The 51,697-nt window shown below is 60.7% G+C and carries 48 protein-coding genes; 22 read left to right on the top strand and 26 right to left on the bottom strand.

The window, feature by feature from the left end:
* From NW827_RS01455 to NW827_RS01440, 4 genes are all read right to left on the bottom strand, one after another.
* A partial coding sequence (locus NW827_RS01455; RefSeq protein WP_414503252.1) for a CocE/NonD family hydrolase occupies positions 1 to 459 on the bottom strand: 459 nt, incomplete at its 3' end.
* Positions 460 to 467: 8 nt separating this feature from the next.
* Positions 468 to 968, bottom strand: coding sequence for a 3-hydroxyacyl-ACP dehydratase FabZ (fabZ, locus tag NW827_RS01450; protein ID WP_414362511.1), 501 nt, complete (start codon positions 966 to 968; stop codon positions 468 to 470).
* Between the two features lie 127 nt (positions 969 to 1,095).
* Positions 1,096 to 2,007, bottom strand: coding sequence for a UDP-3-O-acyl-N-acetylglucosamine deacetylase (gene lpxC / locus NW827_RS01445; protein ID WP_414403772.1), 912 nt, complete (start codon positions 2,005 to 2,007; stop codon positions 1,096 to 1,098).
* 14 nt (positions 2,008 to 2,021) lie between these two features.
* Complete coding sequence (locus NW827_RS01440; protein ID WP_414503251.1) at positions 2,022 to 2,555, bottom strand: hypothetical protein; 534 nt, start codon at positions 2,553 to 2,555, stop codon at positions 2,022 to 2,024.
* A gap of 58 nt (positions 2,556 to 2,613) precedes the next feature.
* On the opposite strand from NW827_RS01440, the gene NW827_RS01435 reads away from it, so the two are divergent.
* The 4 genes from NW827_RS01435 (at position 2,614) to rsmD (ending at position 6,333) form a co-directional block, all read left to right on the top strand.
* A complete protein-coding gene (locus NW827_RS01435) occupies positions 2,614 to 3,417 on the top strand; it encodes an RNA methyltransferase (RefSeq protein ID WP_414403770.1) in 804 nt (267 codons plus the stop codon).
* 542 nt (positions 3,418 to 3,959) lie between these two features.
* The gene (locus tag NW827_RS01430; RefSeq protein WP_414362515.1) at positions 3,960 to 4,709 is read left to right on the top strand and encodes a HEAT repeat domain-containing protein; all 750 of its coding nucleotides are present in this window, start codon (positions 3,960 to 3,962) and stop codon (positions 4,707 to 4,709) included.
* Between the two features lie 185 nt (positions 4,710 to 4,894).
* Positions 4,895 to 5,776, top strand: coding sequence for a Sll0314/Alr1548 family TPR repeat-containing protein (locus tag NW827_RS01425; protein ID WP_414503250.1), 882 nt, complete (start codon positions 4,895 to 4,897; stop codon positions 5,774 to 5,776).
* Positions 5,777 to 5,781: 5 nt separating this feature from the next.
* Positions 5,782 to 6,333: a 16S rRNA (guanine(966)-N(2))-methyltransferase RsmD gene (gene rsmD / locus NW827_RS01420; RefSeq protein WP_414362675.1), complete on the top strand. Its 552-nt coding sequence runs from the start codon at positions 5,782 to 5,784 to the stop codon at positions 6,331 to 6,333.
* Here rsmD and NW827_RS01415 read toward each other — a convergent pair.
* The 6 genes from NW827_RS01415 to rph all read right to left on the bottom strand — a co-directional run bounded on the left by NW827_RS01415 (position 6,330) and on the right by rph (position 12,010).
* Positions 6,330 to 6,857 (bottom strand): hypothetical protein, encoded by a 528-nt coding sequence (locus NW827_RS01415; protein ID WP_414503249.1) that lies wholly within the window; start codon positions 6,855 to 6,857, stop codon positions 6,330 to 6,332. The two genes, rsmD and NW827_RS01415, sit on opposite strands and share 4 nt — an antisense overlap.
* A 128-nt stretch (positions 6,858 to 6,985) precedes the next feature.
* Positions 6,986 to 8,458: a glycogen synthase GlgA gene (gene glgA / locus NW827_RS01410; protein WP_414362713.1), complete on the bottom strand. Its 1,473-nt coding sequence runs from the start codon at positions 8,456 to 8,458 to the stop codon at positions 6,986 to 6,988.
* Between the two features lie 188 nt (positions 8,459 to 8,646).
* Entirely contained in the window at positions 8,647 to 9,207 is a 561-nt protein-coding gene (locus tag NW827_RS01405) for a shikimate kinase (protein WP_414362677.1), read from the bottom strand.
* A gap of 30 nt (positions 9,208 to 9,237) precedes the next feature.
* The gene (locus NW827_RS01400; RefSeq protein ID WP_414362678.1) at positions 9,238 to 9,876 is read right to left on the bottom strand and encodes a riboflavin synthase; all 639 of its coding nucleotides are present in this window, start codon (positions 9,874 to 9,876) and stop codon (positions 9,238 to 9,240) included.
* A gap of 19 nt (positions 9,877 to 9,895) precedes the next feature.
* Positions 9,896 to 11,113 carry a response regulator gene (locus tag NW827_RS01395; protein ID WP_414503248.1) on the bottom strand — a complete coding sequence of 406 codons (1,218 nt, stop codon included), beginning with the start codon at positions 11,111 to 11,113 and terminating at the stop codon, positions 9,896 to 9,898.
* A gap of 168 nt (positions 11,114 to 11,281) precedes the next feature.
* Positions 11,282 to 12,010, bottom strand: a complete 729-nt coding sequence (rph, locus tag NW827_RS01390) for a ribonuclease PH (protein ID WP_414362680.1) — start codon at positions 12,008 to 12,010, stop codon at positions 11,282 to 11,284.
* A gap of 241 nt (positions 12,011 to 12,251) precedes the next feature.
* On the opposite strand from rph, the gene NW827_RS01385 reads away from it, so the two are divergent.
* A complete protein-coding gene (locus NW827_RS01385; protein ID WP_414362681.1) occupies positions 12,252 to 13,703 on the top strand; it encodes a folate/biopterin family MFS transporter in 1,452 nt (483 codons plus the stop codon).
* A 490-nt stretch (positions 13,704 to 14,193) separates the two neighbouring features.
* Here NW827_RS01385 and NW827_RS01380 read toward each other — a convergent pair whose 3' ends face one another.
* Entirely contained in the window at positions 14,194 to 14,874 is a 681-nt protein-coding gene (locus NW827_RS01380; RefSeq protein WP_414362682.1) for a Mo-dependent nitrogenase C-terminal domain-containing protein, read from the bottom strand.
* A 113-nt stretch (positions 14,875 to 14,987) separates the two neighbouring features.
* Here NW827_RS01380 and queA point away from each other — a divergent pair, with 113 nt between their 5' ends.
* Positions 14,988 to 16,181: a tRNA preQ1(34) S-adenosylmethionine ribosyltransferase-isomerase QueA gene (gene queA / locus NW827_RS01375; protein WP_414503247.1), complete on the top strand. Its 1,194-nt coding sequence runs from the start codon at positions 14,988 to 14,990 to the stop codon at positions 16,179 to 16,181.
* Positions 16,182 to 16,189: 8 nt separating this feature from the next.
* Here the strand turns inward: queA and NW827_RS01370 are convergent, their stop codons facing one another.
* Together NW827_RS01370 and NW827_RS01365 are read right to left on the bottom strand one after the other, a co-directional pair.
* Positions 16,190 to 16,933, bottom strand: a complete 744-nt coding sequence (locus NW827_RS01370) for an HAD family hydrolase (protein ID WP_414366372.1) — start codon at positions 16,931 to 16,933, stop codon at positions 16,190 to 16,192.
* Between the two features lie 41 nt (positions 16,934 to 16,974).
* A complete protein-coding gene (locus NW827_RS01365) occupies positions 16,975 to 17,997 on the bottom strand; it encodes an aldo/keto reductase (protein ID WP_414503246.1) in 1,023 nt (340 codons plus the stop codon).
* 170 nt (positions 17,998 to 18,167) lie between these two features.
* Here NW827_RS01365 and NW827_RS01360 point away from each other — a divergent pair, with 170 nt between their 5' ends.
* The 7 genes from NW827_RS01360 to NW827_RS01330 all read left to right on the top strand — a co-directional run bounded on the left by NW827_RS01360 (position 18,168) and on the right by NW827_RS01330 (position 24,795).
* The gene (locus NW827_RS01360) at positions 18,168 to 18,677 is read left to right on the top strand and encodes a hypothetical protein (RefSeq protein ID WP_414403768.1); all 510 of its coding nucleotides are present in this window, start codon (positions 18,168 to 18,170) and stop codon (positions 18,675 to 18,677) included.
* Positions 18,678 to 18,719: 42 nt separating this feature from the next.
* A complete protein-coding gene (locus NW827_RS01355) occupies positions 18,720 to 20,354 on the top strand; it encodes a CTP synthase (RefSeq protein WP_414403767.1) in 1,635 nt (544 codons plus the stop codon).
* 41 nt (positions 20,355 to 20,395) lie between these two features.
* Positions 20,396 to 20,557 (top strand): DUF2256 domain-containing protein, encoded by a 162-nt coding sequence (locus NW827_RS01350; RefSeq protein WP_414403766.1) that lies wholly within the window; start codon positions 20,396 to 20,398, stop codon positions 20,555 to 20,557.
* Positions 20,558 to 20,597: 40 nt separating this feature from the next.
* Positions 20,598 to 21,053, top strand: coding sequence for a phosphate-starvation-inducible PsiE family protein (locus NW827_RS01345; RefSeq protein ID WP_414362689.1), 456 nt, complete (start codon positions 20,598 to 20,600; stop codon positions 21,051 to 21,053).
* A gap of 241 nt (positions 21,054 to 21,294) precedes the next feature.
* On the top strand, positions 21,295 to 21,774 hold the full coding sequence (locus NW827_RS01340; RefSeq protein ID WP_414362714.1) for a peptidylprolyl isomerase: 480 nt from the start codon (positions 21,295 to 21,297) through the stop codon (positions 21,772 to 21,774).
* A gap of 67 nt (positions 21,775 to 21,841) precedes the next feature.
* Complete coding sequence (gene gvpJ / locus NW827_RS01335; RefSeq protein WP_414362690.1) at positions 21,842 to 23,104, top strand: gas vesicle protein GvpJ; 1,263 nt, start codon at positions 21,842 to 21,844, stop codon at positions 23,102 to 23,104.
* 119 nt (positions 23,105 to 23,223) lie between these two features.
* Entirely contained in the window at positions 23,224 to 24,795 is a 1,572-nt protein-coding gene (locus tag NW827_RS01330) for an NAD(P)H-quinone oxidoreductase subunit N (RefSeq protein ID WP_414403764.1), read from the top strand.
* A gap of 76 nt (positions 24,796 to 24,871) precedes the next feature.
* Here NW827_RS01330 and NW827_RS01325 read toward each other — a convergent pair whose 3' ends face one another.
* From NW827_RS01325 to NW827_RS01300, 6 genes are all read right to left on the bottom strand, one after another.
* Positions 24,872 to 25,441 carry a photosystem I assembly protein Ycf4 gene (locus NW827_RS01325; protein ID WP_414362692.1) on the bottom strand — a complete coding sequence of 190 codons (570 nt, stop codon included), beginning with the start codon at positions 25,439 to 25,441 and terminating at the stop codon, positions 24,872 to 24,874.
* Between the two features lie 131 nt (positions 25,442 to 25,572).
* Positions 25,573 to 26,637, bottom strand: coding sequence for an S-layer homology domain-containing protein (locus tag NW827_RS01320; RefSeq protein WP_414403763.1), 1,065 nt, complete (start codon positions 26,635 to 26,637; stop codon positions 25,573 to 25,575).
* Positions 26,625 to 26,939 (bottom strand): DUF3181 family protein, encoded by a 315-nt coding sequence (locus tag NW827_RS01315; RefSeq protein ID WP_414362694.1) that lies wholly within the window; start codon positions 26,937 to 26,939, stop codon positions 26,625 to 26,627. The genes NW827_RS01320 and NW827_RS01315 overlap by 13 nt, the downstream gene beginning before the upstream one ends.
* A gap of 51 nt (positions 26,940 to 26,990) precedes the next feature.
* The gene (locus NW827_RS01310; RefSeq protein WP_414362695.1) at positions 26,991 to 27,572 is read right to left on the bottom strand and encodes a hypothetical protein; all 582 of its coding nucleotides are present in this window, start codon (positions 27,570 to 27,572) and stop codon (positions 26,991 to 26,993) included.
* Positions 27,573 to 27,610: 38 nt separating this feature from the next.
* Complete coding sequence (locus tag NW827_RS01305) at positions 27,611 to 28,183, bottom strand: anti-sigma factor family protein (RefSeq protein ID WP_414362696.1); 573 nt, start codon at positions 28,181 to 28,183, stop codon at positions 27,611 to 27,613.
* Positions 28,180 to 28,842 (bottom strand): sigma-70 family RNA polymerase sigma factor, encoded by a 663-nt coding sequence (locus NW827_RS01300; protein ID WP_414362697.1) that lies wholly within the window; start codon positions 28,840 to 28,842, stop codon positions 28,180 to 28,182. Before NW827_RS01300 ends, NW827_RS01305 begins: the two co-directional genes overlap by 4 nt.
* A 196-nt stretch (positions 28,843 to 29,038) precedes the next feature.
* Between NW827_RS01300 and NW827_RS01295 the strand changes: the two genes are divergently transcribed.
* Entirely contained in the window at positions 29,039 to 29,761 is a 723-nt protein-coding gene (locus tag NW827_RS01295; RefSeq protein ID WP_414403761.1) for a Crp/Fnr family transcriptional regulator, read from the top strand.
* Positions 29,762 to 29,815: 54 nt separating this feature from the next.
* Here the strand turns inward: NW827_RS01295 and NW827_RS01290 are convergent, their stop codons facing one another.
* Together NW827_RS01290 and NW827_RS01285 are read right to left on the bottom strand one after the other, a co-directional pair.
* Entirely contained in the window at positions 29,816 to 31,663 is a 1,848-nt protein-coding gene (locus tag NW827_RS01290) for an aminopeptidase P family protein (RefSeq protein ID WP_414403760.1), read from the bottom strand.
* Positions 31,664 to 31,832: 169 nt separating this feature from the next.
* Complete coding sequence (locus NW827_RS01285) at positions 31,833 to 32,207, bottom strand: rhodanese-like domain-containing protein (protein WP_414362700.1); 375 nt, start codon at positions 32,205 to 32,207, stop codon at positions 31,833 to 31,835.
* 114 nt (positions 32,208 to 32,321) lie between these two features.
* Between NW827_RS01285 and NW827_RS01280 the strand changes: the two genes are divergently transcribed.
* Together NW827_RS01280 and ileS are read left to right on the top strand one after the other, a co-directional pair.
* On the top strand, positions 32,322 to 33,164 hold the full coding sequence (locus NW827_RS01280) for a hypothetical protein (protein WP_414503245.1): 843 nt from the start codon (positions 32,322 to 32,324) through the stop codon (positions 33,162 to 33,164).
* Between the two features lie 715 nt (positions 33,165 to 33,879).
* Complete coding sequence (gene ileS, locus NW827_RS01275; protein WP_414503253.1) at positions 33,880 to 36,645, top strand: isoleucine--tRNA ligase; 2,766 nt, start codon at positions 33,880 to 33,882, stop codon at positions 36,643 to 36,645.
* Between the two features lie 18 nt (positions 36,646 to 36,663).
* Here the strand turns inward: ileS and cysK are convergent, their stop codons facing one another.
* Positions 36,664 to 37,641, bottom strand: a complete 978-nt coding sequence (cysK, locus tag NW827_RS01270; RefSeq protein ID WP_414362702.1) for a cysteine synthase A — start codon at positions 37,639 to 37,641, stop codon at positions 36,664 to 36,666.
* Positions 37,642 to 37,815: 174 nt separating this feature from the next.
* Between cysK and dxs the strand changes: the two genes are divergently transcribed.
* Positions 37,816 to 39,777, top strand: coding sequence for a 1-deoxy-D-xylulose-5-phosphate synthase (gene dxs, locus NW827_RS01265; protein ID WP_414362703.1), 1,962 nt, complete (start codon positions 37,816 to 37,818; stop codon positions 39,775 to 39,777).
* Here dxs and NW827_RS01260 read toward each other — a convergent pair.
* The 3 genes from NW827_RS01260 to fbp form a co-directional block, all read right to left on the bottom strand.
* Positions 39,746 to 40,660, bottom strand: a complete 915-nt coding sequence (locus NW827_RS01260; protein WP_414362704.1) for a tetratricopeptide repeat protein — start codon at positions 40,658 to 40,660, stop codon at positions 39,746 to 39,748. The two genes, dxs and NW827_RS01260, sit on opposite strands and share 32 nt — an antisense overlap.
* Positions 40,661 to 40,820: 160 nt before the next feature.
* The gene (gene zwf / locus NW827_RS01255) at positions 40,821 to 42,374 is read right to left on the bottom strand and encodes a glucose-6-phosphate dehydrogenase (protein WP_414362705.1); all 1,554 of its coding nucleotides are present in this window, start codon (positions 42,372 to 42,374) and stop codon (positions 40,821 to 40,823) included.
* A 29-nt stretch (positions 42,375 to 42,403) separates the two neighbouring features.
* A complete protein-coding gene (gene fbp, locus NW827_RS01250; protein ID WP_414362716.1) occupies positions 42,404 to 43,387 on the bottom strand; it encodes a class 1 fructose-bisphosphatase in 984 nt (327 codons plus the stop codon).
* Positions 43,388 to 43,702: 315 nt separating this feature from the next.
* On the opposite strand from fbp, the gene ilvD reads away from it, so the two are divergent.
* A complete protein-coding gene (gene ilvD / locus NW827_RS01245) occupies positions 43,703 to 45,382 on the top strand; it encodes a dihydroxy-acid dehydratase (RefSeq protein ID WP_414403757.1) in 1,680 nt (559 codons plus the stop codon).
* 189 nt (positions 45,383 to 45,571) lie between these two features.
* Here the strand turns inward: ilvD and NW827_RS01240 are convergent, their stop codons facing one another.
* Positions 45,572 to 46,954: a DUF2079 domain-containing protein gene (locus NW827_RS01240; protein ID WP_414503244.1), complete on the bottom strand. Its 1,383-nt coding sequence runs from the start codon at positions 46,952 to 46,954 to the stop codon at positions 45,572 to 45,574.
* A gap of 368 nt (positions 46,955 to 47,322) precedes the next feature.
* Between NW827_RS01240 and NW827_RS01235 the strand changes: the two genes are divergently transcribed.
* The 4 genes from NW827_RS01235 to NW827_RS01220 form a co-directional block, all read left to right on the top strand.
* A complete protein-coding gene (locus NW827_RS01235) occupies positions 47,323 to 49,047 on the top strand; it encodes an electron transfer flavoprotein (protein WP_414403755.1) in 1,725 nt (574 codons plus the stop codon).
* A 169-nt stretch (positions 49,048 to 49,216) separates the two neighbouring features.
* The gene (locus NW827_RS01230) at positions 49,217 to 50,602 is read left to right on the top strand and encodes a sugar transferase (protein WP_414403754.1); all 1,386 of its coding nucleotides are present in this window, start codon (positions 49,217 to 49,219) and stop codon (positions 50,600 to 50,602) included.
* A 9-nt stretch (positions 50,603 to 50,611) separates the two neighbouring features.
* On the top strand, positions 50,612 to 51,388 hold the full coding sequence (gene purC, locus NW827_RS01225) for a phosphoribosylaminoimidazolesuccinocarboxamide synthase (protein WP_414362710.1): 777 nt from the start codon (positions 50,612 to 50,614) through the stop codon (positions 51,386 to 51,388).
* A gap of 7 nt (positions 51,389 to 51,395) precedes the next feature.
* The coding region (locus NW827_RS01220; RefSeq protein WP_414503243.1) for a DUF2157 domain-containing protein at positions 51,396 to 51,697 on the top strand (302 nt) is incomplete at its 3' end.

The following is a 51,697-nucleotide window of genomic DNA, read 5'->3' as shown; positions in this document are numbered from 1 at the left end:
AAAGGCTCCCCCCGGGTAGGCGGCATCGGCGTAGAGATCGTAGGGCAGCATCGCCGGGCAGATGGTTTTCAAAGCGCTGGGACGGCTGGAGGCGGCATAGAGTTGGGTCATGCCCTGGTAAGAAAAGCCGTACATGCCCACCACACCGTTGCTCCCTGGCAACGTAGCCGCCCAGTTGACCGCGTCGAACCCATCTTCGGCTTCCTGGCGAAAAGGGTAGAAGGAGCCCTTGGAGGTGCCCCGTCCCCGCACATCCTGGATGACCACGATGTAGCCGTGGGCCGCATACCAGCGCGGATGGGCGTACACCACCGTCGAGGCAATGGCCCGCCCGTAGGGCTGCCGCATGAGCAAAACCGGGTAGCTCCCCCCGCCTTCTGGGCGATAGATATCCGCATCCAGTTGGATCCCGTCGCGGGTCAACATGGAAACGGTTTCCCGGGGACGCACAGGCAGCATGGTTTCACTCAATCCACTAGGGAAAACATCAGCTCGCCTTCAGTAACCAATTGCCCCCCCACCTGGGCCCGGCAGAACATCTTGCCAATGCGTTTTTGCCGGATGGTGAGTAGATCAGCCGACAGCAGCAGCTGATCCCCGGGTAAGACAGGGCGGCGAAAGCGAACCCCATCGATGCCGGCAAAAAGAGCCAGACGCCCCGCTGCATCCGGCAGCTTGGTTAGGACGATCCCTCCCACCTGAGCCATGGCCTCAACGATGAGAACACCGGGCATGATGGGGCGATTGGGGAAATGTCCCTGGAAAAAAGGCTCATTGAAGGTGACGTTTTTAAGGCCCACTGCCCGCTGCCCCGGGAGATACTCCACAACGCGATCCACCAGCAAGAAGGGATAGCGGTGGGGCAGAATCTCCAGGATCTGCTCCGTGGTGAAAACGGGGGGAGCGGCTGCCAACTGAGCCGCTACTTCAGCCGAGAGAGGGGGAGGAGGAGAGACATCGGAGGACATGGCAGACCCACAGAGCCGGAAGACAAACCTCAAAGCCTGGAGGGGAGAGAGGATCCAAGCTGCACCGAGCTAGCCTAGTCGCACGATAGCGGGCAGTGCAACTTTCTGCAAGCAGCTGGGTTTCCCCTCAAGCTGGCGGGGGAGAGGTCACCCTGGCGTGGCAAACCAGATCCCTTTCTAGCTCTTGTCCTGAGTCTGACTGAATCCGCAGGGATCCACTTCTTAGCAACTGCTCGGCCAGACGGTGGTGCAGGGAATGGCCCGCCTTGTAGGCCACGATGTGCCCCCGCAGGCGGCAGCCCAACAGGCTGAGATCTCCTAGTAAATCTATCAGCTTGTGGCGCACTGGCTCATCGGGGTAGCGCAGGGGGCCCAGCCACTCGGTTGCATTACAGACAATGGCGTTTTCCAGGCTGCCACCTTGGATCAGCCCCTGGTGGCGGGCTAGCTCCGCATCCTGTTGGCGGGAAAAAGTGCGCGCCGGGGCGATGGAGTGGACAAAATCCGCTCTGTCTTCCCGCCAGCTTAGCCACTGTTGGCCGATGGGGGAGTTGGCAAACTCGATGCCATAGGTGAAGCGGGCTTCGGGGTGGGGCAGAGCGCTAACAAAAGCCTCCCCTGCCCAGACGGTAACTGGCTCTTGAACCACGCCCACTAGGGCCGGCTGCTCCTGGGCCAGGATCCCGGCTTGAACAATCGCCTCCACAAAGGGGAGCGCGGAGCCATCCAGGATCGGCAGCTCCGGTCCTTCTACCTCAATGCGGCAGTTGTCGATGCCCAGAACGTAAAGAGCAGCCAGGAGGTGTTCCACCGTCTGCACCTGAGCAGATCCCTGCTGTAGGCGGGTGCAGAGGGCAGCAGGAGCCAGGGATCCCAACTGGGCAGGGATGGGAGGGGAACCTGGCTGGTCCACCCGCACAAAGACTCGACCGCTGCTGGCAGGGGCTGGGCGGAGGTTACAGCGAACCGGCAGGCCACTGTGCAGGCCAATGCCTTCTAGGGAAATAGAGCTGGCCAAGGTGCGCTGGTGACTTCTCATGGCGCTCCTCACAACTACCGCAGACGCTCCTGGCCCTGGTCGAAAACACGGTAGTACAGCTCCCGGTAGCCCACGCGCAGGTTACTGCTGGCATCTGCCAATCTGGCCTTGCGACTGCGAGTGCCGTAGGCGCTGAACACCTCGTAGGTATCTCCCTCGAAGAAGAAGGAGGAGACATCGGACACCTCTTCGCCCCCCAGCAACTGCCACCGTCCGCCCCGCAATTCCAGCCGGTAGCGGGCCTTGTCCAAGCTGCCAGAGGGACGGTCAAGGGTGGCCTCGATCTTGCCTTCGTACTGCGGTGGCTCGACTCCTGCTATGGGCCGCACCTCGACGGAGATATCGCGGTAGCGGCAATTGGAACGGTTGCAGAGGCGAATTGAGTGCATGGCTTCAGCAATGGCTTCCAAGCGCTGTCGCGCCTCCGCTAGGGAAACCCACTGGGCTGGCTCTGGGCTCTCCTGGGCAGCCAGCCCCGCCGATCCCCAGCAAAACCCTAGCAGCACAAGACACAGCAGGCATAGCCAGCAGCGGTAAACAGATCCCATAGGCCCAGTTGTGGCAGGATCTAGTTCCTCTACTTTAGAGGATTCGTAGCTCCAAGCAATGCAGACACCCTCCCACCGGCTTCAGGAGCGATTGGCCCAGGTGCGGATTGTGCTGGTGCGGCCAGCAGGACCGCGCAACCTCGGCGCCATTGCCCGCGTAATGAAGAACATGGGCCTGCAGCAGTGGGTCTTGGTAGATCCCCGCTGCGACCCCCTTGATCCCGAAGCAGTTACCATGGCCGTGCACGGCGCCGACTTACTCTGCCAAGCCCGGCAGGTGCCAACCCTAGCCGAGGCCCTCCAGGGGTGTGTGCAGGTATTCGGGACAGTAGGCCGTCGCGAGCCCTACCCCCCTGAGTGGCAAATTCAATCTCCTCGCCAAGCCTTTCCCGATCTCCTCGCCGCTGGTCCCGCGGCCTTGGTGTTCGGCCCCGAAGATCGCGGCTTGAGCAACGAAGAGCTGGCCCTCTGCCATCGCCAGATCCAGATCCCTACCGATCCGGCCTACCCTTCCCTCAACTTGGCCCAGGCGGTAGGCATTTGTTGCTACGAGCTGCGTACCCTCCTTTGTCCAGAGCCAGTGCTTCCAGCTGGACCTGGGCTCTCAAAGCCAGCTCCTTTCGAGCTGCTAGAGGGCTTTTTCGGCCAGCTCGAGGCGCTGCTGCTGCAAATTGGCTATCTGTACCCCCACACTGCCCGCCGCAAGATGCTCAAGCTGCGCGCCCTCTTTCACCGCACCGGCCTGACTGTGTCCGAGGTGGCCCTACTGCGCGGGATCCTGCGACAGCTCGAGTGGAGCCAAAAATCCTCTCCTCGAGACCCCCCGAAGGAGGATCCCCACCTTGCTAAGGGCAGATCTTAGCTGCTGGGGGTGGGTGCCCCTCAGGGCCGGGATCCAGACACCCCCCTAAGAGAGGGTAGGTTGGTCTCGGCTGTCTAGTCCAGTTCCTGTCTCTGCGCGTAGAGGGACTGCCAGATCCCGTTGCAGCAAGAAGGCCGCACTCTTGGCCTGAGGGCGGGAGGATGTTACATGTACTCCTGGACTTGGCTCCCTTGGTGAACTGGTGAGGCTGCCAGGGATCTGATGGCTGCATTTCCTGGCCAAACGATAACCCAAAGGCCAGGGGGGCAAGCAGGACCCTCCAGCTGCTCTTTTGGCAGGGAAATAAGGAATTGCCACTCCTTGCGGGCTACGTAGGATTCTGCCACCTCTGAACCAATAAGGTTGCAACTTGCGAAGATGGGTGGCGAGGGGCAAAAGCTTTTGTTATCCTGGCGCTTAAGTTCTCCTGTGGCCAGGGGGAAAGCGGCAAACTTTCCCTGACCCTGGATGCGACCAGGGATCCCTGGATCGCGGTCTCAGGCAGGCTTTTGCTGGCAGGATCGGAGAGAGGAAGGGATCCAATGTTGACGTGGCTCTGGACACAACACTTTTCTCGCCTGAGCCAGAGGCTGCAAAGCTTGGAGGCGACTCGCGAAGAAAACCTTCTGTCTCCTGATCTCAGCGCCCAAACCCTGCAGGTAGCCCCTGACTTTTGGGAGCGGCAGCACCAGGCTTTTGCCTACGTGGATAAGCAGATGCGCAAGCTCAGCCGTCGCAGCAAAATCTGGGGCAGCCTGGCGCTGCTAGCGGTTTTGGCCGATGCGGCTTTAGTGGTTGCCGGCCTAACCCTGTTCCAGTCTTGGCAACAGCTGCGGGCTGACCAAAGTCTTGCCCGCATTGCTGAACAGGCAGTGGCTGCCGATCCAGTGCAGCAGGCTTTTGACAACCTGTTGGCTCAACTGCCCCACTTGAACGGGATAGAGCGGTATCGTGCTCTGGAGGCGCTGCAGGCTCTCTCGGCCATTGCTTCGACAGGTCAGGGTTCTTCTTCTGGATACTACGCTGGGCCCCCTAGCCTAGCGGCAACTCCCCTGGAAGCTCAAGTGCAAACCATTCACCGCCTGGGGCAGATGCGGGCACTTGAGGCGGTGCCGGCTCTGCTCACTAAGCTTTCGGATAGGGAGCCGGCAGTGCGGGAGGCGGCAGCTCGTGCCCTTGGTCAGATTGGGGATCCGCGCGCCCTTCAACCTTTGCATGATCTCCTAGCCCATGAGACTGACGAGCTGGTTCAGGAGGCAGCCATTGCCTCCATTGCCCAACTGCTGCGGTAAAACGGGCGGATGGGGGAGCGGGGATGAAAAGCTTTAGGTTTGGCAAAGTGGCCAAGCTGGTGGGAATCCTGTGCTGGGTGGGGGGGGCGGGGGGGGGGGGGGGGGGGGGGGGGGCGCCCCCCCCCCGGGGGCAGCCCGGCCCCCCTAGCCCTCGGGGGGGGGCGGCCGGCCGGCGCCTCCACCGCGTGAGGGCGCGCCCCCCGGCCCCCCGCGCCCCCCCCGGCGCCCGGGCGCGCGGGGCGGCTGCGCCAGTTTGGGCGCAGGATCCCTTCCGCAGTGGGGCCAACGCTCGCCCCATTAGCCCTGAGGTGGCTGCCGCCTTTGAGGAGTTTTTCTGCGCAGGCCGCTATACCCAGAGCCGGGAAAAGCTAGAGAGGGCCCGACAGGCTTCTCCCCAAGAGCCAATGGTCTACGCCTTGCTGGCAGCCCTGGCCTACCAAGAGGGGGATCTGGAGTCTTTCGCCCAGTTGGCCACCCAAACCCGCCAAGTGGCTGCCGAGCTGAAGAAGACGGATCCCTTACGCGGCAACCTGTACGAGGGCGTGGGCTACGGGTTGGAAGCAGCCAACATTGTGGTGCGGGAAGGGGTGGTGCTTGGCTTGCCTAAGGCATTGCCCACCCTCAACCAATTGTTTGCAGCCATCCGCGCTGCCCAAGCAGTAGACAGCAGTGACCCGGAGCTAAATCTTCTCAACGGCTATATTGACTTGTTGCTGACCTACCGCGAGAAGGCTTTGAACCAATTTCGTCTGGCAGCGCCTGAGTATTTAGCCTACCGCGGTCAAGCGCTGGCCTACCGGGATATGCAACGCTATGACGAGGCGCTGGCGGCGGTGGATCGGGCAATTGCAGTTTCCTGTAACAACCCTGAACTTTACTACCTCAAGGCCCAGATCCTGGCTGCCAAGGGTCAAGACCGGGAAGCCGTCCCCCTTTTTGACCAGGCTTTGCAGGCCGCTGCCCAGTTGCCGCAAGCCCTGGTGGAGCAAATCCAGATGGAGCGGGATCGCGCCGCCCAGCGCAGTGGGTTGACCGGCCAGTTGCCTACACCAACTCCCTCTCCCTAACACCAATGGGCCTGCGCATCAGTGGCAAACAGACGCTGCAAACCCCCCCTGGCCTGGGAACTCGGCCTACCCCTGGGCGGGTGAGGCAAGCTCTGTTTAACATCCTGCGGGGGCAGGTGGAGGGCTGTCGCTGGCTGGATCTCTGCTGTGGGGCTGGCACGGTAGGGGCAGAAGCCCTGTGCCAGGGAGCAGCCTTCGTGGCTGGCATCGAGATTGCCGCGCCAGCCTGTCGCCTCATCCAGGCCAACTGGGCCAAGGTGGCCAAGCCTGGACAATCTTTCCAGGTGATTCAGGGAGATGCCCGCAAGCTGCTCAGTCGAGGTCTCGCTTTGGATCCGTTTGATTACGTCTACTTTGCTCCCCCCTATGATGCCGGCCTGTACACCCCCCTCCTGCCGCTCATCCCGCCCTTGCTCAAGCCAGGTGGAACCTTGATTGTCGAGCATCGCAGTGGCCAAAAGTTACCGGAGCAGGTGGGATCCCTGCTGCGCTTGGACCAGCGGGCCTACGGGCAAACGGCGCTAGCTTTCTATCGGCAGCTGGGAGAGGGGCCCTAGGGGAAGGGGGTGCTGACAAAGCCAATCTCGAGAAGCTGCTGGTAGGCCTGGGTGCCTAGCTCCCGGGTTGGGGTCTGGCTCTTGATGACCTGGATCAGCCAGCCCACGGCCTCCTCAGGACGGCCGGCAGCCCGATAGACCACGGCTAGATCATAGGCGGCTTGATCCCGAGCCTGGGCGGCAACGCGGGCCAGCTCCCGCTGCTCTTCGGAGATGCGGTTTTGGATGCCGGCAAAAGCCCGGGAGAGATCCTGGTGGTAGTTGGAGCGCTGGTTGTAGGCGTTGAACACCTGTTGCAGGAGCTCAATGGCCCGGTCGTAGTTTTGGGCCTGGATGGCGGCATCCGCCTCAGCAGCCAACTGTTCGGCTCGCAAGGCGCTAAGGGCGCTGCTGGGCTGTTCTAGGGCACGAAACTGCTGGGGATTGGGAATAAGCTGCTGGCTAGCAGCAGGCAGTTCTTGAGCTGTAGCCCAGAAACTCGAGCTGACACCCAGCCCCAAGCCCAGCAAGAGACCAAAGGCCAACTGCAACCAAGAGCGGGGCCGAAAGGCAAGCCCACGGAAAGTAGGTCGACTCTTGCCAGCACCAGCAGGGGGTGGTCGGAACATGGGCCAGGAACCCTCGAAACCGTGCTAACCCGTTCTACTCTACCTTACTTCTGACTCTGCTGCAGCTCAGGGGCCTCCTCCAGAGGGGATTGCCGAGGAGGCAGCTCTTCAGACGGCGGGGAACTGGCCGGGAAGGGATCCGGTTGAGCCGAGAGGGTTTCTGGCAACAGGGGCAAGTTCATAATCCGCTCGTACAGGCGCAGGTATTGCAAGGCGGAGCGGCGCCAACTGAAATCGCTGGCCATGCCCCGCTTTTGCAGTGCTTGCCAGGTGTCTTTGTGCTGAAACGCCTCCCAGGCCCGCGCCAGACAGGTGTAGAAGTCCAAAGCCTCGTAGCGGTCAAAGCAGTAGCCAGTGCCAATCCCTTTGCTGGGAATATGGTGGCTGACCGTATCCACCAACCCCCCCGTGCGGCGGACAATGGGCACACACCCGTAGCGCATGGCAATCATCTGGCTAATGCCACAGGGCTCGAAGCGGCTGGGCATTAAAAAGACATCTGCTCCCCCATAGATCAACTGGGCCAGTTGGGGCTGGTAACCCCGTTGGTAGGCCACTCGGCCTGGGTGCCGCTCGGCCATCTCCTGCATCCGTCCTTCGTAGTAGGCTTCGCCGCTGCCCAGCAGGACAAATTGCGAGTCACTGTAGGCCAAGAAGCGATCCAAGGTTTGGATAAGCAGGTCGATCCCCTTTTGTTCCACCAAACGCGCCACCATCCCCATCAAAAACACATCGGGGTTGACGGTCAAGCCCACGCGGGCCTGCAGCACGGCCTTGTTCACCGCTCGACCGCTGAGGTCGTCAATGCTGAAGTTGGCGGCTAGATGGGGATCGGTGCGGGGATCAAACTTCTCGGTGTCGATCCCATTCAAGATCCCCCACAGGCGTTCCCCCTTCCAGGCCAGCAGATCCTGGAGGCCTTCTCCATAGACACTGGTGCGGATCTCCAGGGCGTAGGTGGGCGAAACCGTGGTTACCTGGTCGGCGTAGAGGATCCCGGCAGCCATGGCATTGGGAGCGGAAAAATACCAGGGCAGCCAGGTCATGCGTTCCAGTTGCCAACGCCAAGGTCCTTGATAGGCCAGGTTGTGAATGGTAAAGACAGTACCGATGTCAGGAGCCTGGTGCATCCAGGCCGGGATCATGCCGGTGTGCCAGTCGTGGCAGTGGATGATGTTGGGCCGCCAGGGGTAGTAGGTCCAGGCAAATTCGGCTACGGCGTTGGCAAAAAAAGTAAAGCGCCAGAACTCGTCCTCGCCGTAATAGATGCGGTGGGGGGCAAAACAGTAGTGGCTGACCAGGTAAAGGGGGACATCGGTGCCGGGTAAAACGCTTTCGTAGATATCAGCCACCTGGCCCATGACCTGCTTCGACCAGATGGGATCCTTAGAGCGGGGGTATTGCCCTGGTTCCTGGCCAAACTTGTCCCAGAGAAACCCATAGAGGGGCATGATGATGCGCACATCCTGCCCTAGCTTGCGCAAGGCAATGGGCAGGGATCCCACCACATCCGCCATGCCTCCTACCTTTGCGAGGGGAGCAACCTCTGCCGCCGCAAACAAAATTCTAGCTTGCACCACAACGCCCTCCCTCTTGTTAGGCAAATGGTCCTCGGCCCTACCCCTCCCCATCCTAGAACACTAGGGATCCCTAGGCAGAACCAGCTGAGGCTGCCTGCCCCTGGGCAGTGGTGTCGGCAGAGGACTTAGGGGTTTCCCTCTCGCAGACGAGCGCGGATGGCCTGCCAAACCTCTTCGGCCAACTGCGGTGGGCTAATTTCCCTGGAGATACGCACGCGTACATCGGCCTGGGCGTAGAAGGGTTCCCGCTCCTGCATTAGCTTCTGCAAAGTAGCGCGGGGAGCAGGAGTTTGCAGCAGGGGGCGGTGGCCGGGATCCCGTCTCAGTCGCTGCCAAATGAGCTCTGGGGTCGCATCCAGCCAAACGGTAAGGCCGTGGTGCAGGTAGCTCCAATTTTTGGGTCGCAGCACAATGCCGCCGCCGGTGGCAATGACCAGACGAGTGTAGCCACTCAGTTGGGCCAACACCTGGGTTTCCAGCTCTCGGAAGTGGGCTTCTCCCTGCTCGGCAAAGATCTGGGCTATTGAACAGCCGGCCACCTGCTCCACCAGAGCATCGGTATCAAAAAAGGGGCGGCGCAACTGGGCGGCCAGCTCCGCCCCCAGGGTGGATTTGCCGCTGCCCATCATGCCAATCAAATAGATGGTGACGCCGCGCAGGCATTCGGCTTCTTGGGGAGGGATCATGGGGTAGGGTCGGCTGGGACTTCCTGGGACCTAAATGTAGCCGTGCTCCGCTAGAAACTCCAGGGAGATGCCGCTCTCCGGCCAAGCCAGGCCCAACAATTTTTCCACATATTTGCCCAAGAGATCTGCCTCCACATTTACCAGATCCCCCACTTGCAGTAGGGAGAGGTTGGTCTCGCGGTAGGTGTGAGGGATCACCGCCACCTTAAACCAACACCCCCCTTGGCGCACCTCGGCAATGGTTAGGCTGACGCCGTTTACCGCCACACTGCCCTTGGGCACGATGTAGCGGCCAATTGCCGCCGGCACCTCAAAGCTCAGTTCCCAGGCGTTGCCGCTAGCTGCTTGTTCGCACAGTCGCCCCACCCCATCGATATGGCCGCTGACGAAATGTCCCCCTAACTTGTCCCCCACCCGCAGGGCTGGCTCTAGGTTAACTAGGCGCGGGCCGCGGGATCCCTGGCCCCAAGTCGAGCGGCGCAGGGTTTCCGGGGAGACATCTGCCAAGAAGCCATCGGGCAGGATCTCCACTACCGTCAGGCAAAGGCCGTCTACCGCCACGCTGTCCCCATAGGCCAACTGTGGCTGCAGCTCTGGGCAGGTAACCCGTACCTGAGAAGAGGAGATCAACTGAGCTGTACCCAAACTGCGCACCAGACCCGTAAACATGGCTTTGTTGGCTCTCCTTCTAGGCCTTGGCCTGATCCTCGAAGGGGAAAAGGGATCCCGGGTTGGTTTTGGCTCCTCGAGGAGAGCGCGGGGGGTGATCTTGCTGCTGGGCCAAGAGTCGCTCCACCTCGGCATTGAGCTGGCTTTCGCTAAAAGGCTTGGTCAGGTAGCCGGTTGCTCCCGACCACTTGCCGCGGATGCGATCCAACAGGCCGTCCCGTGCGGTCACCATCAGGATAGGGAGAGACTTGAACTCTTCCAGGCTGCGCACGATGCGGCAGAGCTCCAGGCCATCCATCCCGGGCATGGCGATGTCCATTAGTAGCAGGTGAGGCCGGTACTGGAACAAGAGGGGGAGCACCTCAGCGGGGTTGCCGGTTGTAATGACCCGATACTTGGGCAGGTACTGGCGCAGGATCTCCTGCATAACAACGCTGTCATCTACCGCCAAGAGGGTGAGGGGGGTAGGGCGCTGGGGGGGCAGCAGCTCGGGAGAAGTTTGTAAGCTCACCAGCCCTTTTTTGACCCAAGCGGCAAAGAGGCCAGCTACCTCCAGCCGATCCCGACAGAGCTTTTGGGCAATGGCCTCCAGCGACTGGCCATCTTTGGTAAGAGCATGAAGCTTTTGGCGCTGTTCGTCGCTAAGGCGATAGCGATTGACCCGCTCCCAGTTAACCACGGGCACCGCCAGAAGGCTGGGGATGGCCACCTTTAGTTCTGCCCAGCGATCGTGGCGGCGGGCAGCTTCTTGCAGCAGAGGCTCCAGCTCAAACCCGCCAATGGGTGCCTCCTGGGCAACCCGTTCCTGCACCTCGAAGTAACAGGTGCCCGCCCGCTCGAATAGGTAGCGATCAAAATCGGTGAGCAAGTTAAGCCAGAGGGCGTCTTCCACCTCGCCTGGCTTTATTAAACCCAGCTCGGCCATCACCTCCAGCAACTCCGGCAGGGGGCTGTCTCGGAGCAGCCGCTCCCGCAGCACCCGGATAACCCGTTGGGACCACTCTAGGTTGAGGCGAGGGATAAAGCGCGATAGGCGCTGCAGCAGAATTGGGGCTCCAAGGGGCCGATCAGCGGAAAAGAGCAGCCGGCCGCAGTAGTAGGTCAGCACCCAAGGCTCTGGTTCCGCGGCGGGATCCCCCCTCTTGAGGTAAAGGTGGAGGTAGCCAGTGGTAAACTGCCGACTTTGCTGCCGGAGTAGAGGTGCCAGTTCCGCCGCTGCAAAGAGAAAATGGGACATAGAAGCTCCTCCGGCCTCGTCTTTTCAGGCCACCCAAGCAGCGATTACCTTGGCTACTCACCCTAATTTGCAGCTGCTTTATAAAGTTATCTCCCCTTCATCAAATCGTCAAAAAGCCCCCGCTCCTCGGCTGGGCCTAGGCTCACAAGCCGACAAAGGATCCGTTGGCTACGAGTTTAAGGCGTCCCGCTGGGCCTGGAGCAGTTTCTGGATGCCGGCCTGGGCCAGGTCTAACATTTGCAACAGTTGCGAGCGGTCGAAGCAGCTGGCTTCAGCAGTCCCCTGAATCTCGATTAAGGCTCCCTGCTCGTTCATAACCACGTTCATATCCACTTCCGCTTGGCTGTCTTCCTCGTAGCAGAGATCCAGCAGCACCTCCCCTTGCACAATCCCCACCGAAAGGGCTGCCACCTGCTGCCGCAACGGCGATCCCTGTGCCGGATCCAGCAGCCCCTGTTTGTAGAGCCAGGTGATGGCATCATGCAGGGCTACATAGCCACCGGTAATCGCGGCGGTACGGGTGCTGCCATCGGCCTGCAGCACGTCGGCATCGATGGTGATGGTGCGGGATCCCAGTTTCTGGAGATCCAAAGCAGCGCGCAGACTGCGCCCAATCAGCCGCTGGATCTCGGCGGTGCGGCCGGAGAGCTTGAGCACCTCCCGCGGCTGGCGCTGTTGGGTGGCGGTGGGCAGCAGGCGGTACTCTGCCGTCAACCAGCCTTGGCCGGTGTTTTGTAAAAAAGGGGGGACCTCTTCAGCCACGGTGGCGGTGCAGAGAACATGGGTATCGCCAAACTTCACCAGCACTGAGCCAGGAGCGTAGCGGGTGAAGTGGCGCTGAAAGGAAATCGGGCGCAATTGGGCAGCTGTGCGGCCATCAGGGCGTTGCCAGCTCATGGGCAGTCAAGAAAGGATCCCTTGCATTGTCGATCATGTTCACCCAAGGCAGCTTCTGCAAAAGTACTGCTGGCGCCTAGAACAACAGGCCTCTGGAAAATTGCAGTGGTAGGTCAGGGGGCAGGTTACAGTGTAAAGAAGTTCTTAGCTAACTTTTCCTATTGTTGCGGCAAAGCCCCGAACCTGAGGGGTCCTACCCAGCAGGACCCCAACAATTCAGTAACGCAAGACACAAACGCTCATGATCCTTCTCTTCCTGCAACGGCTACGCCAATCGGCTCTCGACCCCTTCCAAGAGATCCATTGGACTCCGGAACTGTTTGGGATCCTGCTGGTGTATTTTGTGCAGGGGGCGGTAGGACTGGCAAGGCTAGCCACCAGCTTTTACTTGAAGGATAGCCTGGGCCTCAGTCCAGCGCAGGCAGCGGCGTTGATGGGCCTGGCTGTAATTCCCTGGACCCTCAAGCCTCTTTACGGACTCCTGTCGGATACGCTGCCGCTGGCGGGCTACCGGCGCCGTCCTTACCTCCTGCTTGCGGGGGTGTTGGGGTGCGGGGCTTGGCTGGGGATGGCTTGGGGGGCACCGACAGCGGAGCTGGCTGTGCTGTGGATGGTTTTGGGATCCCTAGCAGTGGCGGTGGGGGATGTCATCGTCGATTCGCTGGTGGTGGAGCGGGTGCAGGGCAGTGACTGGGCGGGAACGGGCACGCTGCAGTCTTTGACATGGGGGGCAACAGCTCTGGGATCCCTGCTCACCGCCTATGCCGGAGGCGCGCTCTTGGCCCACTACCCTCCCCAAGTGGTGTTTGGGCTAACAGCTCTGTTGCCCTTGCTGATTGCCCTGGCTGCCTGGGTAATTGGGGATCAGCCTGTAGCCAGCTCTTGGGGCTGGGATCCCTTGCAGCAACAGGTGGGTCGGGTGTGGCAAGCGCTGCGGCAGCCCAGCATTTTCCTACCGGTGCTGTTTGTGTTTGTCTGGCAGGCAACTCCCAGTGCCGACGTAGCCCTGTTTTATTTTGTAACCAACGAGCTTGGCTTTGGGCCGGAGTTTCTGGGCCAGGTGCGGCTGGTTACCAGCATTGCCAGCTTGGCAGGGGTGGGGATCTTTCAGGTGTATCTACGACAGATCCCCCTGCGGCCCCTCTTTGGCTGGATGACAGTCATTTCAGCAGGGCTGGGCCTGACCACTCTGATTTTGGTCTATCACCTCAACCGCGCCTGGGGCCTCGACGATCACTGGTTTAGCCTCGGGGATAGCCTGGTGTTGACGGTGGCAGGGCAAATTGCCTTTATGCCAGTGCTGGTTCTGGCCGCCCGCCTTTGCCCGCCAGGGGTTGAGGCTACCTTTTTTGCCCTCTTGATGTCGGCCTTCAACTTGGCGGGGTTTCTCTCCCAGGAGCTGGGATCCCTGCTCATGCACGCGCTAGGAGTAACCGAAAGCAATTTCAGCAACCTGGGGCTATTGTTGGTAGTAACCAATCTCTCTACCCTCCTGCCCTTGCCCTTGTTGGGCTGGTTGCCCGCAGAGGGGATAGCTCCCAGCTCAGCAGAAGCAGCCGCCAGGAGGGAGACGATCCCTCGGGGAGAGACAGAAGACTACCCGACCCTTGTCCTCCAGACCACCTGCGGGCTTGAGGAGGGAACAGCAGCCCTGCAGTTGGCAAGCAACCCACCAGAGCCTACAACTGGCTAGGGTCCGGGTGGATATGCAGCCATTTGTGGCCAATCTGGAAGCTTGGCCCCTGCTTCTATCGCCCTGGGAGTACAGAAGCTGCCCCCGTTGAGAGAACGCCCACCTCTTCAGGCCTGTTGTGTGGCTAAAAAGGGTTCACTCTTGCCTGGGCAGCTGCTGCCGCCGTTCTCTGCCTTGCCGCTTGAGCAGGGTTGCGGACTTGGGGCTATTGACCCTCCCGCTGACTTAAGTCGGGGGATTCTTGCGCAGTAAAACGCCCCCCCCAGTTCCTTGAGGCCAAGCCCTAAGGTTGACTTTAGCAAGTTGGGCCGGAACCCCCTCTTCGCCTTTGATACCCTACCCGCCCAGAGGCTTGCCACCGGTCGGGTTTTTCGTTTGCCTCCAGGAAGCTGGCTGGCAAGCTGTACCCATAAGCAAGCCGCATTTTTGGTTGGCAACCAAAGCTGCTTACGGGCTTTTCCGCCCCGCCCTACAGTACGGGGCCACCCAGCTATCCTATGTACTGGCTAATATCTTCTCCGCGTTCTGCCAAAAAAGAGAGAGCGCGGAAGCGCAGGGCCACCACCTGGTCGTAGAGGGGGTTGAGTTTGCACAAGGGGGGAATGTGCATCACCTTGCGGCCAAACAGCACCACATCCCGCTCGAAGGGACACCGGGCAGGGATCAGGCGGCACAGGAAGCGGGCCACCTGGGGATTGCGGACTTGGATCCCGTCCAGCCAGGAACGCAAGGGAGCCAAAAGGTCGGTGTAACCGCTCTCGGCTGGAGCACCTCCTGGGGAAGGCGCAGCAGAACCCTTGTCGACCAAGGTGGTTTTGAGCAGATGGAGCTGGGGTAGCTCCAGCCCCAAGGCGGCGGCAAACCGCTGCAGGAGCCGATCCTCTGCTTTGGAATACACGCCGTCGGCAATGGCGGTCATCACGGCCGTACGTAGGAAATCTTCCCGCAGCTCCGGTTGCAGTTGGGCTGCCAACTCCTCCGGGGATAGGGGGGATAGATCCTTCCCCTCCACTTCTGGCCAGTCGGAGCGGATGAGATCTTCAATGAGTCGCTGCTCTTCGGGGCTATATTCTCCATCGGCCCAGGCAATGCCCAGCAGCCCTTGTAGCCACACTTTTGCCTGCTGCGGTGAGCACTCCCTCGCAGAAGGAGGCATGGAATGGCTGGCCATAGCGGAGCTCCCCAAGAAGCCAACGCCATTTTACAAAGGCTGTAGGGGGAGATAGCCAGCCCAGAGCAGAGGGCTAGGCTGGATCCTGAAGTCTGGGAAACCTCTTTTTGGTCATGACGGATCCTTTTCCACCCCTAGCTGGTCCAGCTCAACCCGGCCCCCTTGCAGGGAGCGTTGAAGAGTCCAACCCGGATCTCCTAACTGCTGCCTACGACTACTCTCTACCTCCTGACCGCATCGCGCAAAAACCGGTGGAGCCGCGGGATCAAGCGCGGATGTTGGTGGTGTACCCAGATAGGCATGAGCACCGCCGCTTCTGCGACCTGCCTGACTACCTGCAGAGCGGGGATCTGCTGGTTCTCAATGACACCAAGGTAATTCCGGCCCGGCTGTGGGGAGCCAAGGTCTTGCCGGGAAAAGACTCTTTTGGGGCACGGGTAGAGGTTTTGCTGCTGGAGCCTGAGTTGCCAGGGATCCCAGCTAACACCTTCCAGCAGGAGCAAATCTGGCGGGTCTTGGTTAGACCAGGCAAGCGGGTCAAGGTGGGGGATCAGATCCGGTTTTGGGATCACCAGGGATCCCCGGCGGAACTGATGGGCACGGTACTTGCTGTGGATGCGGAGACCAGTGGCCGGGTGATGCGGTTTACCTGGGAAGGAGCGGATCCCTTTGAGAAGATCTTGGAGCGGGTGGGGCGGATCCCGCTTCCCCCTTACATCAAGGCTGCCCACACCCTTAATCCGGCGGAGGCGGGAGTCCGACCTGAAGACTATCAAACTGTTTGGGCTAGGCAACCAGGCTCAGTGGCCGCCCCCACCGCCGGCCTGCACTTTACCCCCCAGCTCTTGGAGCGCTTGGCTCAAAAGGGGATCCAAACCGCCTTCATCACCCTGAACATTGGCCTAGGCACCTTCCGCCCCGTGGAGGCAGAACGAGTCACTGACCACCACTTGCACAGCGAGTGGCTCAAGGTGCCGGCGGAAACCGTAGCTGCCGTTCGGGCAGCCCAAGCGCAGGGAAGGCGGGTGATTGCCGTGGGAACAACCGTGGTGCGGGCGCTGGAAACGGCAGCCCTCTCCGGCACCCTGCAGCCCTGGCAGGGGAAGAGCGACCTCTTCATCTACCCTGGCTACTGCTGGCGGGTGGTGCAGGGCCTAATCACCAACTTCCACCTGCCCCGCTCCAGCCTAATGATGTTGGTGGCAGCGCTGATTGGGCGGCAGAGGCTACTGGATCTCTACCAAGAGGCTATTGAGCAGGGCTATCGCTTCTATTCCTTTGGGGACGGCATGCTGATCCTGCCCTAAGGGGATCCTCAGGCGGCTTGGGCAGGCCGGTCTTGGCCAGTGGCAAACCACCTCTGGAGGCGCTCCCATTCCACTTGGGGGTAGCCATCCACTGCCCAGTTGGCCCGCCGCTGCAGCATGTGCAAAGGAAAGAAAGTGGCCAGGGCCAAGACCGGGATCCCTTGGGAGCGAGCTGCTTGCATGCCGGCGTAGGTGGCTTCAAAGCTCAGGCACTCCTGAGGGGAGAGCCCCATCCGCTCTAGGAGCAGACGGTGCAGCTGCCCTGAACCCAGGTCAGGATCCATCTCCTCGCCGGTCACACGGTACCGGAAATGGTCGGTCAGCTGGGCCAGGAGCGGACAGGGGAAGCGTTCTAGAAAGGCCTCCACCTCAGCAGCAGCGTGGCCGCTCACTAGGCCCACCTTGAGCTGCAGCCGCTCCAGCCTCTCTAGAGTCTCCACCAAGCCGGGGACAAGAAGGGATCCCTTCTGCTCCTGCAACGCCTGCCGGTAGTACAGGGCCTTGCGGTGCAGCAACTCTTCTCGCTGCTTGGGGCTGAGCACCCGCCCCTGGGCTTGCCAAAGGGCGGGCAGGCGCTCCCGATCGGATCGGCCTAGGTAGTGCAGCCGGTAGAGCTCCTTTTGGGCAGGGGATCCTAGATCCCAGGGACGCAAGTTCTCCTCCAGCAGCACCTGGTTGATGGCGGAGAGGTGCAGCCCCTCATCGTCGGCCACTATGCCGCTCCAGCTTAGGATCACCCCTTGCAGCGCCATAGGAGAACCTCTTCCGTCCTTCTCTTGCTTGATCCTTAGGATCACTCTGGACAATTCCGAGAAGCTGGGATCCCTGCGCGGGCAGGAGGAGCCATGAAGCTGGGGGGAATGGATTCGGGGACGTGCCTATGCAGGATCTCGTCGATGGCCTGCCTTGCCTCCGCCTCCAGCGACCAGCCCCAAACTCCGGCTAGGTCATCCAACTGCTGGCGTTTGCGCGCTCCCCACAGGATTGCACTCACTCCCGGCTGATCCAAGAGCCAGCGCACCGCCAACTGAGGCAGGGTTTTGCCGTAGCGCTCCCGTGCCAGCTGGCTCAGCTCTTCTACTGCTTGTAAGTACTGGGAGTAGCGAGGTTCCACGAACTTGGGATCGATGCCGCCGCGCAGATCTCCAGGCGGAAACTTGGTTTGGGGCGTCAGCCGTCCCCCCAACAGTCCCCGGCAGAGGGGACTGTAGATCAGCGTAGCAATGCCGTTAGCCCGACAGTAGGGCAGAACGTCCGCTTCAATCTGGCGCTCAAACAGGTTATAGGGCGGCTGGACGGTGTGCAGGGGAGCCACCTGGCGAAAGCGCTCCATCTGCTGAGGAGAAAAGTTGCTCACCCCAATGGCACGGATCTTGCCCTCCTGCAGCAGGCGGTAGAAAAAGGCGGCCGTTTCCTCCAAAGGTTCTAGGGGATCTGGCCAATGCACCTGGTAGATGTCAATCACCTCCGTCTGCAGGCGGCGAAGGGAGTTTTCCAGATCCTGAGCTAGCCAACTTAGGCTGCAGTTGCGCACCACCTTGCCGTTAGTCCACTGCAGGCCGGCCTTGGTGGCAATGACCACGCGATCCCGGCAGCCGGCATCCCGGATGGCCCGTCCCAAAAGCGTTTCCGAAAGGCCGCGGCCATAGGCCGGGGCTGTGTCAAAGAGGGTAATACCTAGGTCAATAGCCTTGCGGAGGGTGGCATAGGCCTCCTCAGGGTCTGCTGGCCCCCACCAATCCCCGGTCATGCTCCAGGTGCCCAACCCCACGCGGCTAAGTTTTAGACCTGTCTCGGCAAGCGTGACAAACTCCATGGCAACTTCTGCAAAGAGGATCCGGTTTCAGGATGCTAACAGGCGCCGGGAGAAGACAAAGCCGGTTGCGCCTAGCTGCTGGTGGAAAAGGAGGCCGGGCTTTTGCCTCTACTTTTCTAACTAGAGGCTCAGTAGAGTGGGGATTGAAAGATTCCCACCGGAATGGCCCGATGAAGTCCATTTTCCCTCTCTGCCTGGCCGGGGGCAGCGTTCTAATCTGGGGATCCCTGCTGTCTGCGCAGGCACAGGTGATCACGCCCCTTTTTCCAGAAACTTCCCGAACTCCTATCCCGCTGCCCCCCAGCCAGGATATTCCCACCTTGCCGATTGTGCCGGATCCCCGGCCTGTACCGACGACATCCCCCCGGCCAAGGCCGCTGCCGACGGGGACTTTTGAGGAGATTAGCCGCTACTTCCGCGATCTCAACCGAGCCAAGAACTTAGCCCGCCAAGCGGCTGAAATTGCCAACGGGGGCTTGCAGCGCTACCGCGCCGAGGCCTCTATGCACGGGGCAGCCATCGATGCACCGTTTGAAGAGTTTGCAGATGCCTGGATCTTCACCTTCCGGGGCGGCGAGCCTGGCTTTACTCAGCCCAGCATCGAAACCCAGGTGCGGGTGGATCGGCGCACCTTTCAGACCACCATCCTCTACAACGGCCCCATCCGCTCTCGGCCCTAAGGGATCCCTGCCATAATCAAAAAAGGGCAAGGGACCCGGGGTATGACCAAGTTTGTCTTCATCACCGGCGGAGTCGTCTCCAGCATTGGCAAGGGGATCGTAGCGGCCAGCCTGGGGCGTTTGCTCAAGTCCCGCAACTACACCGTGTCAATTTTGAAGCTGGATCCCTACATCAACGTGGATCCCGGCACCATGAGCCCCTACCAGCATGGGGAAGTGTTCGTTACTGACGATGGCGCCGAGACCGACTTGGACTTGGGCCACTACGAGCGCTTCACCGACACCAACATGTCCAAGCTCAATAACGTCACCACCGGCGCCATTTACCAGGCGGTGATCTACAAGGAGCGGCGGGGCGACTACCAGGGCAGCACAGTGCAGGTGATCCCCCACGTTACTCAAGAGATCAAAGAGCGCATCCGGCGGGTGGCCCGCGAGACCAACGCCGATGTGGTGCTGGTGGAGGTGGGAGGCACGGTGGGGGATATTGAGTCCTTGCCCTTTCTGGAAGCCATCCGCCAATTTCGCAAAGACGTGGGCCGAGCCAACGTGGCCTACGTGCACGTGACCCTGGTGCCTCTCATCAGGGCGGCAGGGGAAATGAAAACCAAGCCCACCCAGCACTCGGTCAAGGAGCTGCGCTCGATTGGGATTCAGCCGGACGTGCTGGTGTGCCGCTGCGAGCAGCCCCTACCCCGCGGCCTCAAGGAGAAGATCTCCGAGTTTTGCGACGTGCCGGTGGAATGTGTCATCCAGGCGCAGGATGCCCCCAGCATCTACGACGTGCCCTTGATCCTAGAGCAGGAAGGGTTGGCGCAGCGGGTTTTGGAGATCCTCAACCTGGAGCCGCAGCAGCCGGATCTGCGGGAGTGGGAGCTCCTGGTGCAGCGGCTGCACCACCCTCAAGAGCAAGTGGAGATTGCCATTGTCGGCAAATACGTGCGCCTCACCGACGCCTACCTCTCAGTGGCGGAAGCCCTGCGCCATGCGGGCCTGGCCCTCAATGCCGGCGTTACCTTGCGCTGGATCTCTTCTGAAGAAGTTGAGGAGCAGGGGCCGGCAGCCCTGCTGGCCGGTGTGGACGGCGTGGTGGTGCCGGGGGGGTTTGGCAGCCGCGGCATCGAGGGCAAGGTGGCCACCATCCGCTACGTGCGCGAGCGGGGCATTCCCTTTCTGGGGCTGTGCCTGGGCATGCAGTGTGCGGTGATCGACTGGGGATGCCACATTGCCGGTCTGGAGCGGGCCAACAGCTACGAGTTTGATCCCGACACCCCCCACCCCGTCATCAGCCTGTTGCCAGAGCAGAAAGATGTGGAGCACTTGGGGGGAACCCTGCGCCTGGGCCTCTACCCCTGCCGCATCTTGCCCAACACCCTGGCGGCCAAGCTCTACGGGGAAACCATTGTCTATGAGCGCCACCGCCATCGCTATGAGTTCAACAACGCCTACCGCAGCCTGTTTTTGGACTCCGGCTACGTCATCAGCGGTGTCTCACCCGATAACCGCCTGGTGGAAATCATCGAGCTGCCCAGCCACCCCTTTTTCATTGCCACCCAGTTCCATCCCGAATTTCGCTCCCGCCCCAACCGCCCCCATCCCCTCTTTTTGGGGCTGATCGAGGCCGCCCTGCGCAGCCGTTCCCGGCCGCAAGCCCTGCAGTTGCAGAACACGGGCTAGGGCATTGGGGTTAATTCAAGAGTTGTCGTTTCCAGCGCGCTATGCCTCGCCACCGAAAAAAGTCGGATTTGCCCAGCAAAATCTGTCTCACCTGCGGCAGGCCCTTCACCTGGCGCAAGAAGTGGGCCGACTGTTGGCCGGAGGTGAAATACTGTTCTGAGCGGTGTCGCAACCATCGCCCCAAGGGATCCCGGTCCTCCTAGACGTCTGGGGCAGATAATGGGGTCGTCAAAGGGGGGTGGCATGCGGTTTCTCAAGTGGCTCTTGCACAATCCCCACGAAACGGAGGAGGAGGATCCCTTTCTGCGGGCCATTATCCGCCTAGAAAGCCTGATCTCGAAGCTGCTTTCTATCTTGATGATTGGGCTGATTGGGGTGGCTGTGGTGGATTTGACCCGCTTCCTGGTAGCTGATCTGCTGCAGGAGCCAATCGGGTTTTTCTCTACCACTTTGATCGAGATCTTCGGCCTCTTTTTAAATATTTTGATTGCGCTGGAGATTCTGGAGAACATTACCGCCTACTTGCAAAAGCAGGTGGTGCAGGTAGAGCTGGTGATTGTGACTTCTTTGATCGCAGTGGCGCGCAAGATCATTATTTTCGATTTTGAGAAGCTGGGGGGCCTGGATCTCATTGGGCTGGCAGCAGCGACGCTAGCCCTCTCCGTCAGCTACTGGCTGGTGCGACGAGCCAAGCCGTGATCCCTGTCGAGCGAAGGGCGGGCCTGGACAAATCCTGATAGGATAGGGGCGGAGCTTTCTGGCAAGAGAGATGCGTGTGCCCTCGGGGGTTGCCCACCTGTTGAAGCTAGCTGTGCTGGCGGTGCTGCTTTGGGTGGGATCTGGCTTTCTTCCCGCTCTGGCCCGTCCGCATTCTTCTTACGATTTGCTCCTAGCACAACAGTTGGGCAAAACCGTGAAAACCTACAACAGTCCTCCGCCAATGGTCATCGACCCGGCCAAGTCCTACACGGCCACGCTGGAGACCACCGCCGGCACGATGGTTTTGGAGCTGTTCCCGCAGGAAGCTCCCCTTGCTGTCAACAATTTTGTCTTCTTGGCCCGGGATCATTTCTACGACGGCGTCATCTTTCACCGGGTCATTCGGGGTTTCATGATTCAGGGCGGGGATCCCACTGGCACAGGTCGAGGTGGGCCAGGCTACCGCTTTCCCGATGAGCCGGTGCGGCGCCCCTACACGCGAGGGACTTTGGCCATGGCCAATGCTGGCCCCAACACCAATGGCAGCCAGTTCTTCATTATGCATGCCGACTACCCGCTGCCTCCTCACTACACCATCTTTGGGCAACTGATTGAGGGGGAAGAGGTGTTGGATAAAATTGCCACGGCGCCCACGGGCCCTCAGGATCGCCCCTTGAACCCGGTTGTGATCAAGTCTGTTCGCATCTCGGAATCAAACTAGGTTGGGCCAATCCGGCGAAACAGGCTCTATGGGGGACTTAGGTATGGAGTTCGCTAGGCCCCCGCGAATGTCCCCCCGTATTCTAGTTCTGGATTTTGACGGCGTGCTCTGCGACGGGCGGTTGGAGTATTTTGCCTCCTCCTGTCGCGTCTGTGGCCAGGTGTGGGGTTTAGCCCCTGCCCAGTTGGAGCTATTGCGCCCTGCCTTCGACCGCCTGCGACCCCTAATCGAGATTGGCTGGGAGATGCCTCTGCTGCTGTGGGGGCTACAGCAAGGGATCCCAGAGGACGCTTTGCGCCAAGACTGGCCCGGCTGGCGGCAGCGGTTGTTGCAGCAGGCGGGGGTTTCCGAGCGGGCTTTGGCCCAAGCCCTGGATGAGGTGCGGGATCGCTGGCTGGCAGAGGATCTCCAAGGCTGGCTGGGGCTGCACCGCTTTTATCCAGGAGTAACGGCCTGGATGCGCCAGATCCAGGCTGCTGGCGAGCCGCGCCTGGCCATTCTCAGTACCAAGGAGGGGCGCTTCATTCAGCAGCTTTTGCTCCGCGAGGGGATCCAGCTGCCACGCCACCGCATCCTGGGCAAGGAGGTACGCGCCCCCAAGGCCACCACCCTCCAGCGGCTGCTAGCAGCGACCCAGGTAGCGCCTGAGGAGCTCTGGTTTGTTGAGGATCGCCTGCAGACGCTGCGCCAGGTGCAGAGTGTACCAGAACTGGAGCAGGTGCTCTTGTTTTTAGCCGAGTGGGGCTACAACCTGCCCGAGGAGCGGGAAGCGGCCGCTCGGGATCCCCGTCTCCATTTGCTTAGCCTAGAGCAGCTCTTCCAGCCCTTTGAGCAGTGGTTGGCCCCGCCTCCTCCTTCCCCCCCCCTTGCCATCAGCCCGGCTAGCCTGGAAGACTTCGCCCCTAGCCGGAAACGCCCGGAAGCCGGCCTGGCCTCGCTGGTGCTGACCTTGGTGGAGCTGCTGCGGCAGTTGATGGAGGCCCAAGTGGTACGCCAAATGGAAGCCAATCGCCTTTCGCCCGAGCAAATTGAACGGGCTGGCAGCAGCCTGCAAGCTCTGCGAGAGCAAATTCGGCAACTCTGCGCCCTGCTGGAGATCGATCCAGCGGATCTCAACCTCGATCTAGGGGATCTGGGCACCCTTCTGCCCCGCCAGGGAGACTACTACCCCGGCCAGCCTGACGGCGAGGGATCCCTGCTGGAACTCCTGGATCGGCTAATTAACACCGGGATTGTTATCGACGGCGAGATCGACCTGGGCTTGGCGGACTTGAATCTTATCCATGCCCGCCTAAAACTGGTCCTCACCTCCAGCGCCAAGCTTTATTAAACCCAGGGAGGGTCAATGGAGACGATTGGGAGAAGAGATGCCAGGAGCAAGCTAGAGAATCCAGAAATCGCGGTATGCTGGCTTTGGATCCCGTTAATCTCTCTTCATAGTCTTCTCCTATGGATGTCTTTGCCCCAACTGGAAACCTGCATGCTGGCGCCATTTGGCCGGAGGTGGTGGTCACCCTCACGCTGTTGATTGTCTTGGTGGTGGATTTAGTAGGCGGGTCAGCAGCCCGCAAAAGTCTGCCCGCCCTCTCCCTCTTTGGCTTGATCGGGGCTTTGGTAACCCTGGTGTTGCAATGGCAGCAGCCTCAGTTGGAGAGCTTCTTGGGCAGCTTTGCTGCGGATCCAGTTAGCATTCTCTTCCGGGGCCTAGTGGTGGTAACGGCAGCCCTGACGGTGATGATGGCGGAGCGCTACATTGCCCAGGCGGGAGCGCCCACCGGTGAGTTTTATGTGCTGCTGCTCACGGCCACCTTGGGGGGAATGTTCCTTGCAGGGGCCACCGATCTCATCATGGTGTTTGTCTCGTTGGAAACGCTAGGCATCGCCAGCTACCTGATGGCCGGCTACACCAAGCGGGATCCGCGCTCTTCAGAGGCAGCGCTGAAGTATCTCTTGATCGGGGCCAGCAGCACAGCCATCTTCCTCTATGGCATGTCGCTGCTCTATGGCCTTTCAGGAGGTCAGACGCAGCTGGCAGCTATTGCACCACACCTGGCCAATGCTGGGCTGGCGGGGATCCTTGCCTTGGTGTTCTGCCTTAGCGGCATTGGTTTTAAGCTGGCGGCGGTGCCCTTCCACCAGTGGACGCCCGATGTCTATGAGGGATCCCCAACGCCGGTGGTGGCCTTTTTGTCAGTGGGATCCAAGGCGGCAGGCTTTGCCCTGGCCATTCGCTTTCTCGCCACTGTGTTCCCGGCAATGACAGAAGAGTGGCGGGCGGTGCTCTCGGTGTTGGCCATTTTGACCATGGTGCTGGGGAATGTGGTGGCCATTGCCCAAACCCGCCTCAAGCGACTGCTGGCCTACTCTTCCATTGGGCAGGCGGGCTTTGTTTTGATTGGGTTGGTAGCAGGGACTGAAGCGGGCTACGCCAGCTTGATTTTTTACCTAATGGTCTATTTGGCCATGAACCTGGGGGCCTTTCTCTGCGTTACCCTGTTTAGCCTGAAGACGGGTACCGACGAGATTAACGAGTACAGCGGCCTCTACCAAAAGGATCCCTTCCTCACCCTTTGCCTGAGCATTTGTCTGCTCTCTCTGGGCGGATTGCCGCCGCTGGCGGGCTTTTTCGGCAAGCTGTATCTCTTCTGGGCTGGCTGGCAGGCAGGAGAATACACGCTGGTGCTGGTGGGCTTGGTTACTAGCGTCATCTCCATCTACTACTACGTGCGGGTGGTGAAAGCCATGGTGGTAAAAGAGCCGCAGGAAATGTCGCTTTCGGTGCAAAACTACCCCGAGACCGACTGGCAGGCCGAAGGCATGCCGGCTTTGCGGGTGGGCATGGTGCTGACGCTGGTGGCCACCATCTTGGCTGGCATTCTCTCCAATCCGCTGTTTACTCTCTCCATCCAGGCAGTAGAGCAAAGTCCGTTTTTGGGGTTCCCGACAGCCCAGGCTTTTGCTCCAGAGCCAGCTAGCCCTTCTCTGACCGTTGCGGGCTCTGCAGCTTTGCCGAGCTACTAGAGCTCCCTCACCCCCAGCCCCTCTCCCTAAGGGAGAGGGGGGTTTTGCTTGCTGAGTCGACTGCTGGGATCCCCCCTCAAATACCTTCTAGGCTGACATTGAGAAAGCGGGCGATCTCGGCTGCTTGGTTTTCGATCTCGGCCAAAGAGGGTGGCTGACCCACACCGGTGAGGGGGATGTCGCCGCGTCCTTTTACCCGCAAGTAGATAACCCGACGGGGGTTGAGGCCTTCTCGCAGCTCTACCCGCAGGCTTTGCACCTCGGCAAAGTCGTATTCTAGGCGCACCTCGCGGTTTTTGCCCGGAAAGCCCTGCCGCACCAGCGTTATCTTTTGGGTGCGGCGGTCGAACTCGTTGTAGCCGCCCCCTAGGTTCCAGTACAAACTTAGCCATTGGTACAGCCCCGCCAGGGATCCGAGCAGGCCGTAAAAGAGCATGGCAATGCCCTGGGGAATGAACACCAGGCTGGCGGGATCGGAAAAGGGAAGCAAATTGCGGTGGAAATAGCTAGAAAGACCAGCCAGGGTAAAGCCCAGACCCCCCGCTGTCAAGACCACTGCCCAAAAGTAAACACTGGGCCGCCGCGAGCCAATGACGGTGTAGCGCAGCAGGTCTTCAGAGCGAATTTCGGGAATGGTTGCAGCCACAGACGGGATCCCTTTCTCCAAAGCTAGCTTCTTCCATCATTATTAGGCGGGAAGCCCTGCCCTAGGGAGGGGCAACAGAGCCTTTCTCCTTAGGGGCTTTCGACCTCTCGGTTCCTAAAGCCTGGGATCCCTTAGCGGGGTGTAACGATTTCCCCTGCCCCTGGGGTAACTGCCGGAGGTTCACTGGGGGAAGGCTCGCCCTCAGGGGTAGGAGAGGTGGGTTCCGGCTGGGCTGCCGGCGGAGAAGTTTCGGCTGCAGGCGTTGGACTTGGCAGGGCCGAGAGCTGGGCTACCGCCTCCTGAGCTGTCCGCTCTCCAAAGGCCGACAGGGCAATTGCCGCTTCCCCACGGCTGACCGGCTGGAAGGGGTTAAAGGTACGGATGGGGCCGAAGGTGCGCAACACGGTGGAGGCATTCTCCAGGCTGCGATCTGCCACCAGGGGAGCAACCGCCTCCTCAGGGATCTGCGCCGCATCGGTAAAGCCCCAACGCTCCTCCAGCTCTAATCGGGATCCCTTGATCTGCCCAGGCGGCAAATCCAAAGGCACCTTCATGCGGATGAGCTCGGCTCGCGACAGCAGGCTGTTGGGACGAAACTCGCGGTTGGCGTCTCCGCTAACGATGCCGGCAGCTCCCAGGGCCTGGATGTAGCGAAAGTTGGGATCCTCCTCCGGCACATCCAAAAAGAGGGGGCGCTCGCTGGCAGGTCCCAGCCGGATTTGGCGGCTGGGCTCGTCGGCGTAAATGGCGTTGTTGGCCAGCACCAACCAGCGGGCAAATTCGCCGCGGCGAACACTGCGCTGGGGCTGAAATTCCCTGCCGCCAATATCAGCAAAGACCCCCAGTTGATCCAGGTAATAGACCGAGCGGGCCACCAGGGATCCGGGCTCCAGATCCGTGAAGCGGCTGCTGAGCTGGCTGGGCAGAGGCGTGAAGGCAGCAGGGGGAGTTGTAGGAGCGATCCAAGGCGAAGGCGTCTCAGCTTGATCTGCAGAGGGAGAGGCAGACAGACCCATCGGTCGCACCGCTCGTTGCAGCCGCTCTCCCCACTCGGTTCCCTGACAGGCCGACACCAGCCCCAGCAGCAGGACAAAGCTTCCACCCTTGAGCCAGCTGCTGGCTGGAGACAGCGATCGCCCAGACCGCCTAGGATTGCCTTGCTGCTGCAGCGTCTTCTCCCGCTCTACTGAGCCCATTTGCGGCTGAACTCCTCCAGCACATCCAGCAGGTTGAGCAGGCTTTGCATGGGCAGCAGATCGGCTAGAGGCAGCTCTTTGCGCCCACCCCCCACTTTTACTGGGATCCCTTGCAAAACCTCGGTAACAGCATTCTCGTCCACCTTGCCTGCCATCACCTGGGGAGCCAGTCGCTCTGCCAAAACCGTATGCAGGTGGGCATCCCGCAGGTAAAGGTGCCACCGGGCTACATCGATGTAAACTTCCTTGCCAATGGCAGCTGCCAATTGCTCAATCTCTGGGTTGCTGGGCACTTGGGCCATTGCTCAGCTCCGTCAGGGGTTGCCCTCTGCCGATCATAACCTGCTCCCACCTCACGGAGAGGTGGCGGCAGAGCGACTCGGTAGAGGCAAGGCAAAGTTCTCCTGCAACTGCCGCAGCAGCAATAGGTGCTCCAGAGCTAAGCGATCCCGCTCGAGGCGCAACTGACTCAGTTGGGCCTGGACCTGGCGGATCTCCTCTTCGTCGGAGTCCCAGGTTTGCAAAAGGCGGTAGAGGCGGTCTTGCTGGCTAGCAATCTGCTGGTTCAGGCGGGCCAAGCGGCGGCTGAACTCCCTATCCATCTCTTCTGCCAGCTGGGGATCGGGCAGGAGGGGCAGCTGAGCCCAATCGATGCCCAGCTGGGTTGAAGTTGGTGGGAGTGGCTCCAACTTTTTGAGGAGAGGGAAATCGGGAAAAGGGGAGAGCTCTACCTCAGAAGCAGCCGGTTGGTTTTTTGGGGTAGAAGCCTGCGCCCTGGCCAGCGGGGGGGTGGGCTGGGCAGCAAACTTCAAGGGACTGGGAGAGGGGTGCGCCAGAGGGTTACCCCTGGGATTTGCCTGGGCTGCCCAAGATCCCAGACTGCCCAGCCAAAGACAAATGGCTAGCCCCCAAGCCCGGCGGATTGCTGTGCTCACCCTGCCCTCCTCGGTCTTCCTTCAAGCTAGCTCAAGCCTTACTCCCCGCCCAAGTCAGCTGGAGAGTTGGGCAGCGGCTCAAACAAAATTGAGTAGGCGTCTTGCTTCTCTCCTGGCTCGAACAGGTAGCGCTGGGCAAGCCGGGCAGAGGCTGGCACCATGGCCACCCGCACCGGCGGCTCCTCCAGTGACACCAAGGGCTGAGGGTGTAACCAGCGCCAGCCTGCCCAGCCGGCTCCCGCCAAGGCCACCACAGCCGCTGCCACTTGTCCCCAGGGAAAGCCGCTGCAGCGCCGCCACCCTAGAGCAACCGCTGGCGTTCGCTCCAGCTTCTCGAACACACGGCTAATTAGCAACTCCGTCTGAACGGGATCCGAGGTTGGCGCCTTGAGGTTGGCCAAGCCAGCTTGTAAAGCCGCCAGCTGGCTATACAGTTGCCGCGCCTGGGGATTGCTAGCCAGCCAATCCTCCACTTGCCGTGCCTCCTGGGGAGCCAGTTCCCCATCTAGGTAGGCGCTTAACTGTTCAAAGCACTCCTCCACTGGCGGTAGCTCCGCTGGGGAAAGGGAGGCGGCCTTCTCACGGTCAGGGTTGGGGCAAAACATGGTCATTCGCCGTTGAGGTAGGGTTTCAGGATGGATTGCAAGCGGGCGCGGGCCCGCGCAATGCGGGATTTAACAGTACCCAAAGATACCCCCGTAATCTCTGCAATTTCCTCATAGGCCATCCCCTGAATTTCTCGCAGCAGGAGAGCTTGGCGAAAGACCTCGGGCAGATCGTGGACAGCTTGGTGCAATCGCTCGTAAAACTCGCAGGTGGTGAGGTGGTCATGGGGGCCGGGGCTATTGCTGGGCAGTTCCCATTCCATCTCACTCTCTTGCCTTGAAATCGAGGCATCTAAAGAAAGGGTTGGCTGTTGACGCTTGCGCTTGCGCAGCTCGTCATAAAACAGATTGGTGGCAATCCGGCCCAGCCAACTGCGAAACTTTGCTGGTTCCTGCAAATGTTTTAGGTTGCGATAAGCTCGGATCCAAACTTCCTGAGCCAAGTCCTGGCGATCTGGCCAGCTGGGCGCAAGGTGGTAGAGAACCTTGTCTACGTAGGCTTGATAGCGGCGTATGAGCTCGGCGAAGGCCTCGCGGTGGGGCTGGGATCTCTGCTGACACAGCAGTACCAGCTCTTGATCAGCAAGCTTTTCTGGCGGCACAGGCTCGTCCTTTACTGAAGCCGACCAGCGCTGGCCACTGAGGTCGTCGAGGACAGCATCCATAAGCAGCCATGGAGCAGGAGGACAATAGCAGAGGGATCCCTTCTGCTTACCAGACGAATTCAAGAAAAGCGGGTTCCCTTCCTAGATCTTGGCGCAAAGGGCGAGGGGTTGAACTGGCGAGAGTGCCCTTGCAGGATAGCTCTCGAGCTGGCAACTGGGCTACAGTGGGCTTGCGGTAGAGTGGGCGCCCATCCCCATGACTTCCGAGGCAGCTGCTGTTCTTTCTGAGCTCAAGGCAGTGCCAATGCTGGCGGAACTTTCGGCAACGTCTCTGCAGTGGCTGGGATCCCAGGTGAGGCTGCGGGACATCCCGGCAGGGCAGCTGCTCTTGATGCAGGAGGCCTGGGGCAACGTCGTTTACCTAATCCTCTCCGGCTGGGCCAAGGTGCGGCGGGCGCGGCGGATCCGCACCGCCCAAGGGATGCAGGATGGCACCCAAACCCTAGCCCTGCTTGGCCCGGGCGCTTGGGTGGGGGAAATGGCCGTGCTGGATGAAGCTCCCCGCTCGCGGGATGTGCTGGCCCTAACCCCGCTGCGGGCTGCCGGGATCCCGGCGGCAGCTTTCAAGGCGCTGATGCTCCAGGAGCCGCGTCTGTGCTACCAACTGGCCTGCAGCCTCTCCCGTCGCTTGCGCCTAGCCAATTTGCAGGCCGATCTGGATCAACAAAGCCCCCCGCTGCGGGTGGTGCAGGCGCTGGTGTACCTGGCGGAAGCCTTTGGCGAGAAGACTGGCCAGGGGATGCGCATCCTCTACCCACCGCCCCAGGATTTGGCCGATATCAGCCGAGTTAGCAGGGAAACAGTGGCAGCGGTGCTAGAACGCCTGCAGCAGCAGGGGGTTATTCAGCCGCTGCCCGACCAGCAGTCTCTGCTACTGGTCCAGTACGCTAAGTTGGTGGAGGCAACCCGCCTGCTCTAGCTGGGGCTGCGCCTGGGAAAGCTAGTAGGGGCACGCCACCCTGTACCTGCAAGGTCACTTGGCAAGGCCGCAGGCCCACGCTAGCCAGGCGGCCTCTTCTTCCGACAGGCTAGCTTGGTGCAGGGCGTAAACCTGGCGGTGATACTCCTCAAGCCAAGTCTGTTGCGCCTTGTCTAGCAGATCCCAGTCAATCAAGCGCCTATCAAAGGGGATCCAAGTTAGGGAGCGAAAGGCCATCCAGCCCTCCGGCTCTGGAAGGGCAACCACTTCATAGAGGTTTTCCAAGCGAATTCCACCCCAGCCCGGCTGGTAGTAGCCCGGCTCAATGCTAGTGATCATGCCTACCTTGAAGGGGGTGGTGGCGCGGCGGTGGATCCCATTGGGCCCCTCGTGGACGTTCAAGAAGGCGCCAACACCGTGGCCGGTGCCGTGGCCATAGTCCAGCCCTGCCTGCCAGAGGCTGGAGCGGGCAATGCCATCCAAGGAGACCCCGTAGGTATCCGGGGGGAAGATCTGGCGGGCGCACTGGATGTGGGCTTTAAGCACCTCGGTGTAGCGCCGCTGGCACAAGGGATCTGCCGGTTGCGGGCCAATCCAGATGGTGCGGGTAGCGTCGGTAGTGCCCCCCAGGTAGTGGGATCCCGAATCCAACAAAAACAACTCGCCTGGCTGCAAAAACTTCTGAGGATCCGGGGTGCCGTAGTGGACAATGGAGCTGTTGGCGCCGGCCCCGGCAATGGTGTTAAAGCTCAGGCCCACCCAATCCCCTTCCTCGCGGTAGTGGGCTGCCATGGTGGCCGCCACATCGGCTTCGCTGATGGGGATCCCCGCTTGAATTTGCCGGTCAATCCAAGCCAGGGTGCGGATCTTGGCCCGGCTGGCCTTGCGGTTAGCTAGCCGCATCTGCTCCAGCTCAGTGGGGTTTTTCACCGCCTTGAGGGCCTCCACAGGGTGATCCAGCTCGCGACAGGGGATCCCTTGCAGCAGCTCTTGGGTGCCCTGAGTGGTCTGCTTGGGATCCAATCCCACCGGCCCGTAGCCCTTGGCCCACTGGGGCAGCTGTTCCGGGTAGGCCTCGTAAGGCCAGAGCTCGACCTCGGCTTCCACCAGCATTTGCCGAGCCGAGGGCGTGAGGCGCTCCAGGTCAGTAAACAGGGCAACCCTCTCCAGGGCGACCAGCGCGTAGGCGCGGAACACTGGGTTGTAGGGGATGTCAGAGCCGCGCAGGTTAAACAGCCAAGCTACCTGGTCCAACTTGGTTAGGGGCAACAATCCCACCCGCTTGCGACGCATCTCCTGGCGCACCTGGGCCAGCTTGTCGCTGGCAGTAGCCCCGCAGAGCTGGGCAGGGACAGGATAGATGGGTTGCTGCAAAAGGGCTTGGCTAGCTTCCTTGGCCAGCTTGTCCAGCGGGTTTTCGCTAACCGGCACCAGTAGCACCCCCCCGGCTTGGGCGTGGGTCTGCAACTGGCGGTAGGTGGCCACTGATACTGTGAAGGGATCCACTCCTAGGCGAAAGCCGGATCCCAGCTCTTCCACAATCTCCATCAGGCTGGGCTGCTCCGGCAGGCCGCCTTTGATGACGGTAAACAGGTTGGGATCCACTTCCCGCTCCGCCTGCTCGTGGTAGCGGGGATCCACCCACAGCCAGGCCCTGTCCCGGCTAATCAGAGCATCCCCCACCGAGCCGGTAAAGCCTGTAATCCACTGCCGCCGCTTGCGGTATTCCAGCAAATACTCATTGAGGTGCTCATCAGCCGAGGGCACCCAAAACCCATCCAGATTTTGTTCCTGCAAAAGCTGGCGCAACTGCTGCAAACGGGCGGCAATATCCAAGCGGGGCAGGGTTTGGAGCATGGCAGGGACAAGAGGGAGATCTGGGCCGATGGCCCTAGAGACCAATATAGTTCTCTTTGGGAAAGCAGACGGAACATAGAGGAAGCGGCTACTTGGTGGTGGACTACAAAGCAGGAGCCAAGGGCTTCTGCGCCGTGTTTTTCAGCGACCTGGTGCACTGCTTTTCCCAACTAGCACCGAAACCGCGAACCCCCTCCAGGAGAGGGGCTAGGTTCTAGCGCTCTTCGGGAAAGCCAGCCTCTCGCCAAGCGCGGATGCCGCCGTCCATGGAGATCACGCGGCGGTAGCCCATTTTCTGCAGGTTGTCGGCTGCTAGCGCCGAGCGAAAGCCGCCACCACAGTAGAGGACAATCTCGGCTTCTTTATCTGGAATCACCTTCTCGATATCCCGCTCGATGATGCCTTTGCTTAAGTGAATGGCGCCGACAATGTGGCCGGCCTGCCACTCCGACTCTTCCCGCACGTCGACTAGGTAGAAGGGATCCCCTTGCAGTTGTTTTTGCCTCACCTGTTCAACGGTGAGCTCTTGGATGCGGCTTTTGGCCTCGTTAACCAAAGCCAGGAAAGCAGGAGAGTGGTGGGATGCCATGCACACCTCCCAGAGAACCCAGTTCCCAGGATAAACCCAGGCCCAATCGCGTTGGGAACACTAAACCTTCAGCAAGCTAAACTAAGGGCAGATTTGCCCCCTGGAGGCTCCAGTTTGAGCTCTCGATTCACCCTTTCCCAACTGCTTGGGTTCCTTGCTCTGACTTTGAGCTGGGGGATCCCTTTCCCTGCCAAGCTGCCGGCTCAAGCTGCCCCCGTCCGCCTAGAAAGCGGGATCCAACGGCAAGTCTCTAGCCCGCCGCCAGCCTCGCTCGTAGAGTGGCTGCAAAAGCAGATAGACGCTGCCAACCGCCGCGACTTGCCAGGGGTAATGGCTGGCTATAGCCCCGACTTTCGCCACCGGGACGGCCTGGATCGACAAGAGGTGGAGGAAGCTATTCGCCAGCTGTGGGAGGCCCATCCCCAATTGACCTACTCGGCTCAAATTGTCTCTTGGCGGCAGGTGGGCCCTGAGATCGTGGCCGAGATCGCCAGCCAAGTGCAGGGATCCCAAGCTTCAGCACGGGGGGAGTTTCAGGTCAAGGCTGCCGCCCTGGTGCGCAACCGCTACCGCCCGGATGTGGCCAATCCAGGACAACTGCTGCTCGTAGACCAAGAAGTCCTGCGGGAGTCTAGCACCCTCCTCTCCGGCTCGGCACCTCCCACTGTTACTTTCAAGTTGCCCGAGGCGGTCAAGCCAGGATCCACCTACTCGCTGCAGGCTATTGTGGCAGAACCCCTCACCCAGTCCTTGCTGCTGGGCGCTGTCGATGAGCAACCCGTCGCTGCAGGCGGCTACTTGGATCTCACTTCGTTTGCCCTTGAACCTCTGCAGGCAGGCGGGCTCTTTCTACAGGCAGATGCCCCCCCAGAACCGGGCGCTCGGTGGATCTCGGTGATGCTGGTTAACCAAAGTGGCCTTGTTGTCGAGAGCCGGCGCCTTACCGTCCAACCGTGACCTACTCCCGACCCTCCTGCTGACAGGACAGGCTGCATGGCTTACGCCGCGCTCTGCCAACGCTTCAACGGGATCCGGTCGTCCCTCCACAAGCAGACACGGAAGGCGCCAGATTCCGGCAACCCCGTTGTGTATAGCCCTTGTAGGGGTGGCTGGGTTCCAAGACTGACCTTGCAGGTACAGTGATGAGCCAGAGAGGAAGGTTCTTGAAGCAACCTAGCAAAGAGTTGGGCTTACTGGAGCGGAAACTCCTCAAAAAACTATCCGCTCTCACCCACCACCGAGGAGAAACAGGCGGTCCAGGAGAGAGCGGTCTAGCGGGCCTTCAACTGGAACCTGACTGCCGGGAGGAACTCCAAGCGAGCCAGAACGCGAAGACTCCTCAGCAAGCTAAGGATCTGAGTTCAGGCCGTTAGAGAACAGCCCCGGCGCACAGCCGGCTGAACCCAACTTGACGACCCTTACACGAACTACTCTCTGGCATCCCCTGGAACCTCCCTTCCTCAACGACATCCTGAGGCTAGCACGAATCTTTACCTTTACCAAGAGGGCGGGCTGGATCCCTTCTCCCCAAAAGGGCTTCAATGAAGGGGATCTCAGGAGACACCGCTGAGGAGAGAGCAACGGCGTAGGATAGAAGGACACCCTTTAGCCTGATCAACAAGTTGCCGTGGACTACAAGAGTACCCTCAACCTGCCGCAAACCCAGTTTCCCATGCGGGCGGAGGCCGCTAAGAGGGAGCCCGCCATCCAAGCTTTTTGGCAGGAAGAACAGATCTATCAGCGTCTGTCGGAAACCAATCCCGGGGATCCCTTTGTGTTGCACGATGGGCCGCCCTATGCCAATGGCGACATCCACATGGGCACCACCCTCAACAAGATTCTCAAAGACATTGTGAACAAGTACCACATCCTGCGGGGGCGCAAGGTGCGCTATGTGCCTGGCTGGGATTGCCACGGCCTACCCATTGAGCTAAAGGTACTGCAAAGCCTCTCCCCCCAGGAGCGGGAAAGCCTTACCCCCCTGCAACTGCGGCAAAAGGCCAGAGAGTACGCCCTGCACTATGTCAACGTGCAGCGGGCCAGTTTTCAGCGGCTGGGGGTATGGGGGGATTGGGATCGGCCCTACCTGACCCTCTCGCCGGAGTACGAGGCGGCCCAGATCGAGGTGTTTGGTCAGATGGCCCTCAAAGGCTACATCTACCGCGGCCTCAAGCCTGTCCACTGGAGCCCCAGCTCGCAGACGGCCTTGGCAGAAGCGGAGCTGGAATATCCCGACAACCACGTCTCCCTCAGCATCTACGTGGCTTTTCCTCTGCAGAGCCTCACTCCAGCAGCACAGCCGATTTTGGAGCCCTTCCTGCCGGGCTTGCGGGTGGCCATCTGGACGACTACCCCGTGGACGATCCCGGCCAACCTGGCCCTTTGCTTTAACCCCAGACTCACCTATGCGGTGGTGGATTCTCCCCACTTCGGTCTGCTGCTCATTGCTGCCGAGCTGCGGCAGCGGCTGGAGAAAGTTCTGGAGACCCCTCTGGAGGTCAAGGCCACGCTGCCGGGATCGGCTCTGGAATACTGCCAGGGACGCCACCCCCTCTTTGACCGCCCTAGCCTCTGTGTTTTGGGAGACTATGTCACCACCGAGTCCGGCACCGGCATTGTCCACACAGCGCCGGGGCATGGGGAAGAAGACTTCAAAACCGGCCAAAAGTACGGCCTGCCCATCCTCAGCCCCGTGGATGAGCGGGGGAGATTTACAGCGGAAGCCGGCTCCCAGTTTGCCGGCCTGGATGTGCTCTCCAAAGAACCGGAGACCAGCGGCAACCTGGCCGTAATTAAGGCCTTGCAGGCTGCCGGCGCCCTGCTCAAGGAGGAGCCTTACCACCACAAATACCCCTACGACTGGCGCACCAAAGAACCAACCATCTTCCGCGCCACCGAGCAGTGGTTTGCGTCTGTAGCCGGCTTCCGAGAGCTGGCCCTGCAGGCCATCAAAACCGTAAAGTGGATCCCGCCGGAAGGGGAAAACCGCATCACCGCCATGGTGAAGGAGCGCTCGGACTGGTGTATCTCCCGCCAGCGGGTTTGGGGCGTACCGATCCCTGTTTTCTACGACGAAGAAACGGGCGAGGTTCTGCTCACGGCCGAGACCCTCGAGCACATCAAAGCCATCTTTGCCCAGGAGGGATCCGACGCCTGGTGGAAGCGACCGGTGGAAGAGTTGCTGCCGGAGCAGTACCGCCACAATGGCCGCACCTACCGCAAGGGCACAGATACTATGGATGTTTGGTTTGACTCCGGCTCTTCTTGGGCGGCGGTGGCCCAGGCCCGCGGGTTGGGCTACCCAGTGGATCTCTACCTGGAGGGTTCCGACCAGCACCGGGGTTGGTTCCAGTCCAGCTTACTGACTTCCGTGGCCGTCAACGGCTGTGCCCCCTACAAAGCGGTGCTCACCCACGGCTTTGTGCTGGACGAAAAGGGCCAGAAGATGAGCAAGTCTTTGGGCAACGTCATCGACCCAATGGTGCTCATCAACGGCGGCAGCAACCCCCAGACGGATCCCGCCTATGGCGCCGATGTGGTGCGGCTGTGGGTTGCCAGCGTGGACTACTCCGGCGATGTGCCCCTGGGCAAGACCATCCTCGGGCAGATGGCGGATATCTACCGCAAGATCCGCAACACGGCCCGCTTTCTGCTGGGCAACCTCTATGACTTCAACCCGGCTCAGGATGCCGTTCCCTTTGCAGCGTTGACGGAGTTGGACCGCTACCTCCTGCACCGCCTAAAGGAGGTGGGGGAGGAAGTCACTGCAGCTTTTGAAAGCTACCAGTTCTACCGCTTTTTCCAAGCGGTTCAGAACTTCTGTGTGGTGGATCTCTCCAACTTCTACCTGGATATTGCCAAGGATCGCCTCTACATCAGCCACGCCCGCAGCCGGCGGCGGCGGCAATGTCAGACGGTGCTGGCATTGGTGCTGGAGAACTTGGCCAAAGCCATCGCCCCCGTACTTTCCCACCTAGCAGAAGAAATCTGGAGCTACCTGCCTTACCCCAAGCCTACCCGTTCAGTGTTTGAAGGGGGCTGGATGCAGCTCCCAGAGCACTGGCGGGATCCCCAGCTGGCGGCCACTTGGGAAAAGCTGCGGGCAGTGCGGCAGGAGGTGAACAAAGCGCTGGAGCAGGCCCGCACCGCCAAGCTTATTGGCGCTTCCACCGAGGCCAAACTCCTCCTCAAGGTAGGGGATCCCTACCTGTATGCTCTTCTGGAGGAGCGGGCAGCTGACCTGCGCTACCTGTTTATCACTTCCCAGGTGGAGCTAATCAAGGCAGAGCCTGAGCAGGCAGAGTTGCAGGTTGCCGTTCAGCGGGCGGAGGGCAAGAAATGCGTGCGCTGCTGGAACTACTCCCCTCGCGTGGGGGAATTTGCTGAACACCCCGAGCTGTGCGAGCGCTGCGTAGCGGCCCTGGCTGGCGAGTTCTAAGCAGGACCGGGCCGGGCATTACCTAACCAAAGACTGGGGCAGGCGGGAGGCCGACTCCCGCTCCAGGTCGCGGAAAAGGGGAGTGCTGAGGTAGCGCTCGCCAAAGCTGGGCTGGATCATCACAATCAGCTTGCCAGCGTTTTCCGGTCGCCGCCCCACCTGGATAGCGGCAGCCAGGGCCGCCCCGGTGGAAATGCCGGAGAGGATCCCTTCTTCTTTGGCCAGGCGGCGGCTATAGACCATGCTCTCTTCGTCATCTACCGCAATCACCTCATCCAGCAGGTCGCGCCGCAAGACCTCGGGCACAAACCCTGCCCCAATGCCCTCAATGCGGTGGAAGCCGGGCCGCCCTCCACTTAGAACAGCACTTGCCTTGGGCTCGACGGCCACCAGCCGAATCGAGGGTTTCTTACTCTTGAGGAACCCGCCCGCCCCTGTGATGGTGCCGCCGGTGCCCACCCCCGCCACCAGGATGTCCACCTGGCCATCAGTGTCCTCCCAAATCTCAGGGCCGGTGGTGCGGGCGTGGATTTGCGGGTTGGCAGGATTGGTAAATTGGCCCAGCATGTAGGCATTGGGGGTGCGGCGCACGATCTCTTCTGCCTTCCAGATGGCCTCTCCCATGCCACCTTCGCTGCTGGCCAGGTGCACCTCTGCTCCGTAGGCCTTCAACAGCAGCCGCCGCTCCAGGCTCATGCTCTCAGGCATGACAATGATCAGCCGATAGCCCTTGGCTGCTGCCGCCATAGCCAGGCCAATACCTGTGTTGCCGGAGGTGGGCTCCACCAAAATGGTCTTACCCGGAGCAATTAAGCCGGCTTGTTCAGCTGCCTCAATCATGCTGACGGCAATGCGGTCTTTTACCGAGGCCGCTGGGTTGAAGCTCTCCAGTTTGACCACAATCTCCGCCAGGCAGCCTTCTGCCTGGGGGATCCGGTTCAGCCGCACCAGGGGTGTGCGGCCGATGAGTTGGGTGATGTTATCGGCAATCCTCATAGGCAACAACAAGCCAATTCAAGGCCACCTCGAGAAGCTGGGCCTTTGTCCGATGCTAACCCTACCAAGGGATCCCTGGCCGCTGTCGGCCACCTGAGGAGGTGGCTGGGGCAACCGGCCACTTTGGGAAAAGGATGATTTAGAGTGGGATTACACCAAAAGGACTCGTCTTCTATGCACCTGAGTGAAATCACTCACCCCAACCAGCTCCGCAACCTAAACCTCGGCCAGTTGCGCAGCTTAGCCCGGCAGATCCGCGAAAAACACCTGCAAACGGCTGCCAACTCCCCAGTCGGCTGTCACCTGGGGCCGGGATTGGGGGTAGTGGAGCTAACCTTGGCGCTCTACAAAACCCTGGACCTGGATCGCGACAAGGTGATCTGGGATGTGGGGCACCAAGCCTACGCCCACAAGATGCTTACTGGCAGGTACCACAACTTCCACACCATCCGCCAGAAGGGGGGGATCTCTGGCTACCTCAAGCGGAGTGAGAGCCGCTTCGACCACTTTGGGGCCGGCCACGCCTCTACTAGCATCTCGGCAGCCCTGGGCATGGCCATTGCCCGCGATCGGCGGGGGGAAAACTTCAAGGTGGTGGCCATCATCGGTGACGGCGCCCTGACGGGGGGCATGGCCTATGAGGCCATCAACCACGCCGGGCACCTGCCCAAGACCAACCTGATGGTGATCCTCAACGACAACGGCATGTCGATTTCCCCCAATGTGGGGGCGCTCCCGCGCTATTTAAACCGCCTGCGCCTCAGCCCGCCGGTGCAGTTTTTGACCGACAGCCTGGAGGAGCAGCTCAAGAATCTGCCTCTGGTTGGCTCCAGCCTCAGCCCGGAAATTGACCGCATGAAGGAAACGGTGAAGCTGGTTACTGCCGTGCAGAACAACAAGGCCGGCATTATCTTCGAGGAGCTGGGCTTTACTTACGTGGGGCCGGTGGACGGGCACAACCTGGCGGAGTTATTGGATGCTTTTGAGTTGGCCCATGGTCTCTCCGGACCGGTGCTGGTGCATGTGGCTACGGTTAAAGGCAAAGGCTACCCCCCTGCCGAGGCGGAGCAGGTGAGCTATCACGCCCAATCCCGCTTTGACCTGGCTACCGGCAAACCCTATCCTCCCACCAAACCCACTCCCCCCAGCTACAGCAAGGTCTTCGGCCATACTCTTTGCAAACTGGCGGAGCGGGATCCCCGTATTATTGGCATCACGGCGGCCATGGATACGGGCACGGGTCTGGACAAACTCAAGGAAAAGCTGCCGGATCAGTTTATAGATGTGGGGATTGCCGAGCAGCACGCTGTTACCTTGGCTGCCGGTATGGCCTGTGAGGGGATGCGTCCAGTGGTGGCCATCTATTCCACCTTCCTCCAGCGGGCCTACGACCAGATTATCCACGATGTCTGTATTCAAAAGCTGCCGGTCTTTTTCTGCTTGGATCGGGCGGGCGTGGTCGGCCCTGACGGCCCCACCCACCAGGGTATGTACGATATTGCCTATCTGCGCTGCATTCCTGAGATGGTGCTGATGGCCCCCAAAGACGAAGCGGAACTGCAGCGGATGGTGGTGACCGGGATCCAGTACACCCAAGGCCCCATCGCCATGCGCTACCCGCGCGACTCTGGAGTTGGGGTGCCCTTGGCAGAAGATGGCTGGGAGCCCATCCCTATTGGCAAAGCTGAGGTGCTGCGCAGCGGCGGCGATGTGTTAATCCTGGCTTATGGGTCAATGGTGTACCCCAGTTTGCAGGCAGCGGAGCTTCTCAAAGAGCACGGCATCTCCACCACTGTAGTCAATGCCCGCTTTGCCAAGCCCCTGGATACCGAGCTAATCCTGCCCCTAGCTGAGCAAAGCCGCCTGGTGGTGACGGTGGAAGAAGGCTGCCTTCTGGGCGGGTTTGGCTCAGCAGTAGGAGAAGTTCTGCTGGACGCTGACATTCGAGTACCGCTCCTGCGGCTGGGGGTGCCGGATATTTGGGTGGAACAGGCCACCCGCGAAGAGTCCCTAGCAGACCTTGGCCTCAACAGTGTTGGCATTGCCGAGCGGATCCGAGCCAAGCTTGAGAAGCTGCAGAAGCCAGGGGCTGCGGGATCCCGGGCTACTCTGCTGCAAGGCCCATCTGGCGGTTGAACTGGTCAACAGCAGCCTGCTGGAGAGCCTTGGCAACCGCCTGCGTTCGCAGGAGAACTTGCACATCTTGGAGCAGTTTCTCCCGCCACAGGTTTTCCCGCAGTACCTCTAGCCGGGCGTAGCTGGGATCCAGACGCACAGCCTTGGCGGCCAACTCCTCTGCCCTTTGGGTGTCGCCGCGCACGTAGAGAGCGGTGGCCAGGGCTAGGTAGGGCTCTGCCACAGCAGCGTTGATCTCGAGAGTGCGTTCCCAGCGCTTGATGGCTGCTTCCAGATCCCCCTGCTCGTAGTCCACTAGGCCGAGGTTATTCATGGCTGGCCAGTAGGCGGGATCCAACTCCAGGGTCTTCTCATATTCCTGCCGGGCGGGATCCCACTGATCCAGCATCAGGTAAGCATTGCCCAGTTGGAAGCGGGCGTTGGGATTATCCGGCTGCAGGGTGACCGCCCGCTCCAGGGCCTCGGCGGCGGCAAAGTAGCTGCCCTGTCGCAAGTAAGCCGCTCCCAGCGAGTAGAGGACATCTCCATCCTGCGGAGCCAGAGCGCGGGCCCTCTGCAGCACCTGCACGGCCTGGTCAGAGTTCCCCAACTCCAGATAGACGTTGCCCAAAACGTAGAGCAGCTCGGAAGAGTTGGGCACCATGGCCACCGCCAGTTGCAGGCGGCGCAGCGCCTCTTCTGTCTGGCCAAACTGGGCCAGCCGCAGCGCATCGGTAGCCAGTTGCAGCCCCTGGGCCCGCATCAACTCCCCATTGGGTAGGGGAATGTGCAGCAACACTTGGGCTCGAGCAGGATCCCCTCTCCCTACCCCCAACCCCAGGGCAAAGCCCAGCGGCAAGGTTAGCAAAAACCGGACAGGTAGCCGGAATACCAGTGGCGGCATGACACCCACGCAAAAACAGGCCATGCCCATGTTAGCTGCAGCAACCGGGGATCCTTCCTGCCAGGGCTAGTTCCAACCAGATTCACGTTTGCGCCGGCGGCGCGGAGCACCATCTCTAACTCGTTGGGAGAGGGGTTAGGGGTGAGGGCAGCGATTCAAACTAGAGGCGTCGCCACCGCCGCCCGGACTGGGCTAGCAGGTCTTCGGCAGCCTTGGGCCCCCAGGTACCCGCCTCATAGGTGTACAGCGGCGGTGCGGCATTGCCGCCCTTGTCATGGCCAGGCGGCGCCTCCCAGGCCGATAACACCGGTGTCACCACCCGCCAGGCGGCTTCCACCTCGTCGGCGCGGGTAAATAGGGTGGGATCCCCCAGCAGGCAGTCCAACAGCAGGCGCTCGTAGGCATCTGGCGTGGTCGACCCAAAGGTTGTTCCGTAGCGAAAATCCATTTCCACTGAGCGGGTGCGGATCTCTGGCCCTGGCATCTTGGCCTCAAAGCGCAGGGAGATGCCCTCGTTGGGCTGGATGCGCAGCACCAGGATGTTGGGGCTCACCTCCCGCGCTGCCGATGGAAAGAGAGAGAGCGGCACCTGCTTAAAGTAAATGGCCACCTCGGAAACCTTCTTGGCCAGGCGCTTACCGGTGCGCAGGTAGAAGGGCACCCCTTTCCACCGCCAGGTGTCGCATTCCAATTTCAGGGCCACGTAAGTGGGGGTTTGCGAGTTGGGGTTGACATTGGGCTCTTGGCGATAGCCTGGCACCGGCTTGCCGGCAATCCAGCCGGGGCCGTACTGGGCTCGCACTGCTGCTGCAGCTACATTGCGAGTGTCCGCCAGGCGGGTGGCCTGCAGCACCTTAGTCTTTTCGCTACGCACCCCGTCGCCGCGTAATGAGACGGGTGGCTCCATAGCAGTGAGGCAGTAGATCTGCATCAGGTGGTTCTGCACCATGTCCCGCAGAGCACCGGCAGCGTCGTAGTAGCCAGCCCGATCCTCCACCCCCACCGTTTCCGCTACAGTAATCTGCACATGGTCAATGTAGTTGCGGTTCCAGAGGGGCTCAAAGATGGCGTTGGCAAAGCGAAAGACCAGCAGGTTTTGCACCGTCTCTTTGCCCAGGTAGTGGTCGATGCGGTAGACCTGCTCTTCCTGGCAGATCCGCTGCACAAGGCGGTTCAGCTCCTGGGCCGAGGTGAGGTCGTGGCCAAAGGGCTTTTCAATCACCACCCGCGTTTTGGCCGGGTCAGCCAACATCCCGGCTGCCCCCAACTGTTGAATGGCCTGGGCATAAAAGTCCGGCGCCACCGCTAGGTAAAATACCCGGTTGCCGCGGGTGCCCCGCTCTTCGTCTAGTTGGTTGAGGAAGTGCTTGAGACGCAGGTAGCCCTCGGCATCACCAAGATCAAGGCGGCAGTAGAACAGGCGGCGGGCAAAGTCCTGCCAGAGGGCTTCTGGCCCCAGATCTTGGGGGGCAAATGCTTCTAGGGCCGCCCGCATCTTGTCGCGATAGATCTCGTGGCTCCAGTCGCGCCGGGCCACTCCCACCAAGGTAAACTCCGGCGGCAGCCGTCGCTGCACAAACAGCCGGTAGTAGGCCGGGATCAGTTTGCGGGTCGCCAGATCCCCGGAAGCGCCAAACTGCACCAGGATACAGGGATCCGGGATGCGCTCTTGGTTGAGGCCAACGCGCAAGGGGTTTTCAGCCAGGGTCACCATAGAGTCAGCTCGGCTTGCGTGGGCGGGGTTCAGCGAAGGCAGCGCAACACTTCCTCCACATTCTCGCGGCTGCCAATAATCAAGGGCACCCGTTGGTGCAGGGATTGGGGCACGATGTCTAGGATGGCCTCGCTGCCGGTGGTAGCCACGCCTCCTGCCTGCTCAGCCAAAAACGCCAGAGGGTTGGCCTCGTACATCAGCCGCAGCTTGCCCTCTGGTTTTTTCTGGGTGCCGGGATAGAGATACACCCCGCCCTGGAGAAGAATGCGGTGAAAATCCGCCACCAGAGCGCCGCTGTAGCGGGAGGTGTAGCTACCTTGGCGATGGGCATAGCGAATGAAGTTTTGGATCCCTTCGCTCCACTGGCAGAAGTAGCCCTCGTTAAGGCTGTAGACGGAGCCGCGTTCGGGAATGCGAATATCGCTCTTGGAGAGGATGAACTCCCCCAAGCTGGGATCTAGCGTAAAGCTGTGCACCCCTTTGCCAATGGAATAGACCAGTTGGGTGCTGGGACCATAGAGGATATAGCCAGCAGCCAGTTGCCGGCGGCCCGGCTGCAGGAGATCTTGGTTGTCTGCTTCCGGACGATCCTCGAGGGGGTGAAGGATAGAGAAAATCGAGCCAACGCTCAGGTTGGCCTCGATATTGGAGGAGCCATCTAGGGGATCGACAAGCAGCGCCAAGCGGCTAAGGGAGCAGTTTTCCGGCAGGCGAGCCGGGGTCTTCAGCTCTTCCGACACCAGCCGACACACCAGGCCCGTCTGCTCCAAGGCGCGGATGAAGGCCCGGTTGGCGTAGTCGTCCATCTGTTGCTGTTCTTCCCCTTGGACGTTGAGGCTGCCGGTTACCCCCAGCACCCCCTCGATTAGCCCTGCCTGGCTGAGGCGACGGGCAATCATCTTGCCGGCTAGGGCAATGCGGTTCATCAGGGCGCTAAAGTCCTGCGCCTCAGCGGTAAAGCTGCCAAACTGCTGCAAGACATGGCGGGAGAGGGTGAGCACATCCCGCGCCATCTCGCGTTCGGCGCTGCTGGGCACGGCGGCTGGGGAGGGAGGAGAGCTAAGAACCATAGGCGGCTTCACCAACACCTGAGGGGGAGGAAGCTTCTGGATCTCGAACTGGAGGGCAAGGACTGGGTTCTGTTGACGCAATTGGACTCTGGGATCCCCTTTACTAGGTAGGCTGGCCGATTCTCGGCGCAGGTGCCGAGAACTTACAGAGTTGCTTCAGATTCGGTCGGATCCCTCTTGCCAGGAGGGTTAAAGCGGTAGGATGAGTTCTACCCATTCTTTTCCCGGCTCACTTTTCTCGGTTTCTTCTTGCCAATGATGATGCGCAGCCAAGTGGTCACCCAGGGAGTGCAGCGCTCCCCCAACCGTGCCATGCTTAGAGCGGTGGGCTTTCGCGATGAGGACTTCGGCAAGCCCATCGTCGGCATCGCCAATACCTACAGCACCATTACTCCCTGCAACATCGGCATCCAAGCCCTGGCCGAGCGAGCCGAAGCCGCCCTGCGGGAGGCCGGCTGCATGCCTCAGATCTTCGGCACCATTACCATCAGCGACGGCATTTCCATGGGCACTGAGGGCATGAAGTACTCCCTCGTGTCGCGGGAGGTGATTGCTGATTCCATCGAGACGGTGGTCAACGGCCAGAGTATGGATGGTCTCTTGGCCATTGGCGGCTGCGACAAAAACATGCCAGGGGCGATGATCGCCATGGCCCGCCTCAACGTGCCCTCCATCTTTGTCTATGGCGGCACCATCAAGCCGGGGCACTACAACGGCCGCGACCTCACCATCGTCAGTGTCTTTGAAGCGGTAGGGGAGTACAGCGCCGGGCGCATCTCCGAGGAAGAGCTGCTGGCGGTGGAGCGCCACGCCTGCCCCGGCGCCGGATCCTGTGGCGGCATGTACACTGCCAACACCATGTCCAGCGCCTTTGAGGCCATGGGCATGAGCCTGCCCTACTCCTCCACGATGGCGGCGGAGGACGAAGAGAAAGCCGAAAGCGCTGCCCAATCGGCCAAGGTCTTGGCCGAGGCCATTAAAGCCAACATTCGGCCCCGCGACATCATCACCCGCCAGAGCATTGAGAACGCCATCTCGGTCATCATGGCGGTAGGGGGATCCACCAACGCCGTGCTCCACTTTCTGGCCATTGCCCACGCTGCGGAGGTGCCCCTGACGCTGGATGACTTTGAGACCATCCGCGCCCGCGTGCCTGTTCTCTGTGACCTCAAGCCTTCGGGCCGCTTTGTTGCCACCGATCTGCACCGGGCTGGCGGGATCCCGCAAGTAATGAAGATCCTGCTCAACCACGGCTTGCTGCACGGGGACTGCCTCACCATCTCCGGCCAGACAATTGCCGAAGTCCTGCGGGACGTGCCAGACGAGCCCAGCCCTGACCAAGAGGTGATTCGCCCCTGGCACAGCCCCCTTTACCCCCAAGGGCACATAGCCATCCTCAAAGGTAACCTTGCTCCCGAAGGGGCAGTGGCCAAGATTAGCGGCGTCAAGACACCCAAGATCACGGGGCCGGCGCGGGTCTTTGACTCGGAGGAGTCCTGTCTGCAGGCTATCCTTGCTGGCCAAATTCGACCAGGGGACGTCGTGGTGATCCGCTACGAAGGCCCCAAGGGCGGCCCTGGCATGCGGGAGATGCTCTCCCCCACTTCGGCCATCATCGGCGCCGGCTTGGGAGATAGCGTGGGGCTAATTACCGATGGCCGCTTCTCTGGCGGCACCTACGGCATGGTGGTGGGCCATGTGGCGCCTGAGGCCTACGTAGGCGGCCCCATTGCCCTGGTGGAGGAAGGGGATCTCATTACCATCGATGCCCCCGCTCGCCTGTTGCACCTGCATGTTAGTGAGGAAGAACTGGCCCGCCGCCGCGCCTGCTGGGTTCCCCCCGAGCCTCGCTACAAACGGGGCACCTTGGCCAAGTACGCCAAGCTCGTCTCCAGCAGCAGCCTGGGGGCAGTGACCGATTTGAACTTGTGGGAGTAGGCCCTTCTCCCTCAGGGAGAGGGGAGTAACTCTTGCAGGAAAAAGCGGCAGGGATCCCTGCCGCCCGTTTTGCTACAGTGACAGCTTTAGCACCAATTACGTACCGATAATCCCGCCGTCATAATCACCGCCACCGCCGAGCGGGGGTAGAGGTTGTTGTTGTAGTCAATTGCCAGCAGCCCTGTTGGACTAGGGGGGATTTGGAGGTTCTTGTCGTATCCTAGAGAACAAATACACCCCATCGCGATGGTAGAGAAGCTGAAACGAGGTTTCTTTTTGTAAAGCGGCAAGCAGGGTCTGGGAGAACTCTGGGCTGCTGCGCCACCCCGGATGGCGGCTGTTAAGCAAAACGTAGTCAAAGGGATCCCATTGTTGGGGGGGAGATCCCTTGAAGCGGCTCTCGTCGGTAAAGTAAATAACCCGTCGATGGGTGAGGTGGGGGCTAATCTCGTGGGTGGTAAGGACACCCCCTTGGGTGGTGATGTGGGCAAGGGCCTCGCGAGTGGCCTGCCAAGTGTCAAGAGACTGAAGATAGATGGAGCCGAAAAAGGGGTATTTTGCCAGGGCTAAAAAAGCCAGCAAAGACCAGGCTAGCGCTGCTTTTCTGCTTTTGACAGGCCAGACCCAGGATGGGCCTGGTTTCACGTTTTCGATGACAGCTAGAAAGAGAAAAGGAACAACAGGTAATGCATACTGATGCACCAGATCCCGATAAGCAGGATTGCTAGAAAGTATATTCAGCCCCAGGGTTGGCAGAGCAGGGATCCAGGGATCCCAGTGGCGCCAAGAGAGGCCCCAAGCCACAGGGATGACTAACAAAAATCCATAGAATAGGGTGTCGAGAGAGAAGACCTTGCCCAGGACTAATGTTGGCTTGAGAACCAAGTTTTGGATAATTTCAGGAACAGAACTGCCCAAATAGCTATAGTGAGAAACGGCTGCCGGCTCGCTGCCACTGAAGTGAGGAATAATCCAAAAAGTAGCCATGCCAAACCAGGCCGACCCTGCCGCTATGGCAAGCCAGCTGGCCACTTGGCAGCGCCGTTGCCAGCGCTTTTCAACTCGTCTGCTTTCAAAGAGCAACAGCCAAGCTCCTAGGGCAACGACATTGAGAGACAACACCGCCTTGCAGCCGAGGATACCGCTCAAACACAGCAAGAATTCCCACAACTTGCCAGAGCGAACACAGAGTATAGCTGCCAAAAAAAGGGGAACAGCCAACACTTCTGGATGAAAATCAAAAAGGTTGGCGTTGAAGATGGCTGGGTAGAGAAGATAGGCAGCGGCAATTGTTCTTGCTCTGTCAGAATCAATCTCGGCTTGGAGCGCCAGATGGTAAACGGCCAGCGCTCCCAGCGTTAGTGCCAGAGCTTGGATGCCAAACAGCCAATATACAGAGGGAACAATGCGATACAAGAGACTGAGAGGATACAAGATAAAAGCTGCGTGATCCCCAAGAATGTGGATCCCGCGAATAGTAGAAAAAGGAACCTCGCCACGGCTGATTAAATAAACAGCTTGGTCGAAAATACCGAGATCATACCCTCCCGACTGAAACAAGTGGTGCCGCACAACGCTGCAGCCTAAAAGAACAAAGAAGGCTCCAACCAGCGTTGCCAAGAAAGACTTGGACAGAGGATGTTCCTTCATTGCCAACTACAACTTGTTTAGCGTAGAATCCAAGCTCTGCCAGCTAGCAGCAAGACCGCAAGCCAGCTCAAAGACAGCCCCTTTTTCTCTGGCAAGAGAGGCTCGAACCCGGCTAGCTGGAAAAATTGCAGCAAGGAGGGATCCCTGCCCAAGCCAGGCAAGAGGCTGGGGTTGGCCATCGCAGGGAGAACGCCCAAAGCCTTGAGAAGGTCTAAAGTTTTGGGATCTTTCCACTTTTCCTTTCTAGGATACGGGCAGACTCTCCAGAGCTGCTGCGTGGGGAATTCTGCATGAGTGACGCCATCCGCTATGACCTGCTTTTGGTGGGAGGAAGCTCCTCCAACCTGATCCTGGCCCATCGCCTTTTGGATCTGGCCAAGCTCTCGGGGCTCAAGATCTCCATCGCCATCTTGGAAAAAGCCCGGCAATTTGGCGGGCACATCATCAGTGGTGCCATCTGCAATCCTCAGGTAATCGCCAGGCTTTTCCCGGATTTTGAGAGCCAAGGATTTCCCCACGAGGGGCGGGTGGAAGTGAGCCACCTGAGCGTACTGGGATCCCAAGAGCGCTGGGATCTGCCGGAAGCGGCGATCCCAAAGGGGTTGCGCAAACAGGGGCAGTTCCTCCTCACCCTTAGCCATGTCATCCGCTGGCTGGCCGAAACCCTGCAGGAAAAGGCCAAAGGGATCCCCAACGTTACCTTGGATGTATTCCCCGGCTTTGCCGCCCACGAGATCCTCTATGAGGGGGAGCGAGTCATTGGGGTGCGGGTGAGCGACTCCGGCCAAGTTTGCGAAGATTGCGTCTTTGCCGAGCTCACCTGCTTTGGCGACAAGGGATTTATCTCCAAAGACCTGGTCGAGAAGTTTCACCTGCGCCCTCGGCCGCAACTGTGGTCGGTGGGGGTCAAAGAGCTGTGGCAGATCCCTCGCTCGCTGCAAGGGCAGGTGTGGCACACCCTGGGCTACCCGGTTTTGGATGGCAGCTTCAGCGGCGGCTTTGTCTATGGCCTCAAAGATAACCGCCTGGCCCTGGGCCTCATCATCGGCCTCGACAGCAAAAATCCCAACCTCAACCCGCAGCAGCGCCTGCAGGAGTTCAAAGCCCACCCCTGGATCCAATCCCTGATTGCCGGTGGCAAGTTGCTCAAGTACGGGGCCGCCGTCATTCCTGAGGGGGGCTACTACAGCCTGCCCACCCGCTTTGGCGTTGAAGGGGCCTTGCTTTTGGGGGATGCCCTGGGGGTGCTGGATGTGGGCAGCCTGGCCGGGATCAACAACGCCATGGAGACCGGCTACCTGGCAGCGGGCCTCATTCACGACGGCTTTTTAAAAGGGGATCTGCGCATTCAAGAGGCCTACCAAAAAGCCGTGATGGAGAGCTCGGTGGGGCAAGATCTCTACCGCAGCCGCTATTTTCGGGAAGCCTTTTTGGAAAACTCCCGCCTGCTGGAAGAATACCTGCCCCAGATCTGCCGCAGCGTCGATGCCGGCCACCCTTGGCTGGGATCCCTGCGCTGGGGCCTGCAGGATCCCGTGCGTCGCGGCGGGGAACTCCTGCGCGCCTACACGCTGCTGACGGGACGGGTCAGCGCCGGCGAGCCGCCCCCACGGGGGTATGTTGCTCCCCATGCCGCCATCCAAGCGGACTTTGTGGCTCCCCTAGGTCTGGATCCTGAAGCATTGACCACGCGATGGGGCTATTTCTCGCGCTCAGATGCCGTCTTTTTTGCCGATCCCCGCTACCCGGAAGGCAACCGCCACATCCTTGAGTTCAGCGCTGACACCTGCCGGCAGTGCATTGCCACCTACGACAAGCTCAACCGCCCTACCCCCTGCGTGGCCGATTGCCCGGCAGAAGTCCACCACATCCGCGAACGCAATGGAATCCGCTCCCACGCCATGTCGCTGGAAAACTGCATCCAATGCCGCACCTGCGAGATTGTCTGCCCCCACCTCAACCTGCGGGTTAACCCCAGCTACGAGGGATCCGGCCCTGATTTCTACGGGCTGTAGCGTCCCAAAGAACCCTAGGCCAGCTCCCTGGCCAGTTGGGATGGCCGACCACTAGAATCCCAGTCTAGGTGGCTAGAGGAGAGAGTTCTTGGCCAATCCCTGTAGCCAGAAGAGGTCCTCTTGCAGGAGGGAGAGGGAGGGGGGGCCCTTTTTTAGCTACACCCTGAGCTTGGATCCACACCGCCTATGGGTGCCCTTGGCCTGTTTTGGGGATGGGCTCTGTATCTGGCTGGCCTTCGGGGCGGCTTATTGGCTGCGCAGCTTGCGCCCCCACCAGCTTTTACCGTGGGATGTCTACGCTGGCCTGGGGTTGTTGACAGTCCTTAGCTATTGGGGCGTTCAGGCCGGCTTGGGAGGATACGGCGAATCGAAGCGCTTATCTCGCTTTGAGGAATGGGTCAGTTTGCTGCTAGGGCTGGGGGTAACCTTTGGCCTGGTGCTGGCGGGGGCCTTTTTCGTGCGCTCCGTCTCGCTGTCGCGCTTGGTGGTGGGCTATGCCGGCCTGCTGGCCCTGCTCAGCTTGACGGGGATGCGGGCAGTGCTGCGGCTGGGCATGGGCTGGCTGTATGCCCACGGCCAGGGGCGGCGACGGGTGATCTGGGTGGGATCCGGCCTGCTCTTGGCTGAGGTGCTGGAGCGACTGGAGCGCTGCCCAGCCTTGGGGTTTGAGATCAGGGCTTGGGCCGTGGCCGGGGATCCCTCGGCACCGGAACCAGAGCCTTTGCAGAAGCTGGAGCGGCTGGAGCCCAGCCACCTGGTGGCCTATGTGCAGGCTCACCCCGAGATCCAAGAGGTGTGGTTTGGGCAGCCGGAGCTGGCCAACGCACCCCTGCTCCTCACGCTGCAGGCCCTGTCGGTGCAGGTACGGCTGGTGCCGGACATTCTCAGCTTCTTAACCGTTAACCTGCAGTTGCACTCTCTGGACGGGATCCCGCTGCTGACGCTGCGCCAGCCCCCTCTGCGCTACGCCCACAACCGTTTCCTCAAGCGAGCGGTAGACATCCTGGGGGCCTCCCTGGGCCTGGTGTTGCTCAGCCCCCTGTTTCTGATCATCGCTGTGCTAGTGGCCTGCAGCAGCCCCGGCCCCATCTTGTATTGGCAGGAGCGGGTGAGCTTGGATGGGCGCCGCTTTTGGATTGCCAAGTTCCGCACTATGCGGGTGGATGCCGAGGCACCCGGCCAGCCGGGCTGGACGCGCCCTGGGGATCCGCGCCGAACCAAGATAGGAGCCTTTTTGCGCCGCACCAACCTGGACGAGCTGCCCCAGCTTTGGAACGTCTTGAAGGGGGAAATGAGCCTAGTGGGCCCCCGCCCGGAGCGGCCCTACTTCGTGGAGCAATTTAGCCAGGAGATCCCCAAGTATCTGGATCGGCATTTGGTGAAAAGTGGCCTCACCGGCTGGGCTCAGATCCACGGCCTGCGGGGAGACACCAGCATTGCCCGCCGCACCCAGTATGATCTCTACTATGTGCAAAACTGGTCTCTGTGGCTGGATCTGCGCATCCTCGCCATTACCCTTTGGCAAGGGATCCGCGGACGGCTGACCGGCTATTAGGGGTTGCCTATGTCCTCCTCGCCCACGCCCCCAGAGCTCCTCTACGAGGGCAAGGCCAAGCGGGTCTACCGCACCGCCGATCCCCACGTTTACCTTTGCCACTACAAAGACGACGCCACCGCTTTTAATGCCCAAAAGCGGGGATCCATCGCCGGCAAGGGGGAGGTCAACTGCACCGTCTCCAGCCGGGTGTTTGCCTACCTGGCGCAGCAGGGCATCCGCAACCACTTTTTGGCCCAGACCGGCCCTCGAGAGATGCAGGTGCGCGCCCTGCGGATCCTGCCCTTGGAAGTGGTGGTGCGCAACCGCACGGCCGGCAGCCTCTGCCGGCGCCTAGGCCTGGAGCAGGGCCTGCCCATCGAGCCGCCCCTGGTGGAGTTTTACTACAAAAACGACGCCTTGGGGGATCCCTTGGTAACCCCCGACCACATCCGCCTGTTGCACCTGGCCACGCCAGAGCAAGTGGAGAAGCTGGGATCCCTGGCCTTGGCGGTCAACACTCACCTTCACCACTTCTGGCGGCGCTGCCGGCTGGAGCTGGTGGACTTTAAGCTGGAGTTTGGCCTGGACGAGGAAGGGGAGATCTGGCTGGCGGACGAGATCAGCCCCGACACCTGCCGCCTGTGGGATCTAGAAGGGACTGAGCCGCGGGTGCTGGATAAAGACCTCTTTCGCTTTGATCTCGGCGATCCAGCAGCCGGCTACCAAGAGGTGCTGCAGCGAGTGCTCCAGGCTACTGATCCCAATCTCCCCTTTCCTGCAGCGCGGGAGAGGGGCAGGGGGTGAGGGTGCCATGACTTCTCCCCGCTCCTCTGGCCCCGACGACCGCTTCCGCCGCCAACTGGCCGACCTGTTGGACACCTGGGTGCAGCAGGGGCTGATTCAGCCGGCGCAGCGGGATCGCCTGCGGGAGTACTACCAACTCGATAGCTTGCCGCGAACAGCTGCTAGCCGCTTTACCCTGGTGCTGCTGCTGTTGGGCGCCGTGCTGGTGGGCTTGGGGGTGATCTCCTTCGTGGCCGCCAACTGGGACGCCATTCCCCGCTCGGTCAGAGCCCTGGGATCCCTGGCCCTCATGGTGGGACTGCAGGTGGC

Origin of the sequence: Synechococcus sp. H70.1 (genome assembly GCF_047502705.1) — a bacterium.
In the GTDB taxonomy this organism is placed as follows: domain Bacteria; phylum Cyanobacteriota; class Cyanobacteriia; order Thermostichales; family Thermostichaceae; genus Thermostichus.
The sequence above is the reverse complement of the archived record's forward strand: the minus strand, read 5'-3'. Positions and strand labels throughout refer to the sequence as shown.

Bases quoted from the DNA above. Each gene is read 5' to 3' on its own strand.
- NW827_RS01340 (WP_414362714.1), top strand. From the start codon at position 21,295: ATGGTCATCGACCCGGCCAAGTCCTACACGGCCACGCTGGAGACCACC.
- cysK (WP_414362702.1), bottom strand. From the start codon at position 37,641: ATGAGGATTGCCGATAACATCACCCAACTCATCGGCCGCACACCCCTG.
- rph (WP_414362680.1), bottom strand. From the start codon at position 12,010: ATGAGCTGGCAACGCCCTGATGGCCGCACAGCTGCCCAATTGCGCCCG.
- NW827_RS01435 (WP_414403770.1), top strand. From the start codon at position 2,614: ATGCAGACACCCTCCCACCGGCTTCAGGAGCGATTGGCCCAGGTGCGG.
- NW827_RS01400 (WP_414362678.1), bottom strand. From the start codon at position 9,876: ATGTTTACGGGTCTGGTGCGCAGTTTGGGTACAGCTCAGTTGATCTCC.
- NW827_RS01315 (WP_414362694.1), bottom strand. From the start codon at position 26,939: ATGGCCCAAGTGCCCAGCAACCCAGAGATTGAGCAATTGGCAGCTGCC.
- NW827_RS01370 (WP_414366372.1), bottom strand. From the start codon at position 16,933: ATGGCGCTGCAAGGGGTGATCCTAAGCTGGAGCGGCATAGTGGCCGAC.
- NW827_RS01235 (WP_414403755.1), top strand. From the start codon at position 47,323: ATGAGTGACGCCATCCGCTATGACCTGCTTTTGGTGGGAGGAAGCTCC.
- NW827_RS01405 (WP_414362677.1), bottom strand. From the start codon at position 9,207: ATGATCCCTCCCCAAGAAGCCGAATGCCTGCGCGGCGTCACCATCTAT.
- NW827_RS01305 (WP_414362696.1), bottom strand. From the start codon at position 28,183: ATGACCATGTTTTGCCCCAACCCTGACCGTGAGAAGGCCGCCTCCCTT.
- glgA (WP_414362713.1), bottom strand. From the start codon at position 8,458: ATGGCGGATGTGGTGGGATCCCTGCCCATTGCCTTGCGCAAGCTAGGG.
- NW827_RS01320 (WP_414403763.1), bottom strand. From the start codon at position 26,637: ATGGGCTCAGTAGAGCGGGAGAAGACGCTGCAGCAGCAAGGCAATCCT.
- NW827_RS01430 (WP_414362515.1), top strand. From the start codon at position 3,960: ATGTTGACGTGGCTCTGGACACAACACTTTTCTCGCCTGAGCCAGAGG.
- NW827_RS01295 (WP_414403761.1), top strand. From the start codon at position 29,039: ATGACTTCCGAGGCAGCTGCTGTTCTTTCTGAGCTCAAGGCAGTGCCA.
- NW827_RS01345 (WP_414362689.1), top strand. From the start codon at position 20,598: ATGCGGTTTCTCAAGTGGCTCTTGCACAATCCCCACGAAACGGAGGAG.
- fbp (WP_414362716.1), bottom strand. From the start codon at position 43,387: ATGGCGCGGGATGTGCTCACCCTCTCCCGCCATGTCTTGCAGCAGTTT.
- NW827_RS01395 (WP_414503248.1), bottom strand. From the start codon at position 11,113: ATGTCCCATTTTCTCTTTGCAGCGGCGGAACTGGCACCTCTACTCCGG.
- rsmD (WP_414362675.1), top strand. From the start codon at position 5,782: ATGGGCCTGCGCATCAGTGGCAAACAGACGCTGCAAACCCCCCCTGGC.
- NW827_RS01355 (WP_414403767.1), top strand. From the start codon at position 18,720: ATGACCAAGTTTGTCTTCATCACCGGCGGAGTCGTCTCCAGCATTGGC.
- NW827_RS01365 (WP_414503246.1), bottom strand. From the start codon at position 17,997: ATGGAGTTTGTCACGCTTGCCGAGACAGGTCTAAAACTTAGCCGCGTG.
- zwf (WP_414362705.1), bottom strand. From the start codon at position 42,374: ATGGTGACCCTGGCTGAAAACCCCTTGCGCGTTGGCCTCAACCAAGAG.
- NW827_RS01260 (WP_414362704.1), bottom strand. From the start codon at position 40,660: ATGCCGCCACTGGTATTCCGGCTACCTGTCCGGTTTTTGCTAACCTTG.
- lpxC (WP_414403772.1), bottom strand. From the start codon at position 2,007: ATGAGAAGTCACCAGCGCACCTTGGCCAGCTCTATTTCCCTAGAAGGC.
- NW827_RS01350 (WP_414403766.1), top strand. From the start codon at position 20,396: ATGCCTCGCCACCGAAAAAAGTCGGATTTGCCCAGCAAAATCTGTCTC.
- NW827_RS01385 (WP_414362681.1), top strand. From the start codon at position 12,252: ATGATCCTTCTCTTCCTGCAACGGCTACGCCAATCGGCTCTCGACCCC.
- NW827_RS01360 (WP_414403768.1), top strand. From the start codon at position 18,168: ATGAAGTCCATTTTCCCTCTCTGCCTGGCCGGGGGCAGCGTTCTAATC.
- NW827_RS01285 (WP_414362700.1), bottom strand. From the start codon at position 32,207: ATGGCATCCCACCACTCTCCTGCTTTCCTGGCTTTGGTTAACGAGGCC.
- ilvD (WP_414403757.1), top strand. From the start codon at position 43,703: ATGATGCGCAGCCAAGTGGTCACCCAGGGAGTGCAGCGCTCCCCCAAC.
- purC (WP_414362710.1), top strand. From the start codon at position 50,612: ATGTCCTCCTCGCCCACGCCCCCAGAGCTCCTCTACGAGGGCAAGGCC.
- gvpJ (WP_414362690.1), top strand. From the start codon at position 21,842: ATGTCCCCCCGTATTCTAGTTCTGGATTTTGACGGCGTGCTCTGCGAC.
- dxs (WP_414362703.1), top strand. From the start codon at position 37,816: ATGCACCTGAGTGAAATCACTCACCCCAACCAGCTCCGCAACCTAAAC.
- NW827_RS01330 (WP_414403764.1), top strand. From the start codon at position 23,224: ATGGATGTCTTTGCCCCAACTGGAAACCTGCATGCTGGCGCCATTTGG.
- NW827_RS01300 (WP_414362697.1), bottom strand. From the start codon at position 28,842: ATGGATGCTGTCCTCGACGACCTCAGTGGCCAGCGCTGGTCGGCTTCA.
- ileS (WP_414503253.1), top strand. From the start codon at position 33,880: ATGCGGGCGGAGGCCGCTAAGAGGGAGCCCGCCATCCAAGCTTTTTGG.
- fabZ (WP_414362511.1), bottom strand. From the start codon at position 968: ATGTCCTCCGATGTCTCTCCTCCTCCCCCTCTCTCGGCTGAAGTAGCG.
- NW827_RS01380 (WP_414362682.1), bottom strand. From the start codon at position 14,874: ATGGCCAGCCATTCCATGCCTCCTTCTGCGAGGGAGTGCTCACCGCAG.
- queA (WP_414503247.1), top strand. From the start codon at position 14,988: ATGACGGATCCTTTTCCACCCCTAGCTGGTCCAGCTCAACCCGGCCCC.
- NW827_RS01440 (WP_414503251.1), bottom strand. From the start codon at position 2,555: ATGGGATCTGTTTACCGCTGCTGGCTATGCCTGCTGTGTCTTGTGCTG.